This is a genomic window from Streptomyces manipurensis (genome assembly GCF_049570255.1).
Taxonomy (GTDB): Bacteria; Actinomycetota; Actinomycetes; order Streptomycetales; family Streptomycetaceae; genus Streptomyces; species Streptomyces manipurensis.
Window position 1 is genome coordinate 2,984,443 of the sequence record NZ_CP186950.1, and the last position, 51,953, is coordinate 3,036,395.

Sequence of the window (51,953 nt, forward strand, 5' to 3'; positions counted from 1 at the left end):
GGAGTTGGCGAGCAGGACGCGCGGCGCCCACTCGTGGGTCTGCATGACACCGACGGGGCGGCCGGACTGCACCAGCATCGTCTCGTCCTGCTTGAGGGTCCGCAGGGTGCGGACCATCGCGTCGAAGGAGCGCCAGTCGCGGGCGGCCTTGCCGGTGCCGCCGTAGACGACGAGCTTGTCGGGGTGCTCGGCGACCTCGGGGTCCAGGTTGTTCTGGAGCATCCGCAGGGCTGCCTCCTGCTGCCATCCCAGGGTGCTGAGCTCGGTGCCTCGCGCGGCGCGTACGGGGCGGGGTCCTGACATGGCGGTGCCTCCTCCGATGTTGGTCAATCCATTCACATCCTCCCGCCCTGAATAGATTCAGTCAACAGGTGCGGGCGGACCCGTCGGGTGATGGGATGGCGGACATGGGCACCGAGGGCGCCGCCGCGCGCCGCGATCTGGCCGTACGGGCCGCCGTCGAGCAGGGGATCGTCGGCCCGGCCGACCCGGCGCCGCCGCTGGTCTGCCTGCTGGACACCGAGGGGATCCGTTCCTCGGCGGCCGCCGTCACACACGCCTTCGCGGAGGCCCTGGCGCCCGGCACGCCCGCGCTGCACACCTTCGCCGTGAAGGCCTGCCCGCTCGTCCCCGTAATGCGGCTGCTCGCGGACGCCGGGCTCGGCTGCGAGGTCGCGAGCCCCGGCGAACTGGCCCTGGCCCGGGCCGCGGGGGTGCCCGCCGACCGGATCGTCCTGGACTCCCCCGCCAAGACGGCGGTCGAGCTGCGCGAGGCCCTCGCGCTGGGCGTCGCCGTCAACGCCGACAGCCTCCAGGAGCTCCGGCGCCTCGACGGCCTCGTCCGCGCGGCCCCCACCGCCTCCCCGATCGGCGTCCGGGTCAACCCGCAGACCGGCGCGGGCTCCATCGGCGCCCTGTCCACCGCGACGTCCACCTCGAAGTTCGGGGTCGCGCTGCGCGACCCCGGCGCGCGCGAGCGGCTCGTACGGGCCTTCCTGGAGCGCCCGTGGCTGACCCGCCTGCACGTCCACTCGGGCTCGCAGGGCCTGCCCCTGCCGCTGATCGCGGAGGGCGTGCGGGAGCTGCACGCCCTGGCCGAGGAGATCAACGCGGCGGCCGGCGGCCGGCGGGTCGACACCCTCGACATCGGCGGCGGGCTGCCGGTGAACTTCGCCTCCGACGAGGAGAGCCCCACCCACGCCGCGTACGCGGCGGCCCTGCGCGAGGCGGTCCCGGCGCTCTTCGACGGCTCGTACGGGCTGGTCACCGAGTTCGGCCGGTCCCTGCTCGCCAAGCACGGCGCGGTGCTGGCCCGGGTGGAGTACACCAAGCGCAGCGGGTCCCGGCCGATCGCGCTGGCCCACGCCGGCGTCCAGGTGGCGACGCGCACCGCCTACGCGCCGGAGGCCTGGCCGGTGCGGATCCTGCCGTACGACGCGAAGGGCGCCCCGAAGACCGGCACGCCGGTGGCCCAGGACGTCGCGGGCCCGGCCTGCTTCGCGGGCGACCTGCTCGCCGCGGCCCGGGAGCTGCCGCCGCTCGACCCCGGCGACCTGGTGTGCGTACCGGACACCGGCGCGTACTTCTTCACGGCCCACTACGGCTACAACAGCCTGCCCCGGCCCGCGGTCCACGGCTTCTCGGTGACCGCGGCGGGCGGGGTGCGGTTCACGCAGGTCCGGCCGGCGCAGACCCTCGCGGAGATCGTCGCGGAGGCGGGCGGCCCGCTCCGCGACGCCCTGCTGTAGTGCCGCCCCGGGGCCGGGAGCGGGGTCAGGGAGCCGCCGGGGCGGGGTCCAGGACGGCCGCCAGGGCCGGGGCGATCCCCTCGACCAGCTCCTGCGGGGACAGCGCGACAACCGTCGGGAGCCGCAGCAGGTAGCGGGTCAGGGCCAGGCCCAGCAGCTGGGCGGAGACCAGGCCCGCCGTGCGCGCCGCCCGCTCGGGACCGAGGGCCCGCGCCAGCGCGGGCGCGACCTGCGCGGCGAACACCTCGCGCATACGGGCCGCGGCCTGTTCGTTGGTGACCGCGGAGCGCAGCAGCACCAGCAGGGCGTCGTCCGCCGGGTCGCCCTCCCAGCGGTCCACGAAGTGCCGCACGAGGGCGGCGGGGAGCTGCGCGGCGGGCACGGAGCCGAGGTCCGGCAGGCGCAGGTCCACCGCGAGGGCGGCGTCGAAGAGGCCCTCCTTGCTCCCGAAGTAGCGCATGACCATCGAGGGGTCGATCGCCGCGTCGGCGGCCACGGCCCGGATGGTCGTGCGCTCGTAGCCCTGGGCGGCGAACCGCTCCCGGGCGGCGCGCAGGATCGCGGTCCGGGTCAGGTCGGAACGTCGTGCCGTCGTCATGCCAACAAGCGTAGGCCAACAACTGTTGACATGCCAGCACGACAGGAGCACCCTGAAGTCAACAGCCGTTGGCCAACAACCGTTGACCCGTCCGGCACCGCCGTCGAGGAGGCCCGTCATGGCCGCAACGCCCACACTTCCGCCGCTCCCGCCCCGCACCGAGGTCGCCGTCGTCGGCGCCGGACCCACCGGCCTCGCCCTCGCCGTCACCCTGGCGGAGGCCGGCATCGACTTCGTCCTCCTCGACCGGCAGGCCGAGGGTGCCAACACCTCCCGCGCCGCCGTCGTCCACGCCCGCACCCTGGAGGTCCTCGACGAGCTGGACCCGAGCGGCGCCCTGTCCGCCGACCTCGTCGGCCGCGGCATCCCCGTCACCCGCTTCCGGATCCGCGACGGCGCGCGCCCGCTCGCCGCCGTGGACTTCGGCCGCCTGCCCACGGCCCACCCGTACGCGCTGATGGTCCCGCAGTACGAGACCGAGGCCGTGCTGCTGCGCCGCCTGCGCGCCCTCGGCGGCGACGTCCACCGGCCGTACGAGGTGTCCTCCGTCGTCCAGGACCCGGACGGCGTCACCGTGACCACCACCACCGGCGAGACCCTGCGCGCCTCGTACGCCGTCGGCGCCGACGGGATGCGCAGCACGGTCCGCGAGGCCGCCGGGATCGGCTTCTCGGGCAGCGCGTACGGGGAGTCCTTCGTCCTCGCCGACGTCGTCATGGACTGGGCCCCGGGCCCGGAGGAGGTCTCCCTCGCCTTCGGGGCCCGCGGACTCACCGTCATCGCCCCGCTCCCGGGCCACGCCGGCGCAGGCCGGCCCGCGGGCCGCTACCGGATCGTCGCCACCGTCGACGAGGCCCCCGCGGAGCCGGACCTCGGCTTCGTACGGCGCCTGCTGGACGAGCGCCTGGCCGGCCGGGCCGACGTGCACGAGCTTGTCTGGTCCTCGCGGTTCCGGATCCACCACCGGGTCGCCGACCGCTACCGTGCCGGGCGGCTGCTGATCGCCGGGGACGCCGCCCACGTGCACAGCCCCGCGGGCGGGCAGGGCATGAACACCGGCATCCAGGACGGCTACGCCCTCGGCCGCGCCCTGGCCCGCGGGGAGCTGGACGGCTACGAGGCCGGGCGCCGTCCCGTGGCCCTGCGCGTGGTGGCGTTCACCCACCGGATGACCCGCATCGCGACCACCCGCAACCCGGTCCTGCGCGCCCTGCGCAACACCCTGCTCCCGCTGCTCGCCCGGATCCCCGGGCGCAACGACCGCCTCGCGCGCGAGCTGGCCGAGCTGGACTACCGCTGACCCGCCGCCGGCCTGCCGCCGACGGGCACGCCGTTACTCCACGAACAGTCCGCGCGCCGCCGCCCGCGCGTCGAAGTCCTCCAGGCGGGCCTGCGCGTCGGGCAGCGCGTCGGCCATCGACTCCAGCAGCACCCGGCCCAGCAGCATCGGGGCGCACGCCGTGTCGAAGGCCAGCCCGGTGCCGACGGGCGCCGGGATCAGCAGGTCGGAGTGGCGGGCGACCGGCGCGAACGCCGAGTCGGCGACGGTGATCACGGTCAGGCCGGCCTTGCGCGCGCGCTCCAGGGTGTCCACGACCTCGCGCGGGTGCCGGGGCAGCGCGAAGCACAGCAGCGCCGTGGCGCCCTCGTACAGCGCGGCGTCGATGCGGTCCTCCATCATCGAGCCGCCCTCGTCCAGGAGCCGGACGTCCGGGTGGACCTTGGCCGCGAAGTACGCGAACCCGCGCGCCTGCGAGGACGCCGCCCGCAGCCCGAGCACCGGCAGCGGCTTCGAGGCGGCGAGCAGCCGGCCGGCCTCCTCGACGGGCGCGGGGTCGGCGAGCATCTCGGCCAGCCGACGCAGGTTCTCGATCTCGCCGAGCACGGCCTGCTGGTACTCGTTGTACGAGTCCTCCCGAGGCGTTTCGGCCCGCTCGGCCGGAGCCACCTCCCGCAGGTGCCTGCGCAGCGCGGGATAGCCGTCGAAGCCGAGCGCGACGGCGAAGCGGGTCACGGACGGCTGGCTCACCCCGGCCAGCTCGGCGAGCTCGACGCTCGACAGGAACGGCACCTCCGCCGCTCCGCGCACCATGCAGTGCGCGATCCGCCGCTGGGTCGGCGTCAGCCGGTGCCCTTCGAACAGCGCCTGGAGCCGCGCGGCCGGGCTGTCGCTCATGCCGTCCCCCTCAGTCCCGGTGGATTATTCAGTCACGGAGCACTCTGCATGCGGTTATGCAGCGGGGCAAGCCGGTGCCCGCGATGCGGATGCGGAGGGACGGACAGCGCGGAGAGGGGGGACAGCACCAGTGCCGGGGGCGGCTGCGGTTCCTACGGTGGGGACATGGACGCCCACACCCAAGAGCTGAAGAAGGAACTCGACGCGACGCTGAAGGCCCGGCGGGAGCTGGGCCCGGAGTACGAGGCCGCGCTGGTGGACTCGTTCGTCGAGAAGGTCGACACCCAGGTCCGCAGGCGCCTGGCGGAGCAGCGCCTCGCCGAGGTGCGCGGACCGGCGCCCGGCGACGCGGGGGCGGAGGGGAACTTCGGCGAGCGCTTCGGCTTCGCGATCATCGCCCTGGTCCTGTCGATCCCGCTGACGGCGGTCGCCGCCGTGCAGACGGGGTTCAAGGGGCTGGTGGTCGCGTGGGCGGGCATCGTGGGCGTCAACCTCGTCCACGCCGCCCGGCTGCGGCGCCCCCGGCCCGACTCCCCGTCCTGAGACGCCCGGGAGGCGAACCGAGCCCGAAAAGGACTGGGCGGAGACCGCCGCACCCTCGCCTTGCGGCGAGGGGCGGGACGACGGCGGTCTCCGCGGAGGACACGGCCGGGTCAGGGCCGTCCGCGTCCGTGGCGTGCGTGCGGTCCGGGAGCCGCTCCGGACCGCCCGTACGCCGTCGGTGGTGCCGGCCGGGTCCCGGTCTCCCGGATTCCCTGCCGACGACCACCACTGTGCCGTAGCCGTGTTAAGGCCGTGCTGCTGTCACGTGTCCGGCCCGTACCGTTTGCGCGACGACCGTGCGCGGCCCCTCCCGGTTACTTCGAGGTCTTGGCCAGGAACGCGAGGAGGTCCTGGCGGCTGACGACGCCGGTGGGCTTGCCCTCGACCAGGACGATCGCGGCGTCGGCCTCACCGAGCACGGACATGAGCTCGGAGACGGGCTCACCGGAGCCGACCTGCGGCAGCGGGGAGCTCATGTGCTTCTCCAGCGGGTCGGTCAGGGAGGCCCGCTGCGCGAAGAGGGCCGCGAGCAGCTCCTTCTCGACGACGGAGCCGATGACCTCGGCGGCCATGACGTCGGGGTGGCCGGCGCCGGGCTTGACGATCGGCATCTGGGAGACGCCGTACTCGCGCAGGACCTCGATGGCCTGGCCGACGGTCTCCTCGGGGTGCATGTGGACGAGGGAGGGGATGCCGCCCTCCTTGTCGTTCAGCACGTCGCCGATGCGGGCGGCCGGTCCGGCCTCCTCGAGGAAGCCGTGTCCGGCCATCCACTCGTCGCTGAAGATCTTGCTCATGTAGCCGCGGCCGCTGTCGGGCAGCAGGACGACGACCACGTCGTCCGGGCCGAGGCCCTCGGCGGCCTTGAGCGCGGCCACGACGGCCATGCCGCAGGAACCGCCGACGAGGAGGCCCTCCTCCTTCGCCAGGCGGCGGGTCATCTGGAAGGAGTCCTTGTCGGACACCGCGATGATCTCGTCGGTGACGTTCGGGTCGTAGGCGGTCGGCCAGAAGTCCTCGCCGACACCCTCGACGAGGTAGGGGCGGCCGGAGCCGCCGGAGTAGACCGAGCCCTCGGGGTCGGCGCCGATGACCTTGACCTTCCCGCCGCTGACCTCCTTGAGGTAGTTGCCGGTACCGGAAATGGTGCCGCCGGTGCCGACGCCCGCGACGAAGTGGGTGATCTTCCCCTCCGTCTGCTCCCACAGCTCCGGACCGGTGGTCTCGTAGTGCGAACGGGGGTTGTTCGGGTTGCTGTACTGGTCGGGCTTCCAGGCACCGGGGGTCTCACGCACGAGGCGGTCGGACACGTTGTAGTACGAGTCCGGGTGCTCGGGGTCGACGGCGGTCGGGCAGACGACCACGTCGGCGCCGTACGCGCGCAGCACGTTGATCTTGTCCATGGACACCTTGTCAGGGCAGACGAAGATGCACTTGTAGCCCTTCTGCTGGGCCACGATGGCGAGTCCGACACCGGTGTTGCCGCTGGTCGGCTCCACGATGGTGCCGCCGGGCTTGAGGGCTCCGCTCTGTTCGGCGGCCTCGATCATCCGTACGGCGATCCGGTCCTTCACGGATCCACCGGGATTGAAGTACTCGACCTTCGCAAGGACGGTGGCCTGGAGGCCTTCGGTCACACGGTTGAGCTTCACCAGCGGGGTGTTGCCGACGAGGCTGATCATCGAGTCGTGGAATTGCACCATGTTCTCCAAGGAGGGGACCCCCACGGGTTCTCCGGGAGGTCCGGCCAGGGTATGCGGAAAGGGATTGACCGACCGCTCGTACGGGGCAGGTAGGGGTCAATGAGGCGCGAGGAGGTGGCCTGAAGGATGTCCAGGGCGAGAACGGCCCGCCGGATCGCGGCGGGTGCGGCGTACGGCGGGGGCGGCCTCGGGCTGGTCGGAGCCGCCGCCGTGGGCCTGGTGCTGGCGGAGGTCCAGTTCGCCAAGCGGACGGTGGGCTCGGGGCTGCCGGACCCGCCGCGGGCCGACGGACTGTACGGGAGCGAGTTCGGCGGGCCGGAGCTGAGCCCGGGGCCGATGCGGCTGGGCATGCTGGGCGATTCCACGGCCGCGGGACTGGGGGTGCGGCGGGCCCGGCAGACTCCGGCGGCGCTGCTGGCCTCGGGGCTGGCGGCGGTGGCGGAGCGGCCGGTGTGGCTGCGCAACGTGGCCCTGTCGGGCGCCATGTCGGACGATCTGGACCGGCAGGTGGGCCTGCTGCTGGACGGGGACGCCCCGCCCCCGGACGTCTGCGTGATCATGATCGGCGCCAACGACGTGACGCGCCGGATGCCGCCGACCCAGTCGGTGCGGCTGCTCACGGCGGCCGTGCGGCGGCTGCGGATGGCCGGTTCGGAGGTGGTCGTGGGGACCTGCCCGGACCTCGGCACCATCGAGCCGGTGTACCAGCCGCTGCGCTGGCTGGCGCGGCGCGTCTCGCGGCAGCTGGCGGCCGCGCAGACCATAGGGGTGGTCGCGCTGGGCGCCCGTACGGTCTCCATGGGGGACCTGCTGGGGCCGGAGTTCGCGGCGAATCCGCGCGAGATGTTCGGCCCGGACTTCTACCACCCGTCGGCGGAGGGCTACGCGACCGCCGCGATGGCCGTGCTGCCGACGCTGTGCGCGGCGCTGGGGCTGTGGCCCGAGTCGGACCGGCTGGACGTGTCCCGGGACGAGGACATGCTGCCGGTGGCGAAGGCCGCGTCGGCCGCCGCGGGCCAGGCGGGCACGGAGGTCACGGCGGTCCGCGGTCCGTGGGTGCTGCTCAAGCACCGCCGGCGGCGGCGGGTGCCCGCGACGGATCCGGCCCGGCCGGCCGGCACCCCCGAGGCCCCGGTGCCGTGAGGCGCCCTGCGATCGTCGCAGGGGCCGCCGGAGTGCGGCCGGTGTCACACGCCCCTGCCGGTGACCTGGACCGTACGGGGCGGTAACTTCGCATGCGGTCCCGCACAGAGCCGCAACACACCCTTGGAGCCCCGATGCCCGAAGCAGTCATCGTTTCCACCGCCCGCTCGCCCATCGGGCGCGCCTTCAAGGGGTCCCTCAAGGACGTCCGCCCGGACGACCTGACCGCGACGATCATCCAGGCGGCGCTCGCGAAGGTCCCCGGGCTGGACCCGCGCGACATCGACGACCTGATGCTGGGCTGCGGCCTGCCGGGCGGCGAGCAGGGCCACAACCTGGCCCGCATCGTGGCGGTGCAGATGGGCATGGACTTCCTGCCGGGCGCCACCATCACCCGCTACTGCTCCTCCTCGCTGCAGACCTCCCGGATGGCGCTGCACGCCATCAAGGCGGGCGAGGGCGACGTGTTCATCTCCGCGGGCGTCGAGATGGTCTCCCGTTCGGTGAAGGGCTCCTCGGACGGCATGCCGGACACCCACAACCCGCTCTTCGGCGACGCGGAGGCCCGTACGGCCGCCGTGGCCCAGAGCGAGGGCTCGGCGTGGCACGACCCGCGCGAGGACGGCCTGATCCCCGACGCGTACATCGCGATGGGCCAGACCGCCGAGAACCTGGCCCGCCTGAAGGGCGTGACCCGCCAGGACATGGACGAGTTCGGCGTCCGCTCGCAGAACCTGGCCGAGGAAGCCATCAAGAACGGCTTCTGGGCCCGCGAGATCACCCCGGTCACCACCCCGGACGGCACGGTCGTCTCCACCGACGACGGCCCGCGCGCGGGCGTCACCCTGGAGGGCGTGCAGGGCCTCAAGCCGGTCTTCCGCCCCGACGGCCTGGTGACCGCGGGCAACTGCTGCCCGCTGAACGACGGCGCGGCCGCGCTGGTCATCATGAGCGACACCAAGGCGCGGGAGCTGGGCCTGACCCCGCTGGCCCGGATCGTCTCCACCGGTGTCACGGGCCTCTCCCCCGAGATCATGGGCCTGGGTCCGGTCAAGGCGTCGAAGCAGGCGCTGAAGCGGGCCGGCCTGACGGTCGGCGACATCGACCTGTTCGAGATCAACGAGGCCTTCGCGGCGCAGGTCATCCCGTCGTACCGCGACCTGGAGATCCCCCTCGACAAGCTGAACGTCAACGGCGGAGCCATCGCCGTGGGTCACCCCTTCGGGATGACCGGCGCACGCCTCACCGGCACCCTGATCAACAGCCTGCAGTTCCACGACAAGCAGTTCGGTCTGGAGACCATGTGCGTGGGCGGCGGCCAGGGCATGGCGATGGTGATCGAGCGGCTGAGCTGAGCCGTAGCGGAGGGTAGGGGTCGTGCGAGGGACGAGCGCGGCACCTGCCCGCAGCGGTGGCGAAGCCGAGCCGTCATCGTGGCGGAGGGTAGGGGTTTCGTGACCCGATCAAGAAGCGGGGCAGGCGCCCCAAGGACCCACGCCCCGTACTGACATGGGTTCTAATCACGCCGCCGCCGACCTGTGACCGAAAATCCCCCAGGATGTGACCTACGTCCTGGGGGATCGGTGTTTACCCAGGTCAGCGAGGGACAGAACCGTTCCGGTGTGACGAAAGCCCTGTCCATTTCGTGACGTAATGCACTGCACGCCATTCCCAGGCCGGGACACTCTGATGTAGGAAGTCGGGGGATCGAATCACCTCAGGAGTTAGTCAGTGAGCGCCATGTCTCTTGCCCTGCTGCTGACCACGGCCGCTGCCACGGCCGTGGGCGCTGCTGCTCTGCACGCCGTCCACGGTCTGCGCAAGCAGGTCGCCGCCCTGCGCTGCGAGCTGACGGCACCGGTCCACCCCCGCGGTGCGACCGTCCCGCACGCCCGCAACGCCGTGCAGTCCCCCGCCGCCGAGATACGGGCCGCCGTGGCCGAGGCGCTCGCCGAGGAGCGCGAGCGCGAGCTGGCCGAGGCGCGGGCCTTCTGGGCCGCGCAGGAGGCCCGCGACGCCGCGGACGCCCCCTCGCTGCTGGGCGGCCTGCCCGGACTCGGCGAGGACAGCCCGGTCTTCCTGCCCCGGCAGGCGGACCTGGTGGGCCTGGAGCCCGTCCTGGGCGAGGAGGTCCTCGACGACCTCCCCGGCTACCCGGAGGATTCGGCCGAGCTGGCCGCCGCCCGTCGGCGCCACCCCTCGCACCCCGACTTCGTGCCGGTGCAGGCCGCACACCCCGGCGCCGACCACGAGCGCACGGTGAACCGCCTGGAGGAGCTCGCGGAGGCCCGTACGGCCCTCGCGGACGTCCGTCCCGGCCCGCTGGGCACGCTCGACGTGTACGTCTTCACGGACGGCACGACGCTGTGCATGACCCCGGGGCACCGGGAGACCGCGGAGCGGCTCGCCGAGGCCCTGCGTTCGGGCACCGCGCCGGTCCTGCTGGGCGGCTCGGGCATCTCCGGCGCCTACGCGCTGACCTTCTCCTGCGGGGACTCCGAGGACCCCGACAGCAACGTCTACATCCTCGCGGACCGCGTCATCGCATCGCTCTGATCTCGGCCCGCTCCACCAGCCGTACGGCCTCGTCCAGCATCTCGGACGGGGCCGTCGCCGCGTCCGGGGCGGGCCCCGCGGCGCGCAGCGCCTCGGCGAGGTCCAGGCCGGCCACGGACACCTGGTCGCCGACAACGAACACACCGGCGTCCGGGATCTCCCGCGGCGCCCCCGCGGGATCCTCCAGTGCCTGGGCCCGTACGGACAGCTCGCGGGCCAGCTCCAGCCCCGCGGCGGCGGCTCCCTGCCGCAGACGGCTCTGGGGGGCGGCGCGCAGCCGGTCGGCGAATCGTTCCACGGCGGCGCTCAGGGGCGAGGTATCCAGCACCCGGCCGACCTTACGCGGCGCCCGGGCGCCATTGCCAACGGGCGAACTCTCCGGCACGGTGGCGTGAAGAGGACAGCACGGCCAAACCTCCGGAGGCGCCCATGTCCGTAGAGTTCTCCGAGCAGACCCACCGCAACATGATCGACAGAATCCCCCAGACCACCGGTCGTGATCTCACCGACTGGCTCCGCACCGTCGACGACGGCCCCTCCCTCGTCCGGTTCGAGGAGAAGGTCAGCTGGCTGCGCGGCGCGCACGAGCTGTCGTACGGCCAGGCCAAGGCGATCATTCACGAGTACGACCTGCGCAGAGCCGCCCGCAGGTTCGGCTGACCCCTCCCCCCGTGGCCGCACCCCGGGATGCGGGAAGGCCCCGCGAGCGGTGAGCTCGCGGGGCCTTCCCGTGCTGTGGACCGGCGGTGCGCCGGACCGGCGACGGGCCCGGAGGGCCCGCCGGTCCGGCTAGTCGTCGCCCGAGAGGATCTGGAAGATGCGCAGCATCTCGATGTAGATCCACACCAGGGTCATGGTGAGGGCGAAGGCCGCCAGCCACGACTCCTCACGGGGGGCGCCGTAGGTGATGCCGTCCTCGACCTGCTTGAAGTCCAGGGCGAGGAAGCAGGCGCCGAGGATGACGCCGATGGCACCGAACAGCAGGCCGAGGCCGCCGCTGCGGAAGCCGAGGCCGTCACCGCCGCCGAAGACCGCGAACAGCGTGTTCGCGAGCATGAGGAGGATGAAGCCCAGGGCCGCGGCCATCACGAAGCCGTAGAAGCGGCGGGTGACGCGGATCCAGCGCATCTTGTACGCGAAGAGCACGGCGGCGAAGACGCACATCGTGCCCAGGACGGCCTGGATGACGACGCCGGCACCGAAGTAGGTGCTGGTGGCGGCGCTGATGACACCGAGGAAGACGCCCTCGAAGGCCGCGTACGCCAGGATGAGGCCCGGGGAGGCCTTGGCCTTGAACGACTGGATGATCGCGAAGACGAACGCCACGAGCATGGCGCCGATGCCGATGCCGTACGACATACCCAGGTTTTCCGGGTCGACGGGCAGCAGCACCCACGAGAGGGTCGCCGTCACGAAGAGCACGCCGAGCGTCATGGCCGTGCGGCTCACGACGTCGTCGATGGTCATCGCGTTGGTGCGCGCCGGCGCCTGTGGCATACCCGTGGCCGGGTCTGTCGCGTACGGGTTGGTCGCGTACGGGTTGGTCCCGGCCTGCTGGTGCTGCTGCTGGGCGTCGAAGCCCGCGTAGCCACCGTTGTCGCGGCTGAACCCCCGTCGCGAGAAGACCGGGTTACTGCTCCTCATCTCACTCCTCCGTGGCCACCGTGCGCGGCCTTGCATCAAGAGTAATGCGCTCGCAAAGAAAGCACCCTACTGCTGGAGGAGGATCTTAGGAGAAGGCATGGCGAAGCGCAGGGGATAAAGGGGGCACCCTGAGCGAGAGCCGCGGAGTGCCCGGAGCCGGACTTGAACCCGACCCGTTGACGCCTCTGACCTGGCCGTATGCGATGACCTGCGCGAACCGTCCCGTCCTGGCCCGTCTCGCCCCGCCCGGCCCCGCCTCGGCCCGCCGCCGTGTTCCCTGGGGAACACGGGCGGGAACACGGAGTCAGCTGGCCTTGCGGCCCGCAACGCCGGGTGGCAGCCGCTCGCCCAGCCGCCGGAGGACCTCCTCCTGCACCCGCGGGGGCAGGCCGTCGAGGATCGTCAGGATGGCGTCCACCTGGGGGTCGGAGGCCGGCGCCGAACCCTCGGCCGAGCCCTGCGCGGACGGCTCGGGCACGGCTTCGGGGGTGCCCCCGGTCTCGGCGACCTCGAACCCGCCCACCGCCCACCGCAGCGCCCGCTCGAGGCCCCGGCGGGTCAGGTCACTGCCGGCCTGCTCACCCCGCCGGATCGCCCGGAGGGTCTCGTAGGAGATGCCCGCGGTCTCCGCCACCTGACGCCAGGTGAGGCCGAGGGCCTGCCTCTGCCTGTCCATAGCGCCATCGAGCCCCGACTGCGGCATCCCCTACACCCTTCCACCCGACAGATTCAACGCAGATTAGCGCAGGTGCCTGCGGCCCGTATCAGTACCCGCATGGAGGCGTAGCGAATCCAGTCACACCCCGATACACAGACCTGCGCAGATCTGTTGCCACCCACAGCAGATCTGCGCTAATCTGCGTCGCATGCCACAGAAAGCAGCAGGGGCCACCAAAACCCCCCGCCTCCGCCTTGGGCGCGCGCTCCGGCGCCGGCGCCTCGAGCTGGGCCTCACTCTCGTGAAGCTCGCCGACCGCTGCGACAAGGCCGGTGTCCCGGTCGCGCACTCCCACCTCAGCAAGTTGGAACGCGGGCACTACACCCCGCGCCCCGGCCTGCGCCTGGTCCTGACCGAACTCCTGGGTCTCGACGCCGAGGTCTTCGAGACCGAAGTGCCGGAGGCAGGGGGCACGCCGTGAGCGCGCTGCCCTACAGCATCGAGCACCTGCAGAACTACAGCCTCGAGCAGACGGCCGCGATCCTCGGGTGTCTGCCGCGCTTCCTCGAGGACAACATCAAGCGGCTTCCGCACCAGAAGATCGGCGGCGCCCGGCCGGTGTTCTCGGCCGAGGACATCCTCGAGATCAAGGTCATGTTCCGCGTGCTGCCCGCCACCCCGTCGCGGGCCCCGGCTTCTCCCGCCGCTGGCACGCCGTCAATCACGCAGATCCGTCCCAAGGGCGCGCGCCGCTCGGGCTGATGCCCGCACACAGAGCGGGGCCGCTCGGGCCCTGGCCGGCCCGGATGCGACCCCTACGGCCCACCTCACACACGACAGCGAGGCAACACCATGACCGATGACAGTACCCGCACCAAGGCACGGACCGCAGCCACCGCACTCGCCAAGCTGCTCCTGCAGCTGGAGGAGTCCCCGGCCTGCGAGCCGCTGCTCACCGGCAGCATCATCTGGTCCGTCAGCGCGTTCGGCCAGATCTCCGGCCACCTCTACGAGACCGCCCGCGGGGCCGGCGCCCTCGAGGCCTTCCGGCTCCTGCTCGGCGGGGAGATCACGCCGACCTCCGACCGCTACGGCTCCGAGTTCTACTGGCACTCGATCGCCAGGATGGTCGACGGCGTGCCGGTGGAACTCCGGGCCCCCGTCGCCGCCGCATCCGTCGAGGCCCAACTGCGCAAGCGGATCGCCGAGCTCGAGGACGTCGTGGCGGGACGGGAGTCCTCCCGGTGAGCGCGGTCCTGCGGGTCCGTGCTGCTGAGGGCGTGCTCCGCGCCGCCATGGAGCAGGGGATCCGGACGCCCGAGGACCTGGCGCAGGCCCTCGAGGACTGCCGGCTGCTGCAGTCCCCGGAGACCGCGGCCGCCCGCGCGGCCCTCCGGCCGGTGACCGTCCCCGTGCACACCATCGACCCGGACGTGGCCGAGGACTCCCCTGCCGCGGACCTGGCGCTGCGGCTGCGGACGTCGCAGCCCGACGTCCTCGCGACGGACGTGCGGTCGGCGACGCACCTGCAGATCACCGTCCGCCCGCAATCGCCGGACTGCATGCGCTGGTGGCTCGGCCGGTTCGAGACGGACCCGGCGACCGGGATCCGCGAGGGAGCCGCGTACACCGTGCGCGGCCACCTCAGCTCCGTGGACGTCGAGTTGGTAATCACCGGGGACGCCGTCACCGCGTGGGCCGGGGCGGTGCCTCATGCCTCGTGAGCTGCCCTTACTGCTGTTCGCCCTGGTCTGCCTCGCTGTGTTCCTGGCGCAGCACCGTGCGTCCCGGCGGCTGGAGCGGCAGGACCCCGGGCGGTTTCCGCCCGTGCCCCTGCCGGCTACCGACTGGTCCACCCCCGCCAGCGGGCGACACCGCCGCGGCAGCGCACCGGCCACCTACGCCGCCTGCCACACCACCAGCTGCGCCCACCTCACCCGCCCCCACGCCCCTACCCCGGCCGGCCTCGAGTGCCTCGTGTGCGGCCATGTGATCTCCGGAGGACCGATGGACCAGGACCACACCGAGCACGCCGACGAGGCGGACCACCCCACCCGCGAGGAGGAGAAGGCGGCCGAGATCGCGCTCGACGTCGCCGACGAGGAGCGCAGGGCGGCCGAGGCCGAGGCCGAGGGCGTCGGCCCGGAGGGCGAGGGCGAGTGCTTCGCCGAGCTGATCGATGGGTCGTGGACGTACTGCGGGTGCGAGGACTGCACCGAGCGCGAGGCCAGAGAGGAAGGGCTCGTGTGATGGCCTGGCTGCGTACGAACCGTCGGCTGCGGTCCGAGGTCGCCTACCTCCGCGAGGAGCTGGCCAAGGCGAGGGAGCAGGAGCAGGCCCCGCTCGTCGTCACCACCGGGCCGCGCCCGGGTCCGCGTCCCGGCCCCGTGCCGTCCCCCGTGGCCCCGGCCGCGCCGGTACGGACGGCGGAGGAGGAGCGGCTGCGCGCCGAGGTCCGTGCACTGCGCGAGCTGCGCACGCTGCCCGGTGCCGCTGAGCTCGCCCGGGACCGCCGGGTGTGGCAGGAGCGGGCCGAGGCCCTGGACGAGCGGCTGCACACCGCGCAGCGGACGGCCGAGTCGCTCGACTGGGACCTGCGGATGACGACCCTGCGGGCGGTAGCCGCCGAGAAGGAGCTCGAGCGCACGGGCCGTACGGCCGAGCTGCAGGTGGGCCCGTCGTGACCGGGAACCTGCCCGCGCTGCTCGTGCTCGTCCTGCTGGCGACGGGGTGCCTGGCCTGGCTGATGGCCATGGTCTGGGCGCTCGCCGGCCTGGCCCGCGCGGTCGCCGCCGCCTGGCGGGCCGCCGTCGCGGTCGTCGCCCGCCGGCTGTGACCGACCGGCATCACCCCTGCGAGTCCCTGGCCCTTCCCCACGGACTGCAGGCGGCACGTCTCTACCCCTGCGGCTGGCGGTGCGACCGGCACTCGCCCAACGCGATGGCCGGGCGGCCCGAGACCCCGCCCGGCCCCGGCTGGCCCGCCCGCCGCACCGACACCATCCCCCTGCCAGACCCGACACCGGAGGCACCGTGTCCGTCACCGTCCCGACCCCCCTCGACGTCGCCACCCGCGCCCTGCAGCCCGCCACCGGCCTCGGCAACACCTTCCGCGCCCGATACCAGCAGGGCATCCGCACCAGCCCGATGAACCCGCACACCCGCCTCGTCGCCCTGACGCTGGCCTCGCTCGCCTCCGACACCGGGGAGATCCCCTCCGCCGCACAGCCCGGCATGTCCGGCCTCGCGGACGCCACCGGCCTGCCCCTCCGGCAGGTGGTCGTGCAGGTGCGCACCCTGCAGACCCGCGGCTGGCTGACCGGCGAATGGACCCGGCGCAACGCGGCCCGCTTCCAGCTGGCGCTGCCCCTCTACGTCAGGTCACGCCTCACCTGACCGGACCCCGACCACCGCACCACCCCGACCTAGAGAGGCAACCGTGCCGGACGAGCAGCAGCCGGAGCACCGCAGCGGAGGAGTGCCTCACGGCTTCCGTAACGCCATCTTCTGGCGGTGGACGCGCTCGATGCCTCGCCCCCTCAAGGGGGCCTTCCTCACCCTGCTCTACGCCCTTGGCGCGGCGGCCGGCACGGACGGCTGCCTGCGCTTCCACGACGGCAAGAGGATCCGCATTCAGGACATAGCCGCGGGCACCGGCTCCAACGAAAAGGACTGCCGCCGGTACCTGAACGCGGCCATCGCGGCCGGGGTCGTGGTGGTGGAAGGCGACCGCGGCCGGGGACGGCAGGCCCTCTACCGGCTCTTCATCTGCCTCGAACCCGACTGGACTGCAGCCCTGGCGTCCCTGGCCGAGTCGCAGCCCAAGCCCCGCAAGACGCCCCGCAGTCCGGCGCCCTGGCAGGACGCCGAGAACGGGTCCCCGACACCCGAACCCCAGGCGGCGGGTTCGGGTGACCGACACCCGAACCCGGACGCCGAGAGTTCGGGTGACCGACACCCGACCGAGTTCGGGTCCCGGACACCCGAACGGTTCGGGTGTCCGACACCCGAACAACCCAGGGTTACCCAGGTACTACCCCAGGAAGTGGCTGATGTCGGTGGGGACCTGACCCCTGGGGGCGCTCCGGAGGACTTCCGCGAACCGCCCGACGACGAGGCTCCGCCCGAGGACGACGACGCCCCGCCCGAGGACGACCCCTTCGACGTCGACCCGGAACCGCCCGGCCCGCCGCAGCTGACCCTCACCACCCAGGAGAAGCGCGACGCCCGGGCCGCGCAGGTCAAGGCGAAAAGCGCCAGCAACCAGGGGCAGATGCCGCTCCTGCTGTCGGTGCGCGACCCCGAACACGTGGCCACGATCGCCGAACTGCGCTCCGCCGCCGAGAACGACCCCGAGGCCGTACGGCGGGCGATCCGCTCTCTCGGCCGGGCCGAGGCCATCCGGGTCTACGGCTGGCGCCTCGTCTCCCCGCACATCCGCAACGACCCCGACTCCGACACCGCCTGAGAGGCCCCGCCATGACGACCGTCCTCGCCCCGCCCGACCTGTACGAGGAGTGGCCCACCCCCGCCCCGACCCGGCTCAAGCCGGAGGCGCCCGCCCCGGCCGCCGCGGCCGCCGCCGAGGCCCTCGCCGAGGACGGCCTCCACGTCCACCTCGTCTCGGGCGACGTGCAGTGCCTCACCCACGACTGCCTCGCCCTCCCCGGCACCTGAGAGAGGAGCCCCTGATGCTCAGCGACCACGACGTCGTCGGCTGCACCAGCTGCGGCCAGCGGATCCGGTGGACCATCACCGCCGCCGGCCGCCGCCAGGCCGTCAACGCTGCGCCCAACCCCCTCGGCAACCTCGCGATCTACCGCGACAGCGTCGGCACCCTGCGGTCCCGGGGCCTGAACTCCGAGCGCCCGAACGTCGAGTCGTACGAGTGGCAGGGCATGCCGCACGCCGCGACCTGCACGGCGCCGCCCCGGCCCGGGCGCAGCGGCCGCGGTGCGCCCCGGGAGCGGTCCGGCGTACGGCCGGTGCGCTGGCAGGGGTGGACCCGGTGACCCGGCAGTCCGGCCTCGTGGCGGACGCGGTGGCCGCGGTCATCGCGGCGGCCGTGCAGCGCGAGCTCCTGGCGCTCGGCGTGGACCTGCCCGAGCGGGTCGCCGCCCTCGTCGGGGCGCAGGCCGTCGCCGACGTCCGCAACGAGGGCTGGCACATCTCCCCACCGATCACCGCGGCCGAGGGCCGCCCGTCCCCGAAGGACCCCGAATGATCATCAACCTGACCGGCGAGACCGTCCGCGTGTACGGGCCGGACGCCCCCGACGTCATCGCCGACGACGCCCTCGACACCAGGTGCACCGTATTCGCCGCCGAAGTTCCGCCGGCCTACATCAACCTCGACGTCCTGCGCGCCGGGCCGCGCACCTTCCACGGCGGCCGCCCCGTCCAGACCTACCTGGTGCGGCACATCGTCTGCGACCTGCCGGCCAGCCGCCCGGACACCTACCTCCTCGTCGACGCCGCCGTCGGCCTGGCCTCCCGCGGCCGGTCCGACCTCCTCATCGGGTTCGACTCCGTCCACGACGCTGCCGGGGCCCTCGTCGGCTACCGCCACATTGTCAGCCCCTGCTGACCCACCCGCGCACCCGAAGGACTGCCATGAGAGTCTCCGCCGCCGTCGTGATGCAGCTGCACCGCGACGGGTACAGCGACCAGCGGATCGCCGACCAGACCGGCGCCACCCTGGCCGACGTCACCGCCATCATCGACACCCACAAGACCCTCGTCGCCCGCGGCACCATCCCGCAGCCCGAGGCACCGCCGGCCGTACCGAACGCGGTCGCGCTCCTCGCCTGGGGCACCAACCACCACGCCGCCGCGGTCCGCCAGTACGCCGACCGTGCCCTGACCGCGCTGGAAGCCCTGCAGAGCCGCCACCAGCACGAGGCCGAGCTCCTGCGTATCACCAGCCAGGTGGACGAGCTGCAGGAGCAGCTGAACCGGCTGAAGACGCGAGAGGCCGAGCTGAAGGGCAAGGGCCGCACCACCAAGCCCCGCACGGCGCCAGCCGCCCGCGACTACAACCCGGCCGAGGTCCGGGCCTGGGCGCAGCAGGCCGGGGTGGAGTGCCCGCCGGCGGGCGTCGTGCGGCAGTCCGTGGTGGAGCAGTGGCGGGCGGCGACCGGGCGGGCCCCGCAGTGACCGGCGTGCCGGACGCCGCGCTGCTCGTCATCACCGCCGCCATCGAGGACCACCGCGTCATCACCCCGCCCGACCAGTCCACCCCGGCCGGCCTCGCCGAGTTCATCGCCGCCTACCTGATCGGCAGCGACTGGACCCTCACCGTCACCGCCCCGACCAGCCCCTGAGGAGGCCTCGTGTCCACCCTCGTCTCCAACCGCCGCTCCCGACCGCACGCCGACACCGATCCGGCCACCAACTGGGCCGAGCACGGCCTGTGCGTCCGCAAGGCCAGGGACTTCCACGCCAGCGAGGTCAGGGCTCTGGTCATCTGCGAGGCCTGCCCGGTCAGGCTGCGCTGCCTGAGCGAGGCCCTGCGTGAGGAAGGCCTCGCCGCCCCTTCGTACCGCTCGGAAATCCGCGGCGGCCTCACCGCCTTCGAGCGCGCCGTCCTCTCCGGGTGGAAGCGGCCCACGGCCCCGACCGGCGGACGGGCCTCCGGCGACATGGACAAGGCCGAAGAGCTGCTGCGCACGGGCACCCTGACCGACCTCGAGGTCGCCGACGCCACCGGTGTAAGCCGTCAGACCGTCGGCAAGCTGCGCCGCGCCCTCGGCCTGTCCTCGCCCGTCGACCTGCGGGGCGCAACCCCGCAGGAGCGCATCGCCCAACGGACTCGCCCGGGCCAGGACGGCCATCTGCTGTGGACGGGCGACGAGAGCACCGCCATCGGCGGCCGCCGAGTCAAGGGCGTCCGCCTGGCCTTCGAGGTCGGCTACGGCCGGCTCCCGGAAGGGTCGGTTAAGCGGACCTGCGACGTCTACCCGTGCGTGGCCTGGCAGCACCTCACCGACCGGCCCATGCGCGAGGCCCTCGCCGCCGCCACCCCGCCGGCGCCCGCCGTGCCCGCACCCGTCGAGTACCTGTACGAGCTGTGGGACGCCAACTGGGACGACGGCCCCCTGGGCAACTACGAGCTCCGCCGGCACCCCATCACGAAGAAGACCAACCTGCGGATCAGCTTCACGTACATGGGCAAGGCCAGCTACGTCGACCGGCAGCGCATCGAGGCCGAGGGCGAGATCTACCACCGCCGGCTGAGGCGCCTGCTGTACCTGGCGCCCCCGGAGCTCCCCGCCCGTCCGGAACCCGCCTCCCTGCAGACGCTGCGCCAGGCCATGGCCGCGGCTCACCCCGACCGGGGCGGCACCGACGCCGCGTTCATGACCGCCCACGCCGCCTACCAGCAGGCCCGCCGCCGCGCGGGCGCCTAACCCACCCAGGAGACACCGATGGTTACCGAACCCACCCTCGACACCGCCGCGGCCGCCCGCGTGCACTACGTCGACCCCCGCGTCCGGCAGCTCGCCTTCGCCGCCTGGCACCTCAAGACCGGCGGCACCTTCACCGACTGGCTGCGCCTCGGCAAGAACCACCCCGACACCCTGATCGCCGAGGCCCGCGACTGGATGCGCGCCGCCGTCGCCGCCGGAATCGCCCCGCCGCCCGCCTGACGCCTCCCGCCGGCGTCCCCCGCAGCGGGACGCCGGCCCTACAGCCCCGCAGGAGCTCTCATGTACCCCACCCTGTTCACCACCCCCGGCCTCAAGGCCTTCGCCGAGGAGCTCGACGCCGAACGCGGCCGCCAGCTCGCGAAGTGGGGCGACCAGCGCCACCGCGACGGCACCAGCATCGGCAACGCCAGCTGGGCGCAGGAAGCCCTGGCGCAGTGCCAGCACGCCGCCGACGAGGAGGCCCTCACCTGGGGTCACATCCTCTACGAGGAGTTCACCGAGGTCATGGCCGAGACCGACCCGGCCCGGCTGCGCGCCGAGCTGATCCAGGTGGCTGCGGTGTGCGCGGCCTGGGTGTCCGACCTCGACCGGCGGGAGCAGCTGATGGCCGAGCCCCCGGCCGACAGCGGTCCTCGAGGTCTGGCCGACTGCGGCACTAACTCGGCCTACAAGCGGCACGTCCGCAAGCGGGAACCGATCGACCCGGCGTGCCGCGCAGCACACGCCCGGGCAGACCGAGCGGCCCGGGGTGACTCCGGCGCGCCCGTGCAACCGATGGCGGCGCACCCCACCGAGTGGACGGCCGACCAACGGCGGGCTGCTGTCACAGTCGCCGCTCACGTACCGGCGGCCGAGGTCCGAGATGTTCTGGCGTCTCTCGGACTCCTGCCGCCGCTCGACAGGCGGCCGCAGTGAGCGCCCTCGTCACCCTCCACTGCAACACCGTGTGGACCGAGGCCGCCTGCACCGGGGCGATCACGGTCTACTGCCGGACCACCGACGAGGCCCGCACCGCCGCCCGCGCGCACGGGTGGCGTACGCCGCCTGGCGACGTCGACTACTGCCCGGGCTGCTCCGGCAGTGGATCCCGCAGTCCCGCAGCCACGGTTGCGCGGCTGCCCCGGCCCGGGAGGCCCCGGACGTGACCCTCCTCGATGTTCTCGTCGGCTGGGTCGCAGCCAGCCTCCTTGCCGGTCTCGTCCTCGCCTGCCTCGGCTACCTCGCCAACCGCGGCAAGAACCCTGAGATGTCCAGCTGCGGCTGGCCCTGCACCCTGCACCCTCCCCGTCCAGCTGAGCGGAGATCCCTCATGACCCAACCCGCCACATCGATGGTCGCCGTCGACGGCACTGACGCCCTCGCCTTCGTCATCATCCGGCCCGGCTCCACCGAGGGCGGCGTCTCCATCGAGGCCGCCGCAACCGGCATGGACAAGGCGTCCGCTGCCTACGTCCTGCGCCACGTCGCCGAGTGCTTCGAGCGGGAAGCCGTCGCCGGGAACGCCATTCGCTCCGAGGACGGGGAGCAGCAGGCATGAACCGCCCCTGCGTGTGCCGCCGCGCGGAGCTGCACGCCGACGAGACCCTGTGCCCGCGGTGCAGGGCCGCGACGGCGGGCAGGCTGCGCCGTCTGCCCCTGCTGTACCGGCTGCTGCAGCACGAGCTGCAGCCCTCGGCCGGCGGCCCGTCGTACGGGCGGGTGCGCCTCGTCGAGGCACCCCTGCCCGTTGCGGGGGACGTCCTGGCCCTGCGCGGGCCCGGCGGCATCGTCGGTGTCCTCGAGGACTGGTGGGGCGCCATGCAGGCCTCGCGGAGCGGGTCGGCGCCCGTCATCGCCGGCACGTACGAGGACCGTGCGTCGGCCGCCGCCGGGCGCCTGGCCTTCCACCTGGACTACATCGTCACGTGGGAGCAGGCCGGCCAGTTCGCGACCGAGATCCGCCAGCTCGACGAGCAGGCCCTCGCGATCGTCTGCCCGGCCGACACCCTGGAGCGCGGCACCCGCCTCGGGCCGTGCCCGGCCGCGGACCCCGACGGGGCGGTGTGCGGTGCCGTCCTGCGCCACTACCGCTCGAGCAGCGCGGTGACCTGCCCCTGGTGCGAGGTCGTCTACCCGCCGAGCTCCTGGGCGCTGCTGAAAGCGTGGATGGACCACGACCGGGAGGAGGACCAGGAGGACGCCGAGCTCCTCGCCGGATAGCCCCGACAGCAGAGCGGCCCCCGCCGGTGCGCTAACACCGCCGAGGGCCTGGCCAACCCCCTTGCCAGAACAAGGAGAGCAGCTGTGCCTGATCTTGCCACCACCCCCGACCGCCCCGCCACACCGGCCGCCCCGCGACTGCGCGTCGCCGTCGGCCGCGTCCAGCACCACCGGCACCGGACCCTGATCCTGCGCGCCACGGGCAGCACCGTGTCCGTCACCGTCCTGCCGGCGGTGACCCGATGACCGACACCTGCCGCGCCCTGCTCCTGCGCATGGCCTCCTACCTCGACAGGGCGCGCCCGGACGGCCTGATGCGGGCCGAGGGCCGCCGGATCGTCGCCGGGCAGGTCGCCGCCGAGCACTACGGGATCCGCGCCGACCTCGTCGCGGACGCAGAGGCCGAGCTCCTCGACCACGCCCCCGCGGTCACCGCCGGCATCACGCGGCACGAGTACGCCGAGCAGCTGCGCACCGCCGCCGCCTGACCCACCCTTCCCGGCCGGGCCCGCCGCCACCGCGACAGGCCCGGCCGGAAACCGCGACAGGACCGACCCATGACCGACCCGATCACTGACCCCGCAGCAGAGCGCCGCGCAGCCGTCGCGGCCCGGCGCGCACGCGTCGATGAGCTCACCCGCGACGAGTGGACCATTCGCGACATCGCCCGGGAGCTCCACGTGTCCAAGGACGTCGTGTACCGCGACAGGATCGCTCTGCGCGCGACACGAATGGCGCTGCACCGCGACAAGGCAGGTCAGGCCGCTGCAGCCATGGCCGCACTGCGCGCGGCCGTGACCGCGACACAAGCGGCCCGGCCCGCCTACCAACTCCTCGTCGACAACGAGACCGCCGCCCAGTGGCTCGCCCACCTCCGCGAGGACGCGGCCACGCTCATGGCTCTCGCGGACAGCTTCCGCGACAGCTACCCCCACCTCACCGACCCCACCGCGACACCGCCCCGCCCGACCGCGACACACGAGGGAGACCCGTCGTGAGACTCCTCCGCTGGCTGCAGCACCACTTCGAGCCCGCCGCCTACACGTTCGCCGCCGTCCTCGGCCTGGCGGTGGCCGCCGCCACACCGTTCGCCTGCCGGTAACGGACACCAGCGCGCACCGTGCGGCCCGGCCAGACTGATCACCATGGAGTACATCTCTCTGCCGCCCGGGCTGTGCACGACGACCACGGCCGCCCTCGCCTGCGGGGTGCAGCCCGCCACCGTCCGCGACTGGGTGCGCCGCGGCCTCCTCGCCCGGGTCGGGGGCACGCCCAAGAGGCCGATATACCGGCTCGACGACGTCCTCGCCGCCCACGCTGCGCCCAAGCCGTCCAGCGCCGGCCGGTGCGCGCAGAACCCCGCTTGACACGCGATCATCAGGCGGGCCACGATTTGGGCGTACAGCCATGCCCACACGCAGGCTGACCTCGACACACGGAAGGCCCCGACCACCACGGTCGGGGCCTTCCGCGTTCCCGACTCCTGCCGCCCGGAACCCGACGCCCGGGCGGCAGGGCACACCACTCCTGCAGGAGTGGGCGGGGGACGGCCGCCCGGGCCGAGGGACCCGGGCGGCACCTCGCCGACCCGTCCCCCTCGAAGGAGGCCCCGGTGGCCAGTGCGCTCTACCCCTCGTTCAAGCAGCTGCTCCTGGGCGGCGACATCGACCTGGCCGCCGACGACATCCGCGCCGTCATCGTCGACACCGCCGACTACACCTACAACGCCGGGCACGACTTCCTCGACGACGTCGCCGCCGGCGCCCGCGTGGCAGTCTCCGGCGCCCTCGCCTCGAAGACGATCACGGGCGGCGTGTTCGACGCCGCGGACGTCACGTTCACCGCGGCCACCGGCGACAGCGTCGAGGCGATCGTGCTCTACAAGCACACCGGCAGCGACGCGACGTCCCCGCTCGTCGCGTACATCGACGGCGTCAGCGTCACCCCCAACGGCGGGAACATCGTCGCCCAGTGGCACCCCAGCGGCATCTTTGCTCTGTGAGGTGACGCCGTGGCCGTAGGGCAGCTCGTCCACCTCGCAGACACCGTCACCCTCTCCTCCAGCTCCTCGGCGGCCGCCACCATCCCCAACGACGGCACCGTCGCCGCGGGGGATCTGCTGCTCGCCGCGTGCGTGATGCCCTCCGGCAGCCGGACGTTCTCCATCTCCGGCGGCGCCGGTGCCTGGACCAGCCTCGGCACCGCCATGCAGTCCGGGCACATGTCTCAGCTGTGGTGGCGCATCGCCGAGGCCGGCGACCTCGGCGCCACCATCACCGTCACCCCCAACACCGGCAACATCCGGCAGGTGCTGCTCCTCGGCCGCGTACGCGGCGCCCTGGCCTCCAACCCGGTCACCGCGGCCTCCAACACCTCGGCGGCCGCCACCACCAAGACCACGCCGTCCCTGGGCTCGGTCGGGGCGTCCAGCAGGGAGATCGGCGTCGTCTGGGACTCCCGCGGCGCCGCCACACCCCAGACCGCGGCCTGGACCGCCCCCGCGGGCCACACCCGCCGCGCGCAGGCCTTCACGACGTCCGGGTCGGGCGCCTGCAGCGCCGCGTGGGGCGACTCCGACACCACCGTGTCCGGCACGATCGGCTCCCGCGTCTGGACCGCAGACCAGTCCGCCCTCGGCTCCGCCTGGACCCTGGCCGTCGCCCCCGCCGAACAGACCGTCGACACGACCCGCATCGAGTCCACCGCGGTCCTGTACGCGCCCGCGCTCGCCCCGGGGCCCGTCACGCTCGCCCCGGCCCGCATCGAGCCGACCAACACCGTGTACGCGCCCGTCCTCGCCCCCGGACCCGTCACAGTCACCCCCGACCGCCTCGAGGCGGCCGCGGTCCTCTACGCGCCCGCGCTCGCCCCCGGCCCGGTGACGCTCGCCCCGGCCCGCATCGAGCCGACCAACACCGTGTACGCGCCCGTCCTCGACGGGTTCGACCCGGACATCACGCTCACCATCGGCGCCCCGACCTCCGCCTGGGCGGTGGCGGCGCCGGCCAGCCGCTGGGAGGTGGGTCCGCCGTGTTGATCCCTGCGAGCAGCACCGAGTACGTCAGCGTGGCCATCACCACGCACCCCGCCGGTGTCGACCTCACCGGCTCCCCGCCGCAGTTCCAGTTCCTCCCGGACCCCCAGCGCTCGAACCCCACCCTGGGCGCCTGGCTCGACGGCGAATGGGACGGGCCCGGCACCGCCCGGATCCTCGTAGGACCGGGCACTGACGCACTGCTCACCCGCGGTGACTGGCACGTCTGGCTGCGCGTCGACCCGCCGAACGACGAGCACGTCGTCCGCCGGGCCGGGACTCTCACCGTCACGTAGGTCACAGAACGGTGATACCGGCCCGTCACCGGCCGCACCGCGCGCATGATGCCCCCTCACGCCCACGTCCAGGGGGGACACATGCGCAGCACCCACGCCGTCGCGCTCGGCCTCACGCTCCTCGCCGCCACCGCCTGCAGCTCCGGCCCCGGCAAGGCCGCACCGGCACCCACCGTCACCGTCACGGTCACCGCGACCCCGGTCCTCACCCACGACCAGATCCTGAAGGCGACCGAAGAGATCCTGGCCTCCGCGTCCGCCAACTCCGCGCCCACCACGCCCAGCGGCCCGGCCACCACCATCAGCCCCGGCACCTACCTCGTCGGCGAGGACGTCAAGGCCGGCACGTACAAGACCGCCGGGCCCTCCGACAGCGCCCTGCCCAACTGCTACTGGTCCCGCAGCAAGGACTCCTCCGGCGAGCTCTCCGCGATCATCGCCAACGAGCTGCTCCCCGGCCCCGGCCGCGTCACCGTCCGCAAGGGCGAGACCTTCGAAACCAGCGGCTGCGAGGCCTGGCAGCTCACCAGCTGACCCCACACCAGGAGGCGCCCCCATGCCCGCCAACCCACGCACCGGGCGCCCCTACCGGGCCCTCTGCGCCCAGCAGAGGGCCCTACGGCTGCCCTGCTGGCTCTGCGGCCACGACATCGCCTACGAGATCACCGGCCCCGCAGCAGGCCGCCACCCCGACGCCTTCACCCTCGACCACCTCGTCCCCCTCTCCAAGGGCGGCGCCCTCCTCGACCCGGCCAACGCCCGCAGCGCACACCGCCGCTGCAACTCCGCCCGCGGCAACCGGCTCACCGTCCGTACACCCGGCACGTCGAGGAGATGGTGACCGTGACAGACCGCTACGACTGGCCGTTCCACAACGACGCCGACCGCATCGTTCACCGGTGGAGGCGGGCGGTCGCGCGAGGCAAGCCGCTCCGAGTCCTCCGGTGGAACCGCCTTGACCACCTGGGCCTCGGCTACTGGCTGCGCCACCTGCGCTACGAGCCCTGGGACTTCGCCTATGCTGCGCCCCGGCGCCTGGCCTGCCGCCTCCTGCGCCGCCACAACATCACCTGCCACGGGCGCCCCGACTGCAGACGCTTCGGCCGCCGCAGCATACGGGTGACGCTGCGGGCCGGCGAGTACGTGCTCAGCCGGGCCGACCTCGCCTACATGGACACCATGGCCCGGGCCGTGGCCCCGCTCCTCGCGCCGCTGCACGACCGGTGCTGCGGCTGCTCGGGCACCGTCTGCTGCAGCTGCGGGGAGGGCCCGTGCTCTACGTCGTGACCGGGCCCCCGGCCGCGGGCAAGAGCAGCTGGATCAAGGCCCACGCCCGGGCCCGGGACGTCGTCATCGACCTGGACCTCATGGCGCTCGCGATGGCCGGCCCCGGCGCCGACCACCACCAGCACGACCCCACCCTGCTGCGCATCGTGCACCGGGCGCGGCAGGCCGCCATCCACGAGGCAGAGCGGCACCTCGCCAGCACCGACGTCTACCTGATCCACACCATGCCGCAGGCCAAGGCCCTGGCCAGGTACAAGCGGCTCGGTGCACGCATCGTGACGGTCGACCCCGGCGAGGAGATCGTCCGGCGTCGGGTGAGGGACATGCGGCAGCCGGAGATGGAGCGCGTCGTCACTGTCTGGTACCGCCAGGCGGGGCGGCGCACCCCCCACGCCGTCACCCCGCAGGCGTCCCGCGCCTGGTGATCATGCCGAGCGGCCGCCGAAGCGCCTGGCCGCAGCCCCGGCCGCCCGCGTATGCCCAGGCCAGAGGGGGGAGCGGGTTCGAAGTTCAGCGGTGGGGCGGGCGACCCAAACGCCCTTCTGGACCTGTTTTTTGCGCGGGCCCCCCGAGCAAGATCACCCGCGACGCCAACCCCGGTTGATAGTGACCCTCCGTAACCGTCACCGTGCGTAGCGACCGGGGGTGATCATGAGCGCGCTCGACGCGGCCCGCGCGGAGATCGACCGGCTCGGCGCCGAGGACGTCGCCCCGGGCCTCGCCGCCATCGCGATCAGCCTGGCCACCGCCCTCGACGGCGACCCCGGCGCCGCCGCCACACCCGGCCTCGCCCGGGAGCTCCGCGCCACCCTCCTCGAGCTCCGCAAGCTGGCACCGCCCAAGGCCGAGGGGGACGCGCTCGATGACCTCGCTGCTCGACGTGCCAAGCGCCTCGGCGCCTGACCGGCGCGACGGCGTGCCCTCCGGGGTGCCCGACGCCCGCGGCCAGCAGCGGCCGCGGGTGTTCACCGCGCCCCCCTTCGCCTCCAGTGCAGGTCAGGAGGCCATCGAGCTGGCCGCCGTGGCCGGCCTGCACCTCGACCCGTGGCAGCAGTTCGTCCTGCACGTCGGCCTCGGGGAGAACCCGGACGGCAGCTGGGCCAGCTTCGAGACCTGCGTGAACGTCCCGAGACAGAACGGCAAGGGCGCGATCATCGAAGCCCGTTCGCTGGCCGGCCTGTTCCTCCTCGGCGAGCAGCTCATCCTGCACTCGGCGCACGAGTTCAAGACCGCGATCGAGGCGTTCCGCCGCGTCGAGTCACTCATAGTGAACACCGATGAGCTGCGCAAACGCGTCAAGCGGGTCCGGCGGACGACCGGCGAAGAGGCCATCGAGCTCCTGACTGGCCAGCGGCTGCGGTTCCTGGCCCGCAGTGGCGGCTCGGGCCGCGGTTTCACCGGGGAGGTCAACCTGATGGACGAGGCGATGATCCTCGGCGACGAGCCGATCGGCGCGCTCATGCCGACCATGGCCGCCGTCCGTAACCCTCAGTTGTGGTACTTCGGCTCCGCCGGCATCGGCGCCGCGTCCCGGCACCTGGCCCGCCTGCGGCGCCGGGCGCTGCAGGCCATGGAGACCGGCGTCCCGGATCCGTCCCTGGCCTACCTGGAGTGGTCAGTGAACCCGCACGTCAGAGAGTGCCCGACGGGCTGCACCGACCACGACGACCCGCTCAGCGTGCTCTCCGTGGCCAAGGCCAACCCGGCACTGGGCTACCGGCTCACGCCGGAGCACACCGAACGGGAGCGGCTGAGCATGAGCAGCGAGGTCTACGAGCGCGAGCGGCTCGGGGTGGGGGACTACCCGTCCGACGAGGCGGACGCCTGGTCCGTCATCGGCGAGGAGGCCTGGCGGGCGCTGGGCGACGGTACGTCGAGCATGGCGGACCCGATCGCCTTCGCCCTCGACACGACCCCTGAGAGGACGCACACCGCCATCTGCGCGGCCGGTGCGAACGGCCCGGCCAAGCACGTCGAGGTCATCGAGCACCGGCCCGGTACGGGCTGGGCGCCCGAGCGCCTGGCCGAGCTCGTCGTGAAGTGGCGGCCGTGCGCGGTCGTCATCGACGAGGGCGGCCCGGCCGGCTCCCTGGTCCCGGCCGTCAAGCGGGCCCTGAAGGACCCGGAGCTGCTGAAGGGCGCGCAGCTGACCGACGAGGAGATCGACGAGCTCCTCGTCTTCCCCAAGGTCCGGCAGATCGCCGCGGCCTGCGGACAGTTCTACGACGGCGTCGCCGAGCAGCGCATCGTGCACCTGAACCAAGCACCCCTGGCCACCGCCCTGGCGGGCGCCGACAAACGCCCCATCGGCGACGGCTGGGGCTGGGCGCGGCGCGGCGTCAGCGTCGACATCAGCCCCCTGGTTGCCGGCACCTTCGCCGTCTGGGGCCACGCCGAGCGGGCCGACGTCGAGCCGGAAGGGGCGCCGAACCTGTGGTGAGACTCGTGCTCGTCCTCGAGGTGCTGTGTACGGCTGCGCTGCTCGTCGGCGTGGCGCTGATGAGTGTCCCGGCCGCCCTGGTCCTGGGCGGCGCGCTGGGCGTCCTGGCCTGCGAGCGGGCCACTGCTGGCCGCGAGAGAGGAGGTGAGCGGTGAGGAGGAACCTGTTCGGCCTCTTCGAGCGCCGCAGTCTGGAGAGTCCGGCCGTGCCGCTGACCTCGTCCGGCCTGCTGGAGTTCCTCGGCGGCGGCGGTATGACGGATGCCGGGGTGCCGGTGACGGAGCGCAGCAGCCTGCACATGCCTGCTGTGTGGCGGGCTGTGAACGTCATCGCGGGGGTCAGCTCCGCGCTGCCGCTGCACACCTACTCGACCGGTACGCGGGAGCGCACGACGTCGCCGCTGCTGGCGGACCCGCACCCCGAGCTGACGTCGTTGGAGCTGTGGCGGCTGGCCTACGCGCACCGCGCGCTGTGGGGGAACTCCTACCAGCAGAAGATCCGCAACGGTGCCGGCCAGGTGGTGGAGCTGTGGCCGATCGGCCCGGACCGGGTCCAGGTGGATCGGGAGAAGCCGACACCGGAGGACCCGGGCGGCAAGGTGTTCTGGGTGACGGACGACTGGGGCACGGTCCACCGGAGGACGTCGCGGGACATCCTGCATATCCCCGGGCTGGGCTACGACGGGGTCACGGGCTGCTCGCCGGTCCGGCTGGCAGCCGCCGGTATCGGCCTGGCTCAGGCGGCGGAGAAGTCGGCGGCCCGCCTGTTCGGGTCGGGCAACATGATCGGCGGCGTGCTGCAGACCGAGCAGCGGCTCAACCCGGAGCAGGCCGCCGCGCTGAAGGAGCGATGGAAGGCCAAGATGGCCGGCATCCAGAACTCCCACGAGGTGGCCGTCCTGGACTCCGGCGCCTCCTTCCAGCCGGTAGCCATGCCACTCAAGGACAGCCAGTTCCTCGAGAGCCGAGAGTTCCAGGTCGTCGAGGTGGCCAGGATGTTCGGCGTCCCGCTGTTCCTGCTGATGGAGACGGCCAAGTCCACGTCGTGGGGCACCGGGCTCGAGCAGCAGGCCACGGGATGGGTCAAGTTCGACCTGAGCCCCACGTGGCTGGCCCCGACCGAGCAGCGGATAACCAAGGAACTCTTGGCCCCCGGCAAGGAGGATGCGCGGTACGCCGTGCAGGGGCTGCTCCGCGGCGACGCGGCATCCCGGGCGACGTTCTACCGGGCGATGCGGGACATCGGCGCGATGTCCTCCAACGACATCCGGCGCCTCGAGGACCTGCCGCCGATCGGCGCCGAGGGTGACATCTACCTGCAGCCGACGTACATGGCGCCGCTGGGCTCCAACCCGCTCGCCGACGAGCAGCCGCCCGACGGCGGCTCCAACACGGCCCGTGCGGCCGCCCTGATGGCGGAGGCGCACCGGCTGCTCCGGACCCCGGACACCACCGAGGAAGGCAAGGCCGATGAGAACCCTGACCCGGACGACGACTGAGGAGCGCCGCCGCCTGCCGCTGTCCACGGCAGGGTTGAGCATCCGCGCCGGCGCAGAGGGCGGCGCCGAGCGGTTCCACGGCTACGCCAGCGTCTTCAACTCCCGTACCTCCATCGGCAATCCGCTGCGGTGGGGGTTCTACGAGGAGGTCGCAGACGGCGCGTTCACCAAGACCGTCGCCGAGGGTGACGCCCGGATGCTCATTGACCACGACTCCTACTTCGTGGTCTCCCGAGTCTCCGCCGGGACCCTGGGGCTGGCGCAGGACGCCCGCGGCCTGGCCGTCGACTCCGCCCTCGACGCCGGGCTGTCGTACGTCTCCGACCTGAAGGCGAACGTCCGCAACGGCAACATCACGGGGATGAGCTTCGGGTTCCAGGTCGTCAAGGACGACTGGCAGCTCATCGACGTGGAGACCACCGACGGCGACACCGTGCAGGCCGAGCTGCGGATCCTGCGCGAGGTGAAGCTCTTCGAGGTCTCGGCCGTCACCTTCCCCGCCTACACCGACACCGAGGCCTCGCTGCGCAACGTCGCGGCGGCCCTGGCCCATCGGGGCGACCAGGACGCGATTGAGAAGCGCGCCCAGTACCGCCCCGAACTGCTGGACCTGCTGAAGTACCGCGAGCCGGGTGAGTCCACTCGCGGAACCGTACCGCCCGCCGAGCCGGCTGCCGCCACTCGACGTGAGCGCGAATCGGTAGACCGCCGCATGCGGGCCCTCGCGGCCCGCTACGGCCTTCCCGCGAACTGACCCCACCCCTGCCAGCCCGGCCCGCGCGCCGGCGCTCTGGCCTGCCCTTGAGGAGGGCCCACCCATGACCGCACAGCTCACCCGACTCGTCACCGAGCAGAACACCCTGTGGCACCGCATGCAGGAGATCCAGGCCGCCGCCGAGACCGACGGCGGCCGGGACTGGACCGCCGAGGAGCGGACCAACTGGGACGCCGCCGAGGCCCGCCTGACCGAGGTGTCCCGCGACATCGAGCGCGTCCAGCGGATGGCCTCCCTGTCGACGGTCGACCGCAGCCAGCTCATCACCACCGGCGGGGCCGGCGACGAGCGTGGCACCGAGGACGAGGCGGAGCTCTACCGCAGCGCGTTCTCCCGCTACACCCGCAACGGCATGGAGCGCATGTCCCACGAGCAGCGTGAGCTGCTGATGGGCAACTTCACCGAGGTCCGCGCGCAGTCGACCGGCTCGGACCCGGCCGGCGGGTACCTCGTCCCCGACGAGTTCCGCAACACCATGACCGAGACGATGAAGAGCTTCGGCGGCATCCTGTCGCTGGCGAACGTCATCACCACGGCGACCGGCAACGACCTGAACTGGCCGACCAACGACGACACCGCCAACGAGGGCTCGCTGCTGGCGGAGAACACCCAGATCGGCGAGCAGGACGTCACCATCGGCCGACGCACCATGAAGGCCCACACCTTCACCAGCAAGCTGGTCCGCGTCAGCCTGCAGCTGCTCAACGACTCGGCGTTCCCGCTGGAGACCTGGCTGGCCGGCAAGCTCGGCGAGCGCATCGGCCGTTCCGCCTCCGGCTACTTCGCCACCGGTACCGGCATCGACCAGCCCGAGGGCATCACGACCTACGCCACGGTCGGCAAGACCGGCGCCGGCGGCCAGACGACCTCAATCATCTACGACGACCTCGTCGACCTCGAGCACTCCGTCGACCCGGCCTACCGGTCGCAGGGCCGGTACCTGATGAACGACGCGATGCTGAAGGTGATCCGGAAGCTGAAGGACTCCCAGAACCGTCCGCTCTGGGTGCCGGTCCCGGCGCCCGGCTTCCCGTCCACCATCAACGGGTTCGAGTACACGATCGACAACAAGATGCCGGTCCCGGCCGCGTCCGCCAAGTCGATCATCTTCGGTGACATCAAGGCGGGCTACATCATCCGCCAGGTCCAGGGCGTGCAGATGATGCGCCTGGCCGAGCGGTACGCCGACTACCTGCAGGTCGGGTTCTTCGGGTTCGCCCGCCTCGACGCCCAGGTCGACGACGCCTCGGCGATCCGCGCGTACCAGCACCCCGCCAGCTGATCCCGTCCCGGGCGGCACCCGCCGCCCGGGACCTCCCAGGAAGGGACTCACCCCGTGCGAGACATCTACAGCAACGTGCTGGTCAAGGCCTCTCTCAAGCCCGCGGCCCGGACGGCCACGGCGAACGGCACCAGCGTCGACCGGGCCGACGGCTCGAACGCGTCGATGTACCAGGACGCCCTCGTCGTGCTGAATGTGGGCACCGTCACCGACGGAACCCACACCATCACCATCGAGGACTCCGACGACAACTCCTCGTTCGCGACGGTGGCGGCCGGCTACCTCGAGGGGGACACCCCTCCGGCCCTGATCACCTCCAACGACGAGACGGTCTACGAGACCCGGTACACCGGCGGCAAGCGCTACGTCAGGGTCGTGACCACGGTGACCGGGTCGCCCTCGACGGGCGGCCTCTACACCGCCGAGGTCGTCCTCTCCAACCCCCGCCGCGCCGCGGTGGTGCACCCGTAGTGGCCCGCATCCGCATCCTGCAGGGCGTCTCAGGACTCGACTTCTCCTGGGTCGCCGGTGACGTGGTGGAGCTCGATGCCGACGCGGCCGCCGTATGGGCCGACGGGTACCGAGCCGAGTACGTCGACCCGTCGACCCCGGCCGCGGACGACGACCAGGGCGACGAGCACGCCGAGGACCAGGGCGCGGCCGTCGCCGAGAAGGCGGCCACCCGGTCGCGCGGAGGCGGCCGCGGCCGCCGTACGACGACCCGCTGAAAGGGGGTGGTGAGCCGTGCCGTTCGACCTCGGCGACACCGTGCGCCTGGAGGCTGCCTGCCGCAATGCGGCCGGCACCCTCACCACCGCCGCGACCGCCGTGGTGACGATCACCCTGCCGGACGGCACAGCCGTCACCCCGGCAGTCGCGCCCCCTGCCTCGGCGGGTGAGTACCTCGTCGACTACCCCACCGTCCAGCCCGGACGGCACTCGGTGCGCTGGCTCTTCACCGGCCCGGGCTCCGCGTACACCGATTCCTTCGACGTCCGCGAGGCCGTCCCGGCGTACATCCTCAGCCTGGCCGATGCGCGCCGGCACCTGCGGTACGCGCCGGGCGAGACCGGCGACGACGAGCAGATCCGCGAGTGGCTCGAGACCATCACGATCGGTGTGGAGTCCCTCGCCGGGGTCTGCTGCAGGCGCACCATCACCGAGACCCACGACCTGCCCGCGTACGGCGTGCCGACACTGGCGCTGCGCCGGACCCCGGTGCTGTCCCTGACATCACTCACCGCGGTGCACAGCGGCGGCACCTCGTACCTGCCCGCAGACCTGGACGTGGACGGCTCGACCGGGGTGGTGCGCCGCCTGGACGGCGGCCGCCTGCACGGCGTCCTGCGCGTGGTCTACGTGGCGGGCCGGACCGTGGTCCCCGCGAACCTCTCCTCGGCGGCCCGGATCATCCTGCAGCACCTGTGGCGTACGCAGTACGGGGCGTCCCGGGGGCTGTCGCAGGTGGGCGGCGGGGACGACTACCTCGTCACCGAGCCGGTCCCCGGGTTCGGCTACGCCATCCCGAACCGGGCGCTGCAGCTGCTCGAGCCGGACCGGCTCCCGCCGGGGGTGGCGTGATGGCGACCTCCCGAGCACCGGCCGCCGTGGATGCGTTCCTGGCGCTGCTGCAGGCGGCCGACGGGCTACGGCCTGTACGTGTCATCGACGGGCCGCCGACGACCAACCTGACCGGGGACTGGCTGTCCGTGGGCTGGCAGCCCGGCGGGGAGAACGCCGTGTCCCTCCGGCAGGAGTTCGCCGGGGCCGGCGCCCGTACCCGGGACGAGGACTTCACGATCCACTGCTACGCCGAGTCCCGCGCCGGCGGCACCGACGTGGGCGCCCGGCGCCGCCGGGTCTTCGAGATCGTGGGCGAGGTCGAAACGATCCTGCGCGCGAGCTCCGACCGGCCCGAGGCGCCGACCTTGAACGGCACCGTGCTGTGGGCGCATCTGACTGCCGGTGACCTCCTGCAGGGCCAGGCCGACGGCGCCCTGGCCGGCCTGGACTTCACCATCTCCTGCCGCGCCCGTATCTGACCTGCCCCCTTTGATGAGCCCGCCGCGCGCGGGCCCTCCGCCATGCCCCGAAGGAGTACGCCCATGGCCAAGGTCCGCTGGATCGGGCCCACCGAGGTGTCGGTGCCGGAGCTCGGACACCGCACCGTGCAGCCCGACGAGGTCGTCGAGGTCCCCGACGACCGCTACGACGGCTATGTCTGCCAGACCGTGAACTGGGAGCCCGTCGAGGAACCCAAGGAACCTGCCGCGCCGAGGAAGGCCGCGGCCAAGTCGACGAGGAGTGAGCGCTGATGGCGATCGGATCGGGCCTCGGCGCCCAGCTCGGAATCGTCGCCGAGTCCAGCTACGGCAGTTTCTCCGCCCCGACCCGCTTCCTGGAGTTCAGCAAGGAAAGCCTGGGCCTGAAGAAGACGACCGAGCAGTCGGCGGGCGTGGCAAACGGCCGGCTGCTGGCGCTGGCTGCCCGGCGGGTACTGACGCAGCAGGACGTCACCGGCAGCATCGACCTCGAGGTCGTCAACTCCGGCATGGGCATGCTCCTGGCTGCCCTCATGGGGAGCGCCGGCACGCCGGTGCAGCAGGCCGCCACGGCGGCGTACCTGCAGACGCACACCCTCGCCGACACCGCGGGCAAGAGCCTGGTGATCCAGAAGGGTGTCCCGCTGACGAGCGGAACCGTGACGGACAAGACGTTCCTGGGCTGCAAGGTCACCTCGGCGGAGTTTTCGTGCGAGTCCGGCGGCATGCTGAAGTCGTCGTGGGAGTTCAACGGCAGGACCTGCGACGAGGGGCAGACCCTGGCCACGGCCAGCTACCCGTCGCGGGTCCCGTTCCACTTCGCGCAGATGGCCGTCAAGCTGGGCTCCTTCGGCTCGGAGACCGCGCACGACGGCGTCCGCAAGATGAACGTGAAGATCGAGCGCCCGATGGCTCTCGACAGGTACTACGCCGGGCAGCAGGGCCTGAAGAAGGAACCCATCTCGAACGGGCTGGTGAAGATCTCCGGGACGATCGAGACGGACTACACCTCGACGACGCTCGACGATTTGCACACCTCGGACGGGTCCACCTCCCTGGTCTGGGAGTTCATCGGCCCGAACATCGCCTCGACCTACGACCAGACCTTCCGGATCGTCCTGCCCGCCATCAAGATCGACGAGGGGCCCCCGAGCATCGACGGGTTCGAGGTCGTCAAGCCCTCGTACTCCTTCACCGGGCTGTTCGACGGGACCAACCTCCCGGCGATCCACTACATGTCCACCGACACCGCGGTGTAGCGGTGACCCGCGACATCCGCATCCTGCGGACCGGCGCTCTGCTCGAGCTCTCCCGCCGGCTGCGCACGGTGAACGAAGAGACCGTCCGGGCCTCCTTCCACCGGCGCATCCGGCGGGCCGCCGAGCCGCTCCGCGACGACCTGCAGCGGACGATCCGGCACCTGCCGATCCAGAGCCAGGGCCGCCGCAGCGGCGGCCGCGGCGGGGCGTCCCCCACGACCAGGCCGCTGCGCGCGACTGTCGCCGCGGCCGTCCGCCTCTCGGTCCGCACCACCGGCAACCCCGGCGCGCGCGTCTGGATCGACCGCTCCTCCCTGCCCCCCGACCTGCGCAACATGCCCACCGTCCTGAACTCCGGCCGGATCAGGCACCCCGTGTTCGGCAACCGCAGGCGGTGGGCCACGCAGACCACCACGCCCCTGTGGTGGGAGACCACCGTCCGCCGGCATCAGCCGCGCATGGACCGCGAGGTGCACCGGGTCCTCGAGGACATCCGCCGCCGCATCACCTGAAGGAGAACCATGATCATCGTGTACCGGCCCGAGGGCGACGACGGCCCGGAGCAGCAGTTCGACATGCGCAGGGTCCGCGCCTCGGAGGCCTCGATCGTCCAGAAGGCCACGGACATGACGTGGGCGGAGATCAGGCTCGGCGTCCGGGAGGAGGACCCGACCGCGCTGCGGGGCGTCGTCTGGGTGCTGATGAAGCGCAGCAAGCCGGACCTCCGCTGGGGCGACTTCGACCCGGAGATCGAGGAGCTCCGCTGCCGGTTCGACGCGCGCGAGGTCGCCGAGTACGCCGCGGACATCGTCGGCATGCCGGAGGACAAGCAGGCGCGTTTCATCGCTGAGCTGCGGTTCTACGCGGCTGACCCGGACAGCGTGGATGCGGCCCTGGCCGAGGCTGCCGGCCCCCCAAAAGACCTGACGACGGAGACATCGACGCCCGACGACTGAGGTACATGGGGCAGTTCGCCTACCTCCTGCACCTCGGGCCGCGCGACGTCGACGACCTGACCGTCGACGAGTTCGACGAGTTCTGCAAGTGGATCGACCGGCACGAGGCCGAGGCGGCGAGGGAGGTCCCCAGTGGCTGAGCGCATGGCGTTCATCCTGGACGGCGAGGACAATCTCAGCCCGGTGTTCCGGCGCATCGGGGAGTCCGCCGACCGGTTCCACCGCCGGATCCACGAGGCGGTCGACGAGTCCGGCGGCCAGATGCGGGCGTTCACCCGCGGCGCGGACGGCCAGCTGCAGGAACTCGCCCGGACCATGGACGGCACCGGGCGGTCCGCCGCCGGCCTGGGCGGCGAGACGTCCGACGCAGCGATCGGCGTCCGCAGCCTCGGCACCGCGGCCGGCGACGCCAACACCGCGCTGTCGCAGCTGACCCGCGACAGCAACGGTAGGCTCCGCGACCTCCGCGGCCGGTTCGTCACGGCGAGCGAGGCCGCCGAGCGTTTCGGCGTCGACATCAACACGGTCGTCCCGGGCCTGAACCGGGTGTCCGGCGCGGCGTCGAGCGCGACGTCCGAGCTCGGCGCGCTCGGCGGCAAGGGCGGCGGAGGGATGGGCGGCGTCCTGGGCGGCGTCGCCGCGGTCGCCGGCATGTCCCTGCTGCCCGCGCTCGGTTCCCTGGTCCCGATGCTCCTCGGCGCAGGCACCGCCGCCATCACCATGAAGCTGGGTTTCGCCGGGGTCGGCGACGCCATGGAGGCGGCCACCAAAGGCAAAGAGGAATATCAGAAAGCGCTCAAGGCACTTTCCCCTCCGGCCCGTGAATTCACCAAGGAACTCGTCAAGACGAAGAAAGAGTTCTCGGGGCTGAGCGGCGAGATCCAGAAAGCGATGCTGCCAGGCTTCACGCAGGCCCTTCGGGAATCCGGGCCGGTCGTGAAAATTTTCGGCGCCGCGATGACCGAGCTGGGGGCCGGTTTCGGGAAGGCCGCGGCCGGCGCAGGCCGCCTGATGAAGGACGGCGGATTCCAGAAGGAGCTGCAGACCAACCTGCGCCTGGGCGGGATCTTCGTTACTGACCTGACGCGGGGGCTCGGCGGGCTGACCCGCGGGCTGCTGTCGTTCGGCGCGGCCAGTGAACCCACCCTGCGCTCCCTCTCGGGCGGCCTCTCCGGCCTGCTGGGCAAGGGGCTGCCGGGCATGTTCCAGGGCCTCGAGCGCGGAGTCGAGGGGAGCAGCAAGTTCCTGGACGGGCTCTTCGGCATGCTGAACAAGCTGCTGCCCAGCCTCGGCAGGTTCAGCGGCGAGGTAGCAAACACCTTCGGCCCGCTCCTCGGCGAGCAGATGACCCTCTTCGGCAACGGCGGCAGTCGCGCCCTGGACCTCTTCGGCGGCGCCGTCCGCACCCTCTCGCCCGCGATCAAGGATCTGACCTTCGGGCTGAAGACTGCTTGGCGGCTGGCCGCGCCCTTCGCCACCAGCTTCAAGGAGGCCGGCGGCGCGCTGCTGGGCGCGATGACGCCCGGTACCGAGGCGGTCAACCGGATGCACGGGCCGCTGCAGCGGCTCCACACCTACGTCGGCGAGAACAAGATCGGCTTGATGGAGTTCGCGCGCATCGGCGGGAACATGATGCTGACCGTCGGCGAGGGCATGATCAAGGGTCTGCCCGTCGCCCTGCAAGGTTTCCGGCTGCTGTCGACGGGAGCGCTCACCGCCCTCGACGCCATCATCTCCGGACTCGCCATGACCCTCGGGAAAATCCCCGGTTTCGGTGACGCATTCGTTGAGGCGAACCGGGATTTCGACGCGTTCAAGAACAGCTTTATCAGCGGGCTGCACACCGCCGAGGAGAAAACGTCGGCATTCTCGGCGGCCGTCGGTCCGCGTCTCGCGCAGAACCGCTTGCAGATGAACATTTCTGCGTGGGAAAGCCAGATCAGTGTCGCCAAGGGACAGCTCAATTCAGTTCCGCCGGAGAAGCGCGCCGCCCTGCAGGCGCACATCGGGCAGCTCGAGGCCAAGGTGGCCGAGGCCAAGCGGGAGCTGAGGAGCATCCCGGACGAGACGGTCTACCTGACCGTCATCAGCCGGAACCTCACCGACTCCTCGCTGAACAGGAGCAGGATCGTCGACGGCCGACTGACGCGCGCCCGCGGCGGCATCGTCCGCGGGCCCGGCACCAGCACCTCGGACAGCATCCCTGCCTGGCTGTCAGACGGCGAGTACGTCGTGAGCGCCGCCGCCGTCCAGCGGATCGGCGTCAGCAACCTCGACGCACTCAACCGCGGGAACACCGCCGTGGCGGCGGCCAGCGGTGCGGCGCCGGTCTCCCGGGCCGTGGTGCAGCAGAGCCGCGGCGGCGTCGTCTTCGCGCCGCAGATCACCGTGAACGGTGCACTCGACCCGCTGAGCGTGGCGCAGCAGCTGCGGACGATGCTCCTCGAGCTGCAGCGCAACTTCGGTCTGCCTGAAGGGGAGCTGATGGTATGACGAGGCCAGTCCTGCGGGCAGCGTTCGGGTACGCCCCGACCGCCACGTCGGTCACCTGGACCGACATCACCCCGTGGCTGAACCTGAAGTCCGGTATCCGCATCTCGCGGGGTGCGTCCGACGAGCTGTCGCAGACGCAGCCGAGCCTGATGAACCTCGTCCTCGACAACGAGGACGGCCGGTTCTCCTCAGGGCTCGCCACGTCGCCGTACTACCCGCACGTCCGGCCGAACTGCCCCATTCAGCTCGGCGTGCTGACCGGCGGGAAGAACCTGATCCAGAGCCCGACGTTCGAGAGCAACGTCACCACCGGGTGGACGGCCAGCACCAGCACGCCGCCGCTGGCCTTCGCGGCCGACGGCACCCGGGCGCACGCCGGCACCCGGTCCCTGCTCATCGACTGGCAGAACACCGGCACCGGCGGCATCGTCGAGCAGATCGTCTACGACCTGCGGATCGGGCAGACCTACACCCTGTCCGGCTGGGTATGGGTGCCGGCCGGGGACGCCGCCGTCCGGTGGAAGCTGGACACCGGCGCCCTCGGTACGGCCTCGTCCGGGACGGCGAGCTGGGTGCAGATCACGCTCACGTTCACCGCGACCTCGACGAGTCACACCGTCCAGATCACGACAGCGGCCAGTCCCCCGACTGCCGGTGACCGGGTCTGGCTCGACGACGTACAGCTGGAGAGCGGCGCCTCGGTGACGTCGCTCGACACCGTCGGCACCCGGATCCACTGGCGGTTCTACGGAATGGTCAACGGGTGGAAGCCGTCGTGGGCCGGCCTGGAACCGACGGTCGCGGTGTCGGCGACAGACCTGTTCAAGCACCTCAACAAGCAGCCGCAGCTCGGCAGCCTGCTGTCCGAGGAGATCAAGCAGGCGCGGCCGGTCATCTACTACCCGCTGACCGAGCCGTCGACCTCGAGCTCGGCGGGCGACGTCGCCGGCACGGGCGGCGGATCCCTGGTCCAGGCGCAGGTCGGCACCGGCGGGAGCGTCTCGTTCGGGCAGGACGACGGGCCGCCCGCGACCGGCACCAGCTCGGTGACGTTCGCCCCGGCCTCGGCGTCCAACGGGATCCGTCTCGACGCCGACATGGGTCCGGCCGTGACCGCTGCGACCATCAGCGACTTCATCAAGTTCGAGTGCTGGTTCAAGACGAGCACGCCGAACCGGCAGTTCTACTACTGCCGCGACGAGACGTTCCAGTACCAGATCGCCTTCACCCTGAACTCCTCCGGCTACCTCACCGTCGAGCACACCGACGTGGGCGGCACGAGGACCGTATCCGTCATCGGCTCCACCAATCTGGCCGACGGCCAGTGGCACCACATCCTCTACACCGAGTACCTCAAGGACATCTACGTCGACGGCGGCGCCCCCATCGACGTGCTCTCCCTGCCGTTCATGTACGCCCTGAAGTACTTGACCCTCGGCGGGAACGCCGGGGCGTTGTGGGAGGGATCGATTGCCCACGCGGTGATCTACAGCGGGACGGCCGTCGACAGCGCGCTTCTCGCCGCGCACTACGACGCGGGCGCGAACGGCTACTCCGGCGAGGACGCCGACGAGCGGGTGCTGCGCCTGGCCGGCTACGCCGGGATCGCTGCGGTCGACGCGGTGGGGGACTTCTCGCCCGTCGACTCACAGGGCCCCGGAGGCTCGAGCGCGCTGGAGCTGATGCGGGTCGTCGAGACCACGGAGGGCGGCAAGCTCATCAGCCACCGCGACGGGCACGCCCTGCTCTTCCAGAGCAGGACCGTCCGCTACAACGCGCCGGTCGCTGTGACCTTGGCGTTCGCAGACCTCGAGACGGACGAGGCGAGCCTGCCGACGGATGACCAGAAGCAGGTCAACCAGCTGACCGCGCGACGCCCGGGCGGCGCGACGCAGCGGGTCGTCTCGGCCGAGTCGGTCGACGCGTTCGGGCCGTACCCGAAGGACTTGACGATCATCCGTATGACCGACCTCGAGGCGGTCGACGCAGCCCACTGGATCGTCTCCCGTTACGCGGTGCCGGAACCGGAACTGCGGGACGTCCCGGTGCAGGCGTACAGCCTGCCGACGGCCACCTATCAGGCGCTCCTCGACGCGGACATCTCGTCCGTGCTGGAGATCACCGCCCTGCCCGACGAGGCGCCGGCGCCGTCGACGACGGCCGCCGTCGAGGGGTACGTCGAGTACCTCGGCCTCAACTCGCACTTGATCAACTTCCACACCTCGCGTGCTCAGATCGGCGCCGTGTGGGGGCTGGACGACCCCGCGTACAGCGTGCTCGGCACGACGACCCGGCTCGCCTACTAGGAGGCCCCGTTGAAGGACATCCGCGTGCAGCGAGCCGAAGGTTTCTACCGGCCCCCGCCGGCCATGCCGGACACCGCGTGGAATCACGTGCCGCCCGCCGAGCGGGTGTGGCGCTGGTACGAGAACACCGCGCAGCGGCGCCTGCAGCCGCCTTCCGGGGTGCTGCTCGGCGAGAAGATCTACGCCCGGATCAACCACAACAGGTGGGTTGCCGACTGCGTCTGCGGCAGCGCGCAGATCGTCACCCCGACGGACCCGCGGTTCGCCTGCCCTGAGTGCGGCTACGGCTGGGCGCAGGTGCTGTTCCCGGCCAGCCCGGACGCGGCCGAGGCGGAGGTGTCGGCGCGGGCACCGCACGAGCGGAACTGGTGGAACGACGCCGACCGGAAGGCGTGGGACCGGCCCAAGACCGATGAGCCCGAGCCGGAGAAGGAACCGGGGCGCGGGCCGGCAGACCCGCGCCCGCAGGAACCGGCACCGGAGGAACCGAAGCCGGAAGAACCTGCGCCAGGCGCCGGGCCGAAGGGAGGCCACAGCCGATGATGCTGCTCACGCCCCGCACCTGGGTGGTCGGCGAGGTCGTCACCGCCGCGATGATGAACGCGGAGATCCGCAACCAGTTCACCGCGCTCATTGCTGCCGAACCCGAGATCGTCAAGTCGGCCGACACGGGCCGGGCATCGACGACGACGCTCGCCGCCGACCCGCACCTGGCACTGAGCGTCGCAGCGAACGCGACCTACACCATCGACGGGTTCATCGACTACGACGGCGCTTTCGGCGCCGGCGGCCTGAAGGTCGACTTCACCCTGCCGCTGTCGGCGAACATGCGCTGGACCCTGCACGGCAACGTCGTCGCCGACACCACGCAGAAGGCCCAGACCAACACGACCGATCACACCGGCAGCTTGACCGTCGGCACGTACGGCACCGGCGGCCTCCACACCCACGCCCGGCTTGCAGGTCACCTGACCACCGTCAACGCCGGGACGATGGCGCTGCGCTGGGCACAGAGCTCCTCGAACGTGACGGCGACCACCGTCTACGCGAAGTCGTGGATGCGCCTGCGCCGCGTCACCTGACCCCCGTCACCCCCTCCGCCCCGCGCCGTCGGCCGGGGCGTTCCTCATGCCCTGGAGGCGCACCGTGGACCTCGTCCGCCGATCGCAGTACGGCCTGCCCGCCACCTCCCAAGCCGCCTACATCGCCAGCACCGGCGGCGTGAAGGTGCACTACCTCGGATCCGAGTACAGCTCACGCCGCCACGACCTGTGCGACGACTACGTCCGCGCGATCCGTGCCAGCCACCTCGCCAACAAGACCGAGGGCTACGTCGACATCGCCTACAGCGCAGTCGTCTGCGAGCACGGCACCGTCTACGAGGGCCGCGGACCCCACCGCCGCACCGGCGCCAACGGAACCGCAGCCCTGAACAGCAAGGACTACGCGGTGTGCGCGCTCCTCGCCAAGGCCGGCGGCGGCCTGGACACCCCGCCCGACGCCCAACTGCACGGCGTCCGCGACGCGATCGAGTGGCTCCGCTCGGAGGGCGCGGCCGGCGACTACATCGGCGGACACCGCGACGGCCACGCCACCACCTGCCCCGGCGCCCCGCTGCACGACTGGGTGAAGCGCGGCGCCCCCCGCCCCGGCGCCACTCCGCCCCCCGCCCGCCCCGTGGTGGACCTCTCCCGGCTGATCTCCGCCGCCTACGCCGACCCGCCCAAGGGCGGCACCCCGGTCAGCTACGGCGGCGTCCGGACCGTCGAGGCCGCACTCGACGCCGAGGGACTCCTCGGCGGCAACCTCGTCGACGGCCACTTCGGCACGTCAACCATCACCGCCTACCGGGCCTGGCAGAAGCGCTGCGGCTACAGCGGCGCGGACGCCGACGGCATCCCCGGCAAGTCCAGCCTGACCCGCCTGGGCCAGGCCCACGGCTTCACCGTCATCGACTGATGGGCCACCCCCGTAGCAGCCCGCCCACGGACTGGCCCGGGCTGGAGATGACCGGCGTCACCCGGCTGACCGACGACATCTACTACGGCTGGACGGACGGCGGCTGCATGCCGCTGTTCTGGCACTGGTGCGCCGCGCTGGCCGACGTCGCAGAAGAGCACACGGTCAGCGGGCGGTGGGTTGCTACGGGTACCAGCACGCACACCCTCGTCTCCCGCGACCCCCTGCACATCGAACCCTCCCTGCTGTGGTCCTGCTGCGGCCTGCACGGTTTCGTGCGCGCCGGCCAGTGGACCGGCTCCTGACAGAATTGGAGATCACCTTGTTCACTCGCGCGTTCTGGAAGGCGACCGGCGAGCGGTCCGTCCGCACCTTCGCCCAGGCCGTCATCGCCACCGTCGGCGCCGACCAGCTCGGCCTGCTCGATGTCGACTGGGGGCAGGCCACCTCCATCGGTGGACTCGCCGCGGTCGTGGCGGTCCTCACCGCCATAGCCACCTCCGGCGGTACGGAGGGTCCCGGCATCACCGAGACCGTACGGACGCCGACCGCCAGCGGTGGCCGGGGGTGACGCCCTCCGAGTCGCAGCACGTAGCGACCGAGATCGCGATGCTCCGCGGCGCCGTCGACACCGGGTTCGCCCGGGTCGACGGGTCGCTCGCGCTCCTGGTCCAGCGCTCCGACCAGACCGACAAGTCCATCGCCGACCACGAGACCCGCCTCGACAACATCGAGCGCAACCGCTGGCCCCTGCCGGCCCTGGCAGCGCTCACCGGCCTCGGCTCCCTGGGCGTCGCCCTGTACGCGCTGGTAGCCCGCTGACAACACATCGCCCCCCTCCCGGCCTTGGGCCGGGAGGGGGGCGCTTTTGTCGTGTACCGGTACCGTTCAGGTGTCGAGTCTGAACGGGAGCCAGTATGCACTCTCTACCGCACGACCACACCGGCGCGCGCATGAAGCGGTTGCGCCTCGAACGCCACCTCACTCAGAGGGCCGTGTGCGATCTCGCGCAGGTCCCGTACAGCACGTACACCAAGACGGAGCAGGGCGTCATCCCCGCGTCTCCGCATCTGATCGCGGCTTTCGCGCGGGCGCTCCGGGTCAGCGTCGCCACGGTTACCGGTCAGCCGTACGCTACCGAGCTGCGCGCGGACGAGCTGGACGTCCTGATCAGGCCGATCCGCGAGGCCCTCGACGTCTACGATCTCGGCCCCGACCCCGACATCACCCCGCGGACTCACCAGCTCCTCGCCGACGACGCCGAGGCACTGCTGGTCGCCGTCCGCGCCGGTGAGATCAAGCAGACCGCAAGCCAGCTGCCGGGCCTGCTTCAGGAGGCCACCACGGCCGCGCACGCGGCGCCCGGCCGGGACGGGTGGCTGCTGCTCGCCAGCCTCTACCGCACCGCGTACGACGTCGCGTCGAAGCTCGGCTACTACGACCTTGCCGGGCTGGCTCTGGCCCGCATGGACTGGGCAGCCGAGCGGGGCTCGGACGCAGTGGTCGGCGGGATGTACCGCTACATGCGTGCGCTGACGTACCTCCGGGACGGCGAGTACCGCACCGGTGAACGCCTCGTGCAGCTCGGCCTGCGTACGCTCGCGCAGGCCGACCCGTCCCGGGAGCGGGAAGTTGTGACCGGGCAGCTGCACCTCGGCGCTGCGGTCATGGCCGGCCGGTCGAAGGACCGCGGCCGGGCGGACGGCCACCTCGACGAGGCGGAGCGCATTGCGGCCGGCACGGGCGAGGCCGTCAATGTGCACTGGCTCGCCTTCGGCCCGACGAATGTGGCCGTGCACCGTGTGAGCGTGCTGGCCGAGCTGGACGAGTACGGACAGGCTGCGCAGGCCGGCCGCGGGGTGACAATCCCGCAGGACTGGCCGAAGTCCCGGCGCTCGCACCACTACGCCGAACTCGCGCGGGCACAAATGTGGACCGGTGATCTGGACGCCAGCTTCCAGAACTTGCTGCGCGCCCGGAAATCGGCGCCGCAGCAGGCCCGCTACCACCAGACCGTGCGCGAGACATACGGGGGACTTGAGGCCGCCCGTCGGCAGCTGCCGGACAGCTTCCTCTCGTACGGCTCCTGGCTGGGCGTTTGACGCTCTGCTAACCCCTGGCCCCGACTATCAACATGCCGTGATAGTCGGGGCCTTGCCGTGCTCCCACACTCGTTCCACCACCCGCTGACGACGGCAGGGAGCCCCGGCATGCAGACCGGCCCGGACACGGACAGCACCCTCCTCAAGAGGGTGCTCGGTCCGTACAACCAGATGCCCAACGACGTCGAGATCGCGCACATGGTCGACGACCTCCTGCGCCAGGGCGAGGAGCTCCTCGCCCGCGTCGCCGGGCACGAGCAGGCCGCGGCCGCCCTCGGGGACTGGCACCAGCTCACGACCGACGGCCCGACGGACCAGCCCTTGGGCAACTGGAACCATGCCCGGGCCCTGGCCCGTACGGTCCGATCCTTTCACCGCGTGCTGGCCGAGCAGTGAACGAGCTCGCCCGCCAGATGCTGTACGTGGTGATCCTGCTCTGCCTCCTCTCCGCCATCGTCATCGGCGCCTGCTGACCCCTGCCTGCCTCGCCGAAGGAGACAGCCATGTCCACACCCGTGCCTCCCCCCTGCAGCACCGGCCCCGACACCCCGCCCCCGCCCTCTCACTCCGGAGGAACCATGACGCTCACCGCTCCGCCCACGCGGAACGCCCACGCGCTCCTCACGAGCGACGAGTTCGTGGCCGTCACCGCGACGGTCGCCAGCAACAACCCGGACATGTCCTGGGTGAACGCCGAACGGATCGTCGACGAGGCCCTGATCTTCGTGGCGGCCGCCGCACGGTTCCCCGGCGGCATGCGGCCGTCACGTACGGTCGACGAGGGGTGGCACGCGCTCATCCTGCACACTGCCCTCTACGCCAAGCTGTGCGAGAGCCTCGGCATGTTCGTGCACCACCGGCCCGAGCTTCCGGACCCGAACCGGTACACCCCTGGGGCGCTGGACCACACCATCGCCCGGATCCGTGAGGCGGGGTTCGAGGTCGACATGGAGCTGTGGACCAGCCCGCTGGAGGGGATCCCCGTCGCGGCCAGCTGCCAGCACGACAACGGCTGCGCGGATGGGAACTGCGAAGCCAACTGCCGCGCAGACCACCCGAACTAGGTCGCGTCCGCGCTACCCTGCTGGGCTATGACCGCGTGGCATAGCCCCGACTACGGGCCGCTGATCAACCACCTGCAGGCACTGCGACGGCGGGGGAGCATCCCCGCCCGTCGGAGCGAAGTCACTGGGGGCTGCGGCGCCTGCCGCGGGTTCCGACGGACGATTCTCGTCGATGGCCTGCGACGGGTCGTCTACAGCCAGCCGTGCCTGGGCTGCCGCGGTGGCAGCGCCGGCGACCGCGAACACACTTCGACCTGACGCAGGCCCCGGCTGCCCGCCGGGGTAGGTGACCTCGACGAACGCCAGCCCGGCCGCTCCCCAGCGGTCGGGCCCTCGGCGTTCGGCGGATACCCGGCACTGCTCTGCGAGTCCACCAAGTCGGACACGCGCGGCTCGACCATGAATCGCCCCCTTCACTGTCCAAACTCTGAGAAACAGGAGCGTGCGGCCCATGGCGCATGGCATGTGCTGCTGGCAACCTACAGCTAGGAGGTGTTTACGGATGCATGTTCGAGTGGTTCGATCCGTACGTGAGGAAACCGGCGCCGAGGCCTCCACCCCGCGGGCAGCGAAGAGCGGGACCCGAGCAGGGCCCGTCTCCGCGGGCTCACGGCTGGACTAGGTCCGCCAGAGAGACGCGCAGGGCGTCGGCCAGCCCCAGCAGGACGCTGAGGGTCGGATCCGAGGTGCCGTACTCGATGCGGTGCACAGTCTTATTGTCGATCCCGACGGCCTCGGCGAGGGCCTCCTGGGTTAGGCCGGCGTCCGTGCGGGCGGCTCGGATGCGGGCGCCGATCACGCGGCGGCGGGCGAGCACCCTGTCAGGCTCAGAGGGGGGTGGCACCCGTCCACGTTGAAGTGATCTTGGGCGGATGTCCTTACCTGGCCAGGTAAATGTGTGACACACGTGCACATGGGTATGGGGCTGACCTACAGTGACAATCAGCCAACCGGCTGGAATCAGCCTCCGCCTAAATCATTACAGTTTGTACTGTTGAAGTAACAAATAGGCGGTATAGCCTACGCACCACAGACCCATCAGGACGCGCCGCGCCCCTCGGGACACCCCCACGGCAGCCCTGCGGTAGACAGCTGGGAGAGGCGATGTACGAAACCGTTTTCGATGTGATCATGCTGGCTGTGGTCGTGCTCGGCAGCATCGCCTGCGCCGTGCACAAGCGGTCTATGACCCGCCAGGTGAACGCGCTGCGCGCCGAGGTCGCGTGTGCCCGTATCGAGGGCGTCCTGGGGCCGCAGCCGCGCGCCGGGGAGACTCCCACGGTCCCCGCTCCGGCGCGCGGCAAGCGCTGACCTAGCCGACCGACCGAAGCGGCGGCCGGCCGCCCGCCAGGGCCGCCTCGATGGTTGCCATCGCGTCGTCGTCAGCCTCCGGCAGGAGGTGGCCGTACACGTCGCTGGTCGTCTGGATGGACTGGTGCCCGACTCGGCGCTGGATGTAGGGCAGGCCGTGGCCGGCGGAGATGAGCGCGGCAACGTGGGAGTGGCGAAGGTCGTGCGGGGTGGGCTTCTTACCCGCGGCGAAGACACCCGCCTGGCGGGCGAGCCGGACCGCCCGCGCCCAGCGGTCGCCGAACGTGCTGTAGTGCAGGCGGGTCCCGCCGGCCCCGGTGAAGAACAGCGCGTCGTCGTCCAGCTCGTACAGGCCGAGCTCGTCGAGGGCCTCCACCACGCTGGCCGAGATCCGGATGGTGCGCCTGGCCTTCTTCGTCTTCGGGGGCCCGAGGAAGTAGGCGCCCTCCTCGTCGCGCTTCCAAGCGCGCTGCACCCGGAGCTTCACCTTGCTGGTGCCGCGGTCGACGATGTCCTGGGGCATGAGCGCGGTGAGCTCCCCGAACCGCAGGCCGGTGCCGTACGCGACGGTCACGAGCAACTGATCCTGGCGGACGCTGAAGCACCGCATGAGCCCGTCGATTTCCTGCGGCGTCATGAAGCACATTTCGTCGTCGATCTGGTCGTCGGCGCGCGGGAGGTTGCTGAGCTTGCAGGGGTTGCGGGCGCGCAGCGGGGGCTCGGCGAGGACGGCTCGCTCGAGGACGGAGGACAGCAGGCCGTGCAGGTTCCTGATCGTCTTGGGGCTGAGCTTCTTCTTGGTGGGGCCGCGCCAGATCCAGGTCTGTTCGAGCTTGCGGATCCACGCGTCGATCGTGTCCGAGCTGAAGTGCTTGACGTTGCGGACGTCGCACTCCCCGAACGTGGGGAAGATGTAGGTTTCCAGGTCCCGGAAGCAGTCCTTGCGGTAGCGCTCCTCGATCCCGGTCCTGTTCTTGAACATGGTGGTCGCGTAGGTCCGGAACCGGTATTCGTCGTCGGACTCGTCGGCCTCGTCCACGATGAACCCGCGGCCCTTGACCCACCCGGGGGGCCAGCGGTTGCCGGCCTCGTCGACCGCCGCCTTGAAGACGGCGGCCTGGACGTCGTCCTCGAAGGTCTCGGACTGGCCCCGGCCGTCACGGCCGCCGCCGTCGCGCCACTTGACCTGATAGCTGGTGATCTCTCCTGCGCGGTTCTTCCGCGGGTGCACGCTCGCCATGGGCGCATGCTAGTGCCGGTGTTCCCGATGTGTTCCCATGCTCGCAAAAGATCTTGGCCGCGTGTACTCGTATGCCCTGGTCAGGTGGGGTGCAACGGGTGGTGCCCGGAGCCGGACTTGAACCGGCACGGCCCGAAGGCCAGCGAGGTTTAAGCTCGCCGTGTCTGCATTCCACCATCCGGGCAGGGCGTGGCGGCCCCCGTGGAAAAAGCCGTGAACGCTGGGCCGAGCCTATCCGGAACGACCTGTCAGTCGATCAGGGGCCAATGCGATGTTGTCTGATTTTATTGGCGCTTGAGGGTCCGTCAGACCTCAGATTGCGCGGTCGGCCCGTTCTGGACGTCGATCACCCCGTGTGCGGGAATGACGGGATTTCGATGTCCCCGTCACCACCCCGTGCACCGCCCTCCCCGCCGGCCCGGCTCCCCCTCCGCCGACGGAGGCTCCTGTCATACCAGAGGAGGAGGCCCGGGCGCCGCCCGTCAGACTCCAGTGGGCCGCTGAACAGGCACGGCGGCTGATCCGCCGGGGGTGTGCCCGCGGTGAGGATGGAGGGGTCCCCGCACCGCAGACCGAGGAGCCCTCCCGTGACCACCATGAACTACGCCCCGCACACCTCCCAGGGCGTGGCCGCCCGCGCCACCAACCTGTCGAAGGTGTACGGCCAGGGCGAGACCCAGGTGGTCGCCCTCGACGACGTCTCCGTCGACTTCGGCCAGGGGCAGTTCACCGCGATCATGGGCCCCTCGGGCTCCGGCAAGTCCACGCTGATGCACTGCGTCGCCGGACTGGACACCTTCTCCGCCGGATCCGTCCGCATCGGCGACACCGAGCTGGGCAGCCTGAAGGACAAGCAGCTCACGCAGCTGCGCCGCGACAAGATCGGCTTCATCTTCCAGGCGTTCAACCTGCTGCCGACGCTGACCGCCCTGGAGAACATCACGCTCCCCATGGACATCGCCGGCCGCAAGCCCGACAAGCAGTGGCTCGACACCGTCGTGGACATGGTCGGCCTCTCCGGCCGCCTCGGCCACCGCCCCACCCAGCTCTCCGGCGGCCAGCAGCAGCGCGTCGCGGTCGCCCGCGCCCTCGCCGCCCGCCCCGAGATCATCTTCGGTGACGAGCCGACCGGAAACCTCGACTCCCGCTCAGGCGCCGAGGTCCTCGGCTTCCTGCGCAACTCCGTCCGCGAGCTCGGCCAGACCGTCGTGATGGTCACCCACGACCCCGTGGCCGCCTCCTACGCGGACCGCGTCATCTTCCTCGCCGACGGCCGGATCGTCGACGAGATGTACGGGCCCACCGCCGACGGCGTGCTGGACCGCATGAAGGCCTTCGACGCCAAGGGCCGCACCAGCTGACCCGGGCCGCCCCCGAAGACCTCCTCCAGACTTCCAGCCCCCAGGACTGAAACCCCATGTTCCGTACCGCCCTGCGCAACGTCCTCGCGCACAAGGCCCGGCTGCTGATGACGGTGCTCGCCGTCACCCTCGGCGTCGCCTTCGTATCCGGCACCCTCGTCTTCACCGACACCCTGAAGAAGTCCCTCTCCGGCCAGAGCGCCAAGGACTACGCGGGTGTCGCCGTCTCCGTCACCTCCTACGGCCAGAGCCGCAACGAGGACGGCGAGAAGGAGGGCGAGCCCGGCATAGGCCAGCAGACCCTCGACAAGGTCAAGGCGCTCCCGGGCGTCGACACCGTCTCCGGCCGCGTCTCCGGCTTCGCCGGCGTCGGTGACGAGAACGGCAAGCTCATCGGCTCCGGCTGGTCCAACAAGGGCGCCAACTACACCCCGGTCAAGGACGGCAAGGACCCGCGCTACACCTTCGTCCAGGGCGCCGGCCCGGCCAAGGCCGAGGAGGTCGCGCTCGACAAGGCCACCGCGGACCAGGGCGCGTACAAGGTCGGCGACAAGGTCCGCGTCGCCACCAACGGCCCGGTGAAGGAGTACACCCTCGCCGGTGTCTTCACCACCGAGGACGGCGCCGTCCAGGCCGGCGGCAGCCTGGTGCTCTTCGAGACCCGGGTCGCCCAGGAGCTCTACCTCAAGCCCGGCTACTTCCAGGAGCTGTCGGTCTCCGCGAAGAGCGGCACCTCCGCCGACCAGCTGCTCGCCGACGTCAAGCCGCTCGTCGGCAAGCACACCGAGGCCAAGACCGGCGCGGCGCTCGCCGCCGAGCAGGCCCGGCAGATCGAGCGGGGCCTGAGCCAGC

77 protein-coding genes and 1 tRNA gene (2 of these 78 only partly in view) are annotated in these 51,953 nt (G+C 72.0%); 68 read left to right on the plus strand and 10 right to left on the minus strand.

Annotated features, from left to right (window positions below; all coding sequences use genetic code 11):
* On the minus strand, positions 1-303 hold the 5' end (the start) of the coding sequence (gene hutU / locus ACPU2J_RS13600; protein WP_389069490.1) for a urocanate hydratase. The gene continues 1,362 nt to the left of window position 1, outside the view; only the first 303 of its 1,665 coding nucleotides appear in the window; the start codon lies at positions 301-303; the stop codon falls past the left edge of the window.
* Between the two features lie 104 nt (positions 304-407).
* Here hutU and ACPU2J_RS13605 point away from each other — a divergent pair, with 104 nt between their 5' ends.
* Positions 408-1,748, plus strand: a complete 1,341-nt coding sequence (locus ACPU2J_RS13605) for a diaminopimelate decarboxylase (protein ID WP_423833317.1) — start codon at positions 408-410, stop codon at positions 1,746-1,748.
* 25 nt (positions 1,749-1,773) lie between these two features.
* On the opposite strand, the gene ACPU2J_RS13610 is transcribed toward ACPU2J_RS13605, so the two are convergent.
* Positions 1,774-2,346 carry a TetR family transcriptional regulator gene (locus ACPU2J_RS13610; RefSeq protein ID WP_365081766.1) on the minus strand — a complete coding sequence of 191 codons (573 nt, stop codon included), beginning with the start codon at positions 2,344-2,346 and terminating at the stop codon, positions 1,774-1,776.
* A gap of 118 nt (positions 2,347-2,464) precedes the next feature.
* Between ACPU2J_RS13610 and ACPU2J_RS13615 the strand changes: the two genes are divergently transcribed.
* Positions 2,465-3,646, plus strand: a complete 1,182-nt coding sequence (locus tag ACPU2J_RS13615) for an FAD-dependent oxidoreductase (protein ID WP_423833318.1) — start codon at positions 2,465-2,467, stop codon at positions 3,644-3,646.
* Between the two features lie 33 nt (positions 3,647-3,679).
* Here ACPU2J_RS13615 and ACPU2J_RS13620 read toward each other — a convergent pair whose 3' ends face one another.
* The gene (locus tag ACPU2J_RS13620; protein WP_361598510.1) at positions 3,680-4,522 is read right to left on the minus strand and encodes a MurR/RpiR family transcriptional regulator; all 843 of its coding nucleotides are present in this window, start codon (positions 4,520-4,522) and stop codon (positions 3,680-3,682) included.
* 165 nt (positions 4,523-4,687) lie between these two features.
* Between ACPU2J_RS13620 and ACPU2J_RS13625 the strand changes: the two genes are divergently transcribed.
* Positions 4,688-5,065: a hypothetical protein gene (locus ACPU2J_RS13625; RefSeq protein ID WP_420080590.1), complete on the plus strand. Its 378-nt coding sequence runs from the start codon at positions 4,688-4,690 to the stop codon at positions 5,063-5,065.
* A gap of 314 nt (positions 5,066-5,379) precedes the next feature.
* Here ACPU2J_RS13625 and ACPU2J_RS13630 read toward each other — a convergent pair whose 3' ends face one another.
* The gene (locus tag ACPU2J_RS13630) at positions 5,380-6,765 is read right to left on the minus strand and encodes a cystathionine beta-synthase (protein ID WP_399823605.1); all 1,386 of its coding nucleotides are present in this window, start codon (positions 6,763-6,765) and stop codon (positions 5,380-5,382) included.
* A gap of 129 nt (positions 6,766-6,894) precedes the next feature.
* Here ACPU2J_RS13630 and ACPU2J_RS13635 point away from each other — a divergent pair, with 129 nt between their 5' ends.
* The 3 genes from ACPU2J_RS13635 to ACPU2J_RS13645 all read left to right on the plus strand — a co-directional run bounded on the left by ACPU2J_RS13635 (position 6,895) and on the right by ACPU2J_RS13645 (position 10,467).
* Complete coding sequence (locus ACPU2J_RS13635) at positions 6,895-7,911, plus strand: SGNH/GDSL hydrolase family protein (RefSeq protein ID WP_361598504.1); 1,017 nt, start codon at positions 6,895-6,897, stop codon at positions 7,909-7,911.
* Positions 7,912-8,045: 134 nt separating this feature from the next.
* Entirely contained in the window at positions 8,046-9,266 is a 1,221-nt protein-coding gene (locus ACPU2J_RS13640) for an acetyl-CoA C-acetyltransferase (RefSeq protein WP_423833319.1), read from the plus strand.
* A gap of 385 nt (positions 9,267-9,651) precedes the next feature.
* Positions 9,652-10,467: a hypothetical protein gene (locus ACPU2J_RS13645; protein WP_361598646.1), complete on the plus strand. Its 816-nt coding sequence runs from the start codon at positions 9,652-9,654 to the stop codon at positions 10,465-10,467.
* On the opposite strand, the gene ACPU2J_RS13650 is transcribed toward ACPU2J_RS13645, so the two are convergent.
* Entirely contained in the window at positions 10,451-10,795 is a 345-nt protein-coding gene (locus ACPU2J_RS13650; RefSeq protein ID WP_420080588.1) for a hypothetical protein, read from the minus strand. The genes ACPU2J_RS13645 and ACPU2J_RS13650 overlap by 17 nt on opposite strands.
* Before the next feature lie 101 nt (positions 10,796-10,896).
* Between ACPU2J_RS13650 and ACPU2J_RS13655 the strand changes: the two genes are divergently transcribed.
* Positions 10,897-11,127 (plus strand): DUF4287 domain-containing protein, encoded by a 231-nt coding sequence (locus ACPU2J_RS13655; protein WP_361598496.1) that lies wholly within the window; start codon positions 10,897-10,899, stop codon positions 11,125-11,127.
* Positions 11,128-11,256: 129 nt separating this feature from the next.
* Here ACPU2J_RS13655 and ACPU2J_RS13660 read toward each other — a convergent pair whose 3' ends face one another.
* Together ACPU2J_RS13660 and ACPU2J_RS13665 are read right to left on the minus strand one after the other, a co-directional pair.
* A complete protein-coding gene (locus ACPU2J_RS13660) occupies positions 11,257-12,111 on the minus strand; it encodes a Bax inhibitor-1/YccA family protein (protein WP_361598493.1) in 855 nt (284 codons plus the stop codon).
* A gap of 304 nt (positions 12,112-12,415) precedes the next feature.
* Positions 12,416-12,787 carry a helix-turn-helix domain-containing protein gene (locus ACPU2J_RS13665; protein ID WP_423833320.1) on the minus strand — a complete coding sequence of 124 codons (372 nt, stop codon included), beginning with the start codon at positions 12,785-12,787 and terminating at the stop codon, positions 12,416-12,418.
* A gap of 190 nt (positions 12,788-12,977) precedes the next feature.
* On the opposite strand from ACPU2J_RS13665, the gene ACPU2J_RS13670 reads away from it, so the two are divergent.
* The 58 genes from ACPU2J_RS13670 (at position 12,978) to ACPU2J_RS13955 (ending at position 47,189) form a co-directional block, all read left to right on the plus strand.
* The gene (locus ACPU2J_RS13670; RefSeq protein ID WP_423833321.1) at positions 12,978-13,250 is read left to right on the plus strand and encodes a helix-turn-helix domain-containing protein; all 273 of its coding nucleotides are present in this window, start codon (positions 12,978-12,980) and stop codon (positions 13,248-13,250) included.
* Positions 13,247-13,531: a hypothetical protein gene (locus ACPU2J_RS13675; RefSeq protein WP_423833322.1), complete on the plus strand. Its 285-nt coding sequence runs from the start codon at positions 13,247-13,249 to the stop codon at positions 13,529-13,531. Before ACPU2J_RS13670 ends, ACPU2J_RS13675 begins: the two co-directional genes overlap by 4 nt.
* Positions 13,532-13,621: 90 nt before the next feature.
* The gene (locus ACPU2J_RS13680; RefSeq protein ID WP_423833323.1) at positions 13,622-14,017 is read left to right on the plus strand and encodes a hypothetical protein; all 396 of its coding nucleotides are present in this window, start codon (positions 13,622-13,624) and stop codon (positions 14,015-14,017) included.
* Positions 14,014-14,493: a hypothetical protein gene (locus ACPU2J_RS13685; RefSeq protein WP_423833324.1), complete on the plus strand. Its 480-nt coding sequence runs from the start codon at positions 14,014-14,016 to the stop codon at positions 14,491-14,493. The genes ACPU2J_RS13680 and ACPU2J_RS13685 overlap by 4 nt, the downstream gene beginning before the upstream one ends.
* A complete protein-coding gene (locus tag ACPU2J_RS13690; protein WP_423833325.1) occupies positions 14,483-15,019 on the plus strand; it encodes a hypothetical protein in 537 nt (178 codons plus the stop codon). Before ACPU2J_RS13685 ends, ACPU2J_RS13690 begins: the two co-directional genes overlap by 11 nt.
* Positions 15,019-15,453, plus strand: coding sequence for a hypothetical protein (locus tag ACPU2J_RS13695; RefSeq protein WP_423833326.1), 435 nt, complete (start codon positions 15,019-15,021; stop codon positions 15,451-15,453). The genes ACPU2J_RS13690 and ACPU2J_RS13695 overlap by 1 nt, the downstream gene beginning before the upstream one ends.
* Positions 15,450-15,605 carry a hypothetical protein gene (locus ACPU2J_RS13700; RefSeq protein WP_423833327.1) on the plus strand — a complete coding sequence of 52 codons (156 nt, stop codon included), beginning with the start codon at positions 15,450-15,452 and terminating at the stop codon, positions 15,603-15,605. Before ACPU2J_RS13695 ends, ACPU2J_RS13700 begins: the two co-directional genes overlap by 4 nt.
* Before the next feature lie 196 nt (positions 15,606-15,801).
* Positions 15,802-16,164 (plus strand): hypothetical protein, encoded by a 363-nt coding sequence (locus ACPU2J_RS13705; RefSeq protein WP_423833328.1) that lies wholly within the window; start codon positions 15,802-15,804, stop codon positions 16,162-16,164.
* Positions 16,165-16,294: 130 nt separating this feature from the next.
* Positions 16,295-17,236, plus strand: coding sequence for a hypothetical protein (locus tag ACPU2J_RS13710; protein WP_423833329.1), 942 nt, complete (start codon positions 16,295-16,297; stop codon positions 17,234-17,236).
* A gap of 11 nt (positions 17,237-17,247) precedes the next feature.
* Entirely contained in the window at positions 17,248-17,445 is a 198-nt protein-coding gene (locus ACPU2J_RS13715; RefSeq protein WP_423833330.1) for a hypothetical protein, read from the plus strand.
* Positions 17,446-17,459: 14 nt separating this feature from the next.
* Positions 17,460-17,780 (plus strand): hypothetical protein, encoded by a 321-nt coding sequence (locus tag ACPU2J_RS13720; protein WP_423833331.1) that lies wholly within the window; start codon positions 17,460-17,462, stop codon positions 17,778-17,780.
* Positions 17,777-17,992 (plus strand): hypothetical protein, encoded by a 216-nt coding sequence (locus tag ACPU2J_RS13725; RefSeq protein WP_423833332.1) that lies wholly within the window; start codon positions 17,777-17,779, stop codon positions 17,990-17,992. The genes ACPU2J_RS13720 and ACPU2J_RS13725 overlap by 4 nt, the downstream gene beginning before the upstream one ends.
* Positions 17,989-18,354: a hypothetical protein gene (locus ACPU2J_RS13730; RefSeq protein ID WP_423833333.1), complete on the plus strand. Its 366-nt coding sequence runs from the start codon at positions 17,989-17,991 to the stop codon at positions 18,352-18,354. The genes ACPU2J_RS13725 and ACPU2J_RS13730 overlap by 4 nt, the downstream gene beginning before the upstream one ends.
* Positions 18,355-18,380: 26 nt before the next feature.
* Entirely contained in the window at positions 18,381-18,923 is a 543-nt protein-coding gene (locus tag ACPU2J_RS13735; protein WP_423833334.1) for a hypothetical protein, read from the plus strand.
* The gene (locus ACPU2J_RS13740) at positions 18,920-19,090 is read left to right on the plus strand and encodes a hypothetical protein (RefSeq protein ID WP_423833335.1); all 171 of its coding nucleotides are present in this window, start codon (positions 18,920-18,922) and stop codon (positions 19,088-19,090) included. Before ACPU2J_RS13735 ends, ACPU2J_RS13740 begins: the two co-directional genes overlap by 4 nt.
* A gap of 9 nt (positions 19,091-19,099) precedes the next feature.
* Complete coding sequence (locus ACPU2J_RS13745) at positions 19,100-20,176, plus strand: hypothetical protein (RefSeq protein WP_423833336.1); 1,077 nt, start codon at positions 19,100-19,102, stop codon at positions 20,174-20,176.
* Between the two features lie 18 nt (positions 20,177-20,194).
* Positions 20,195-20,416, plus strand: coding sequence for a hypothetical protein (locus tag ACPU2J_RS13750; RefSeq protein ID WP_423833337.1), 222 nt, complete (start codon positions 20,195-20,197; stop codon positions 20,414-20,416).
* Positions 20,417-20,476: 60 nt separating this feature from the next.
* A complete protein-coding gene (locus tag ACPU2J_RS13755; RefSeq protein WP_423833338.1) occupies positions 20,477-21,112 on the plus strand; it encodes a hypothetical protein in 636 nt (211 codons plus the stop codon).
* Positions 21,109-21,342 (plus strand): hypothetical protein, encoded by a 234-nt coding sequence (locus ACPU2J_RS13760; protein ID WP_423833339.1) that lies wholly within the window; start codon positions 21,109-21,111, stop codon positions 21,340-21,342. The genes ACPU2J_RS13755 and ACPU2J_RS13760 overlap by 4 nt, the downstream gene beginning before the upstream one ends.
* Positions 21,339-21,734, plus strand: a complete 396-nt coding sequence (locus tag ACPU2J_RS13765; protein WP_423833340.1) for a hypothetical protein — start codon at positions 21,339-21,341, stop codon at positions 21,732-21,734. The genes ACPU2J_RS13760 and ACPU2J_RS13765 overlap by 4 nt, the downstream gene beginning before the upstream one ends.
* Positions 21,731-22,396 (plus strand): hypothetical protein, encoded by a 666-nt coding sequence (locus tag ACPU2J_RS13770; RefSeq protein ID WP_423833341.1) that lies wholly within the window; start codon positions 21,731-21,733, stop codon positions 22,394-22,396. Before ACPU2J_RS13765 ends, ACPU2J_RS13770 begins: the two co-directional genes overlap by 4 nt.
* Before the next feature lie 84 nt (positions 22,397-22,480).
* Positions 22,481-22,642 (plus strand): hypothetical protein, encoded by a 162-nt coding sequence (locus tag ACPU2J_RS13775; RefSeq protein WP_423833342.1) that lies wholly within the window; start codon positions 22,481-22,483, stop codon positions 22,640-22,642.
* Positions 22,639-22,884: a hypothetical protein gene (locus ACPU2J_RS13780; RefSeq protein ID WP_423833343.1), complete on the plus strand. Its 246-nt coding sequence runs from the start codon at positions 22,639-22,641 to the stop codon at positions 22,882-22,884. Before ACPU2J_RS13775 ends, ACPU2J_RS13780 begins: the two co-directional genes overlap by 4 nt.
* A 69-nt stretch (positions 22,885-22,953) precedes the next feature.
* On the plus strand, positions 22,954-23,394 hold the full coding sequence (locus ACPU2J_RS13785; protein WP_423833344.1) for a hypothetical protein: 441 nt from the start codon (positions 22,954-22,956) through the stop codon (positions 23,392-23,394).
* Positions 23,395-23,541: 147 nt separating this feature from the next.
* The gene (locus ACPU2J_RS13790) at positions 23,542-23,763 is read left to right on the plus strand and encodes a hypothetical protein (protein WP_423833345.1); all 222 of its coding nucleotides are present in this window, start codon (positions 23,542-23,544) and stop codon (positions 23,761-23,763) included.
* A gap of 245 nt (positions 23,764-24,008) precedes the next feature.
* Positions 24,009-24,398, plus strand: coding sequence for a hypothetical protein (locus tag ACPU2J_RS13795; protein ID WP_423833346.1), 390 nt, complete (start codon positions 24,009-24,011; stop codon positions 24,396-24,398).
* Positions 24,399-24,407: 9 nt separating this feature from the next.
* Positions 24,408-25,433 (plus strand): hypothetical protein, encoded by a 1,026-nt coding sequence (locus ACPU2J_RS13800; RefSeq protein ID WP_423833347.1) that lies wholly within the window; start codon positions 24,408-24,410, stop codon positions 25,431-25,433.
* A complete protein-coding gene (locus ACPU2J_RS13805) occupies positions 25,427-25,726 on the plus strand; it encodes a hypothetical protein (RefSeq protein WP_423833348.1) in 300 nt (99 codons plus the stop codon). The genes ACPU2J_RS13800 and ACPU2J_RS13805 overlap by 7 nt, the downstream gene beginning before the upstream one ends.
* Before the next feature lie 81 nt (positions 25,727-25,807).
* The gene (locus ACPU2J_RS13810; RefSeq protein WP_423833349.1) at positions 25,808-26,260 is read left to right on the plus strand and encodes a hypothetical protein; all 453 of its coding nucleotides are present in this window, start codon (positions 25,808-25,810) and stop codon (positions 26,258-26,260) included.
* A 22-nt stretch (positions 26,261-26,282) separates the two neighbouring features.
* Entirely contained in the window at positions 26,283-26,567 is a 285-nt protein-coding gene (locus ACPU2J_RS13815; RefSeq protein WP_423833350.1) for an HNH endonuclease signature motif containing protein, read from the plus strand.
* 2 nt (positions 26,568-26,569) lie between these two features.
* Positions 26,570-27,013 carry a hypothetical protein gene (locus tag ACPU2J_RS13820; protein ID WP_423833351.1) on the plus strand — a complete coding sequence of 148 codons (444 nt, stop codon included), beginning with the start codon at positions 26,570-26,572 and terminating at the stop codon, positions 27,011-27,013.
* Complete coding sequence (locus ACPU2J_RS13825; RefSeq protein WP_423833352.1) at positions 26,998-27,438, plus strand: AAA family ATPase; 441 nt, start codon at positions 26,998-27,000, stop codon at positions 27,436-27,438. The genes ACPU2J_RS13820 and ACPU2J_RS13825 overlap by 16 nt, the downstream gene beginning before the upstream one ends.
* 226 nt (positions 27,439-27,664) lie before the next feature.
* Positions 27,665-27,916 (plus strand): hypothetical protein, encoded by a 252-nt coding sequence (locus ACPU2J_RS13830; RefSeq protein WP_423833353.1) that lies wholly within the window; start codon positions 27,665-27,667, stop codon positions 27,914-27,916.
* Positions 27,876-29,453, plus strand: a complete 1,578-nt coding sequence (locus tag ACPU2J_RS13835; protein ID WP_423833354.1) for a terminase — start codon at positions 27,876-27,878, stop codon at positions 29,451-29,453. Before ACPU2J_RS13830 ends, ACPU2J_RS13835 begins: the two co-directional genes overlap by 41 nt.
* A complete protein-coding gene (locus ACPU2J_RS13840; RefSeq protein WP_423833355.1) occupies positions 29,447-29,608 on the plus strand; it encodes a hypothetical protein in 162 nt (53 codons plus the stop codon). Before ACPU2J_RS13835 ends, ACPU2J_RS13840 begins: the two co-directional genes overlap by 7 nt.
* Positions 29,605-30,951 (plus strand): phage portal protein, encoded by a 1,347-nt coding sequence (locus ACPU2J_RS13845; protein ID WP_423833356.1) that lies wholly within the window; start codon positions 29,605-29,607, stop codon positions 30,949-30,951. Before ACPU2J_RS13840 ends, ACPU2J_RS13845 begins: the two co-directional genes overlap by 4 nt.
* Positions 30,923-31,705 (plus strand): HK97 family phage prohead protease, encoded by a 783-nt coding sequence (locus ACPU2J_RS13850; protein WP_423833357.1) that lies wholly within the window; start codon positions 30,923-30,925, stop codon positions 31,703-31,705. The genes ACPU2J_RS13845 and ACPU2J_RS13850 overlap by 29 nt, the downstream gene beginning before the upstream one ends.
* A 64-nt stretch (positions 31,706-31,769) precedes the next feature.
* Complete coding sequence (locus tag ACPU2J_RS13855; RefSeq protein ID WP_423833358.1) at positions 31,770-33,008, plus strand: phage major capsid protein; 1,239 nt, start codon at positions 31,770-31,772, stop codon at positions 33,006-33,008.
* A gap of 54 nt (positions 33,009-33,062) precedes the next feature.
* Positions 33,063-33,479: a hypothetical protein gene (locus tag ACPU2J_RS13860; RefSeq protein ID WP_030659728.1), complete on the plus strand. Its 417-nt coding sequence runs from the start codon at positions 33,063-33,065 to the stop codon at positions 33,477-33,479.
* Positions 33,479-33,736 (plus strand): hypothetical protein, encoded by a 258-nt coding sequence (locus ACPU2J_RS13865; RefSeq protein WP_423833359.1) that lies wholly within the window; start codon positions 33,479-33,481, stop codon positions 33,734-33,736. Before ACPU2J_RS13860 ends, ACPU2J_RS13865 begins: the two co-directional genes overlap by 1 nt.
* Before the next feature lie 16 nt (positions 33,737-33,752).
* Complete coding sequence (locus ACPU2J_RS13870) at positions 33,753-34,589, plus strand: hypothetical protein (RefSeq protein WP_423833360.1); 837 nt, start codon at positions 33,753-33,755, stop codon at positions 34,587-34,589.
* On the plus strand, positions 34,589-35,050 hold the full coding sequence (locus ACPU2J_RS13875) for a hypothetical protein (RefSeq protein WP_423833361.1): 462 nt from the start codon (positions 34,589-34,591) through the stop codon (positions 35,048-35,050). Before ACPU2J_RS13870 ends, ACPU2J_RS13875 begins: the two co-directional genes overlap by 1 nt.
* A 63-nt stretch (positions 35,051-35,113) precedes the next feature.
* Entirely contained in the window at positions 35,114-35,323 is a 210-nt protein-coding gene (locus ACPU2J_RS13880) for a hypothetical protein (protein ID WP_423833362.1), read from the plus strand.
* Positions 35,323-36,309: a phage tail tube protein gene (locus ACPU2J_RS13885; RefSeq protein ID WP_423833363.1), complete on the plus strand. Its 987-nt coding sequence runs from the start codon at positions 35,323-35,325 to the stop codon at positions 36,307-36,309. Before ACPU2J_RS13880 ends, ACPU2J_RS13885 begins: the two co-directional genes overlap by 1 nt.
* Positions 36,310-36,311: 2 nt before the next feature.
* Positions 36,312-36,821 carry a hypothetical protein gene (locus ACPU2J_RS13890; protein ID WP_423833364.1) on the plus strand — a complete coding sequence of 170 codons (510 nt, stop codon included), beginning with the start codon at positions 36,312-36,314 and terminating at the stop codon, positions 36,819-36,821.
* Between the two features lie 9 nt (positions 36,822-36,830).
* The gene (locus ACPU2J_RS13895) at positions 36,831-37,265 is read left to right on the plus strand and encodes a hypothetical protein (protein WP_423833365.1); all 435 of its coding nucleotides are present in this window, start codon (positions 36,831-36,833) and stop codon (positions 37,263-37,265) included.
* A gap of 5 nt (positions 37,266-37,270) precedes the next feature.
* A complete protein-coding gene (locus tag ACPU2J_RS13900) occupies positions 37,271-37,405 on the plus strand; it encodes a hypothetical protein (RefSeq protein ID WP_423833366.1) in 135 nt (44 codons plus the stop codon).
* Positions 37,398-39,758, plus strand: coding sequence for a hypothetical protein (locus ACPU2J_RS13905; protein WP_423833367.1), 2,361 nt, complete (start codon positions 37,398-37,400; stop codon positions 39,756-39,758). The genes ACPU2J_RS13900 and ACPU2J_RS13905 overlap by 8 nt, the downstream gene beginning before the upstream one ends.
* Complete coding sequence (locus tag ACPU2J_RS13910) at positions 39,755-42,064, plus strand: carbohydrate binding domain-containing protein (RefSeq protein ID WP_423833368.1); 2,310 nt, start codon at positions 39,755-39,757, stop codon at positions 42,062-42,064. Before ACPU2J_RS13905 ends, ACPU2J_RS13910 begins: the two co-directional genes overlap by 4 nt.
* 9 nt (positions 42,065-42,073) lie before the next feature.
* Entirely contained in the window at positions 42,074-42,607 is a 534-nt protein-coding gene (locus ACPU2J_RS13915; RefSeq protein WP_423833369.1) for a hypothetical protein, read from the plus strand.
* Positions 42,604-43,146: a hypothetical protein gene (locus ACPU2J_RS13920; protein WP_423833370.1), complete on the plus strand. Its 543-nt coding sequence runs from the start codon at positions 42,604-42,606 to the stop codon at positions 43,144-43,146. Before ACPU2J_RS13915 ends, ACPU2J_RS13920 begins: the two co-directional genes overlap by 4 nt.
* A gap of 46 nt (positions 43,147-43,192) precedes the next feature.
* A complete protein-coding gene (locus tag ACPU2J_RS13925) occupies positions 43,193-44,023 on the plus strand; it encodes an N-acetylmuramoyl-L-alanine amidase (RefSeq protein WP_423833371.1) in 831 nt (276 codons plus the stop codon).
* A complete protein-coding gene (locus ACPU2J_RS13930) occupies positions 44,023-44,328 on the plus strand; it encodes a hypothetical protein (protein WP_423833372.1) in 306 nt (101 codons plus the stop codon). Before ACPU2J_RS13925 ends, ACPU2J_RS13930 begins: the two co-directional genes overlap by 1 nt.
* 17 nt (positions 44,329-44,345) lie before the next feature.
* Positions 44,346-44,594, plus strand: coding sequence for a holin (locus ACPU2J_RS13935; protein WP_423833373.1), 249 nt, complete (start codon positions 44,346-44,348; stop codon positions 44,592-44,594).
* 38 nt (positions 44,595-44,632) lie between these two features.
* A complete protein-coding gene (locus tag ACPU2J_RS13940; RefSeq protein ID WP_423834964.1) occupies positions 44,633-44,845 on the plus strand; it encodes a hypothetical protein in 213 nt (70 codons plus the stop codon).
* A gap of 95 nt (positions 44,846-44,940) precedes the next feature.
* Positions 44,941-46,125, plus strand: a complete 1,185-nt coding sequence (locus tag ACPU2J_RS13945) for a helix-turn-helix domain-containing protein (protein ID WP_423833374.1) — start codon at positions 44,941-44,943, stop codon at positions 46,123-46,125.
* Positions 46,126-46,233: 108 nt separating this feature from the next.
* Positions 46,234-46,521 (plus strand): DUF6415 family natural product biosynthesis protein, encoded by a 288-nt coding sequence (locus ACPU2J_RS13950; protein ID WP_423833375.1) that lies wholly within the window; start codon positions 46,234-46,236, stop codon positions 46,519-46,521.
* Positions 46,522-46,703: 182 nt separating this feature from the next.
* The gene (locus ACPU2J_RS13955; protein ID WP_423833376.1) at positions 46,704-47,189 is read left to right on the plus strand and encodes a hypothetical protein; all 486 of its coding nucleotides are present in this window, start codon (positions 46,704-46,706) and stop codon (positions 47,187-47,189) included.
* A gap of 607 nt (positions 47,190-47,796) precedes the next feature.
* Here the strand turns inward: ACPU2J_RS13955 and ACPU2J_RS13960 are convergent.
* Positions 47,797-48,102 (minus strand): helix-turn-helix domain-containing protein, encoded by a 306-nt coding sequence (locus ACPU2J_RS13960; protein ID WP_423833377.1) that lies wholly within the window; start codon positions 48,100-48,102, stop codon positions 47,797-47,799.
* Positions 48,103-48,293: 191 nt separating this feature from the next.
* Here ACPU2J_RS13960 and ACPU2J_RS13965 point away from each other — a divergent pair, with 191 nt between their 5' ends.
* Entirely contained in the window at positions 48,294-48,500 is a 207-nt protein-coding gene (locus ACPU2J_RS13965) for a hypothetical protein (protein WP_423833378.1), read from the plus strand.
* A 1-nt stretch (position 48,501) separates the two neighbouring features.
* On the opposite strand, the gene ACPU2J_RS13970 is transcribed toward ACPU2J_RS13965, so the two are convergent.
* Both ACPU2J_RS13970 and ACPU2J_RS13975 read right to left on the minus strand, forming a co-directional pair.
* Positions 48,502-49,740, minus strand: coding sequence for a tyrosine-type recombinase/integrase (locus tag ACPU2J_RS13970; RefSeq protein WP_423833379.1), 1,239 nt, complete (start codon positions 49,738-49,740; stop codon positions 48,502-48,504).
* Positions 49,741-49,839: 99 nt separating this feature from the next.
* Positions 49,840-49,924, minus strand: a tRNA-Leu gene (locus ACPU2J_RS13975).
* A gap of 412 nt (positions 49,925-50,336) precedes the next feature.
* On the opposite strand from ACPU2J_RS13975, the gene ACPU2J_RS13980 reads away from it, so the two are divergent.
* Positions 50,337-51,101 carry an ABC transporter ATP-binding protein gene (locus ACPU2J_RS13980; RefSeq protein WP_365081852.1) on the plus strand — a complete coding sequence of 255 codons (765 nt, stop codon included), beginning with the start codon at positions 50,337-50,339 and terminating at the stop codon, positions 51,099-51,101.
* A gap of 56 nt (positions 51,102-51,157) precedes the next feature.
* A protein-coding gene (locus ACPU2J_RS13985) for an ABC transporter permease (protein ID WP_423833380.1) crosses the window boundary here: on the plus strand, positions 51,158-51,953 show its 5' portion. It continues 1,754 nt past the right edge of the window; the window shows 796 of its 2,550 coding nt (coding positions 1-796); its start codon is at positions 51,158-51,160; its stop codon lies off the right edge, out of view.

Bases quoted from the DNA above. Each gene is read 5' to 3' on its own strand.
- ACPU2J_RS13785 (WP_423833344.1), top strand. From the start codon at position 22,954: ATGACCGACCCGATCACTGACCCCGCAGCAGAGCGCCGCGCAGCCGTC.
- ACPU2J_RS13620 (WP_361598510.1), bottom strand. From the start codon at position 4,522: ATGAGCGACAGCCCGGCCGCGCGGCTCCAGGCGCTGTTCGAAGGGCAC.
- ACPU2J_RS13750 (WP_423833337.1), top strand. From the start codon at position 20,195: ATGGTTACCGAACCCACCCTCGACACCGCCGCGGCCGCCCGCGTGCAC.
- ACPU2J_RS13770 (WP_423833341.1), top strand. From the start codon at position 21,731: ATGAACCGCCCCTGCGTGTGCCGCCGCGCGGAGCTGCACGCCGACGAG.
- ACPU2J_RS13850 (WP_423833357.1), top strand. From the start codon at position 30,923: ATGAGAACCCTGACCCGGACGACGACTGAGGAGCGCCGCCGCCTGCCG.
- ACPU2J_RS13885 (WP_423833363.1), top strand. From the start codon at position 35,323: ATGGCGATCGGATCGGGCCTCGGCGCCCAGCTCGGAATCGTCGCCGAG.
- ACPU2J_RS13605 (WP_423833317.1), top strand. From the start codon at position 408: ATGGGCACCGAGGGCGCCGCCGCGCGCCGCGATCTGGCCGTACGGGCC.
- ACPU2J_RS13945 (WP_423833374.1), top strand. From the start codon at position 44,941: ATGCACTCTCTACCGCACGACCACACCGGCGCGCGCATGAAGCGGTTG.
- ACPU2J_RS13910 (WP_423833368.1), top strand. From the start codon at position 39,755: ATGACGAGGCCAGTCCTGCGGGCAGCGTTCGGGTACGCCCCGACCGCC.
- ACPU2J_RS13900 (WP_423833366.1), top strand. From the start codon at position 37,271: ATGGGGCAGTTCGCCTACCTCCTGCACCTCGGGCCGCGCGACGTCGAC.
- ACPU2J_RS13625 (WP_420080590.1), top strand. From the start codon at position 4,688: ATGGACGCCCACACCCAAGAGCTGAAGAAGGAACTCGACGCGACGCTG.
- ACPU2J_RS13880 (WP_423833362.1), top strand. From the start codon at position 35,114: ATGGCCAAGGTCCGCTGGATCGGGCCCACCGAGGTGTCGGTGCCGGAG.
- ACPU2J_RS13950 (WP_423833375.1), top strand. From the start codon at position 46,234: ATGCAGACCGGCCCGGACACGGACAGCACCCTCCTCAAGAGGGTGCTC.
- ACPU2J_RS13680 (WP_423833323.1), top strand. From the start codon at position 13,622: ATGACCGATGACAGTACCCGCACCAAGGCACGGACCGCAGCCACCGCA.
- ACPU2J_RS13720 (WP_423833331.1), top strand. From the start codon at position 17,460: ATGCTCAGCGACCACGACGTCGTCGGCTGCACCAGCTGCGGCCAGCGG.
- ACPU2J_RS13730 (WP_423833333.1), top strand. From the start codon at position 17,989: ATGATCATCAACCTGACCGGCGAGACCGTCCGCGTGTACGGGCCGGAC.
- ACPU2J_RS13655 (WP_361598496.1), top strand. From the start codon at position 10,897: ATGTCCGTAGAGTTCTCCGAGCAGACCCACCGCAACATGATCGACAGA.
- ACPU2J_RS13735 (WP_423833334.1), top strand. From the start codon at position 18,381: ATGAGAGTCTCCGCCGCCGTCGTGATGCAGCTGCACCGCGACGGGTAC.
- ACPU2J_RS13755 (WP_423833338.1), top strand. From the start codon at position 20,477: ATGTACCCCACCCTGTTCACCACCCCCGGCCTCAAGGCCTTCGCCGAG.
- ACPU2J_RS13955 (WP_423833376.1), top strand. From the start codon at position 46,704: ATGACGCTCACCGCTCCGCCCACGCGGAACGCCCACGCGCTCCTCACG.
- ACPU2J_RS13645 (WP_361598646.1), top strand. From the start codon at position 9,652: ATGTCTCTTGCCCTGCTGCTGACCACGGCCGCTGCCACGGCCGTGGGC.
- ACPU2J_RS13875 (WP_423833361.1), top strand. From the start codon at position 34,589: ATGGCGACCTCCCGAGCACCGGCCGCCGTGGATGCGTTCCTGGCGCTG.
- ACPU2J_RS13970 (WP_423833379.1), bottom strand. From the start codon at position 49,740: ATGGCGAGCGTGCACCCGCGGAAGAACCGCGCAGGAGAGATCACCAGC.
- ACPU2J_RS13690 (WP_423833325.1), top strand. From the start codon at position 14,483: ATGCCTCGTGAGCTGCCCTTACTGCTGTTCGCCCTGGTCTGCCTCGCT.
- ACPU2J_RS13615 (WP_423833318.1), top strand. From the start codon at position 2,465: ATGGCCGCAACGCCCACACTTCCGCCGCTCCCGCCCCGCACCGAGGTC.
- ACPU2J_RS13640 (WP_423833319.1), top strand. From the start codon at position 8,046: ATGCCCGAAGCAGTCATCGTTTCCACCGCCCGCTCGCCCATCGGGCGC.
- ACPU2J_RS13710 (WP_423833329.1), top strand. From the start codon at position 16,295: ATGCCTCGCCCCCTCAAGGGGGCCTTCCTCACCCTGCTCTACGCCCTT.
- ACPU2J_RS13665 (WP_423833320.1), bottom strand. From the start codon at position 12,787: ATGGACAGGCAGAGGCAGGCCCTCGGCCTCACCTGGCGTCAGGTGGCG.
- ACPU2J_RS13830 (WP_423833353.1), top strand. From the start codon at position 27,665: ATGAGCGCGCTCGACGCGGCCCGCGCGGAGATCGACCGGCTCGGCGCC.
- ACPU2J_RS13925 (WP_423833371.1), top strand. From the start codon at position 43,193: ATGCCCTGGAGGCGCACCGTGGACCTCGTCCGCCGATCGCAGTACGGC.
- ACPU2J_RS13695 (WP_423833326.1), top strand. From the start codon at position 15,019: ATGGCCTGGCTGCGTACGAACCGTCGGCTGCGGTCCGAGGTCGCCTAC.
- ACPU2J_RS13835 (WP_423833354.1), top strand. From the start codon at position 27,876: ATGACCTCGCTGCTCGACGTGCCAAGCGCCTCGGCGCCTGACCGGCGC.
- ACPU2J_RS13855 (WP_423833358.1), top strand. From the start codon at position 31,770: ATGACCGCACAGCTCACCCGACTCGTCACCGAGCAGAACACCCTGTGG.
- ACPU2J_RS13895 (WP_423833365.1), top strand. From the start codon at position 36,831: ATGATCATCGTGTACCGGCCCGAGGGCGACGACGGCCCGGAGCAGCAG.
- ACPU2J_RS13980 (WP_365081852.1), top strand. From the start codon at position 50,337: ATGAACTACGCCCCGCACACCTCCCAGGGCGTGGCCGCCCGCGCCACC.
- ACPU2J_RS13610 (WP_365081766.1), bottom strand. From the start codon at position 2,346: ATGACGACGGCACGACGTTCCGACCTGACCCGGACCGCGATCCTGCGC.
- ACPU2J_RS13660 (WP_361598493.1), bottom strand. From the start codon at position 12,111: ATGAGGAGCAGTAACCCGGTCTTCTCGCGACGGGGGTTCAGCCGCGAC.
- ACPU2J_RS13815 (WP_423833350.1), top strand. From the start codon at position 26,283: ATGCCCGCCAACCCACGCACCGGGCGCCCCTACCGGGCCCTCTGCGCC.
- ACPU2J_RS13920 (WP_423833370.1), top strand. From the start codon at position 42,604: ATGATGCTGCTCACGCCCCGCACCTGGGTGGTCGGCGAGGTCGTCACC.
- ACPU2J_RS13810 (WP_423833349.1), top strand. From the start codon at position 25,808: ATGCGCAGCACCCACGCCGTCGCGCTCGGCCTCACGCTCCTCGCCGCC.
- ACPU2J_RS13940 (WP_423834964.1), top strand. From the start codon at position 44,633: ATGCTCCGCGGCGCCGTCGACACCGGGTTCGCCCGGGTCGACGGGTCG.
- ACPU2J_RS13780 (WP_423833343.1), top strand. From the start codon at position 22,639: ATGACCGACACCTGCCGCGCCCTGCTCCTGCGCATGGCCTCCTACCTC.
- ACPU2J_RS13670 (WP_423833321.1), top strand. From the start codon at position 12,978: ATGCCACAGAAAGCAGCAGGGGCCACCAAAACCCCCCGCCTCCGCCTT.
- ACPU2J_RS13930 (WP_423833372.1), top strand. From the start codon at position 44,023: ATGGGCCACCCCCGTAGCAGCCCGCCCACGGACTGGCCCGGGCTGGAG.
- ACPU2J_RS13635 (WP_361598504.1), top strand. From the start codon at position 6,895: ATGTCCAGGGCGAGAACGGCCCGCCGGATCGCGGCGGGTGCGGCGTAC.
- ACPU2J_RS13715 (WP_423833330.1), top strand. From the start codon at position 17,248: ATGACGACCGTCCTCGCCCCGCCCGACCTGTACGAGGAGTGGCCCACC.
- ACPU2J_RS13965 (WP_423833378.1), top strand. From the start codon at position 48,294: ATGTACGAAACCGTTTTCGATGTGATCATGCTGGCTGTGGTCGTGCTC.
- ACPU2J_RS13790 (WP_423833345.1), top strand. From the start codon at position 23,542: ATGGAGTACATCTCTCTGCCGCCCGGGCTGTGCACGACGACCACGGCC.